Genomic DNA, 55,027 nt, shown 5'->3' on the forward strand with positions numbered 1-55,027 from the left:
TCGCATCGGCGGGACCGTCGTCGGTCGACGGCTCCGTCGCGGGCCGGTCCGTTGTAGCCCCTTCGTCGGCCGGTTCGGCCTCGAGTCCCGTCCCCTCGACGGCGTCGGGATTGCCGTGACAGCTGGGGCAGAACGTGGTGCCCTCGTGCTGGAAGAGCGGGTCGCCGCAGGTCCCACAGTGGGCGTTGGTCATCGTCGCGCCCTTGAGCAGCAGGTCGCTCATCCGCTGGGTCGCCTCGCGCTCTTCTTTGTCCTGCTCGTACTTCTCTCGAAGCTTCTCGCGCTCGGCTTCCTTGTCGAAGTCGCTCATATCCGTCGAGACGTGTCGAAGCGTCGAAAAAGCTGCGACAGCCGACCGTCACCGATTCGCGACGGGTTCGGTCACCTCCCGAGGGCGGATTCGACCGCGTCGACGGCCGCCTCCGGCGCCTCGACCGTCTCGAGATCGATTCCGAGAGCGGAGACGTCGTGGGTCCCGAGGCCGATAACGGGGCGGTCGTAGATACCGGCGAAGCCGATCTCCGAGAGCGTGCCGACGCCGCCGGCGAGCGCGATGACCGCATCGCCGTTCAGCGGGACGAGCGCGTTTCGCGCGTGGCCGAGACCCGTCGCGATCGGGTGATCGACGGAGTCGTTCGCCGCCTCGGGGCGCTCGCCGGGAAGGATCCCGATCGTCGTGCCGTCCGCGGCTTTCGCGCCGCGGCAGACCGCTTCCATCGTGCCGCCGCGGCCGCCACAGACCACCGTATGGCCCCGGGCGGCGAGTTCGCGTCCGACCGCCTCCGCCCGAGCCGCCTGTTCGTCCGTGATCGTGCCGCCGCCGATGACGCTGACGCGCATACGTGCGTTCCGCGATCGACGGGCATGATGGGTTCGGTCTCGAGGCGATCGCGGCTCGCGGGAACGCGATTGCGGTCGGGAAGTCGTCGAGGACAGCGGGGTGGTTCGCGCTGGACTGGTCGGCTGGACCGTCGGTAACTGCGAGACGATCTGGCGCGACGGCAGCCGTCGATATCTACGATCAGCACCACCGTTCGAAGCCATCGTCCGACGGATTTAACGCGTGGGATGTGGAAGCAGTACATGGTATGACGAAAGTTAGCGTGGTCGGCGCGGCCGGGACGGTCGGGGCCGCCGCGGGCTACAACATCGCGCTTCGGGACGTTGCTGACGAGCTCGTCTTCGTCGACATTCCGGACAAGGAAGACGACACGGTCGGACAGGCCGCGGACGCCAACCACGGCGCGGCCTACGACTCGAACACGACGATCCGGCAGGGCGGCTACGAGGACACCGCCGGCTCGGACGTCGTCGTCATCACGGCGGGCATCCCGCGACAGCCGGGGCAGACGCGGATCGATCTGGCGGGCGACAACGCCCCCATCATGGAGGACATCGGCTCCTCGCTGGCCGAACACAACGACGACTTCATCACCGTCACCACCTCCAACCCCGTCGACTTGCTCAATCGACACCTCTACGAGACGGGCGAGCGCGCCCGCGAGAAAGTGATCGGCTTCGGCGGCCGGCTCGACTCGGCCCGCTTTCGCTACGTGATCTCTCAGCGCTTCGGCGCGCCCGTTCAGAACGTCGAAGCGACGATCCTCGGCGAGCACGGCGACGCCCAAGTCCCCGTCTTCTCGAAGGTCCGCGTCGACGGCCGGGACCCCGAGTTCGACGAGGACGAGAAGGCGGAACTGCTCGAGGAGCTCCAGGCCTCGGCGATGAACGTCATCGAGAAGAAGGGCGCGACCGAGTGGGGCCCGGCGTCCGGCGTCGGCCACATGGTCGAGGCCATCCTGCGCGATACCGGCGAGGTACTCCCCGGTAGCGTCGCGCTCGAGGCCGAGTACGGCCACGAGGACACCGCCTTCGGCGTTCCCGTCAAGCTCGGCTCCGACGGCGTCGAGGAGATCGTCGAGTGGGACCTGACCGAGTACGAGCGCAACCAGCTCGGCGAGGCAGCCGAGAAGCTCTCGGAGCAGTACGAGAAGATCTCGTAATCGACGGTCGTCCCGGATCGCTTTTTTTGCGTCCGCCACCCGAGTCAGCGGTATACGGTCCGCTGCTACTGTGTCCCGGCACACCCGCATGGCGGGTCGCGGATGCGCCGGAATTGACTGATGGGAGTCCGTGTCAGGGAATTAGCTGTTCGCCGTCGTCGTCGTAAATCGTGATCGCGTCGACGGGGCAAGACCGGGCTGCGAACTTCGCGTCGAGTTCCGCGTCGTCGGGCACCTCGCGGACGAAGACGCCGTCTTCGACTTCCTCGCCCCCCTCGAGGACGGCCTTCCCCCTCGATTTGTCCTTCTCGAACGCGTCCCACTCGGCGACGCACTGGAACATCCCGATACAGACATCCTCGTCGTACTCGACCTTCATGCGCGAGCATTGGGTCGATCGGCGTAAATCGGTAGCGGTCGGCGTTCGTGCCCCGCGATACCAGAGATCATATGTCAACGTGTATTTATTACCGGGCAGGTCGTCGGCTCGAGCATGGTCTCGGACTGGCTCGGACCGCTCGAGGCGAACGACGGAGCGGACCCGCTCGGCCGAGCGATGCTCGCTCACCACCGCGACGAGCCGGGGCGGCTTCTCTATCGCGACGGGGCGGACGCACAGGACGGCACCGTCGCCGACTTCTACTTCTCGAGTCCCGGATCGTGGGATCGGGAGACGATCGACGCGCTCGAGCGCGTCGCCGACGCCGAGCCGGTCCTCGACGTGGGGTGTGGCGCGGGGAAGCACCTCCTATGGTGGGCCGATCAGGGCGTCGACGCGGTCGGCGTTGACGCGAGTCCGAACGCGGTACGGACCGCCCGCGAACGCGGCCTCGAGGACGTTCTCGTCGGCGACATGTTCGACTTACCGATCGAATCGGGCGCGTTCGGAGCCGTCCACGCCGTCGGCACGCAGGTCGGCCTCGGCCGCTCGCTGGCCGGCATTCGCGAACTGCTCTCAACGTTCGCTCGCGTCACCGACGACGGCGGAGTCGGGGTCGTCGACAACTACGATCCGACCCGGCTGGACGCGGAGTTCTTCGGCTATCGACCCGATCCACGCGAAGGAGTGGCTCACCGGTGTTTCCACCTCGAGTTCGAGGGCGAGCGGGCGGACGGCGAGCGGTTCCGCGAGGTCGGCCGAACGCTGCAGTTCCTGCTGTGCTCGCCCGCTCGGCTCCGCGAGGCGACGACGGGGACGCCGTGGCACGTCCGCGACGTGCTCCGGGCCGACGGGAGGGCACACTACAGAGCGGTCCTGACGAAGTCGGATTCGAAACCACGTCGGTAGCGAGACGGTCTCGGGGTTGGGACGAAAAAGCGGGGTGGATACCGGCGAGCGATACGAACGCGTTCAGCGGTCGTGAACCGAGCCGATCGCCTCGCGGCGGCGGCCGGCCTCCGCTGACGGCGAGGGGGAACCCTCCCGATTCTCGAGCAACAGGAGGATATCCCGGTAGTCGACCACGCCGTTGCCGTCGACGTCGAGCGCCTCGGTCACCTCGTCGGTAACGGGACCGACGTACTCGAGGGCGAGGGAGGCATCGCGGCGCCCCTTCGGTCCGTTCCTGACGACCTCGCGCTCCCAGGCCTCGCGCTGGGTGTCGGAGAGGTCGGCGAGTCGGCCGAACAGCAACAGGGCGGCGACGGTCACCGAGAGGTCGGTGTGGTGGATCCAGCCGTTGAACGGGTCGACGTGGGGACCGGCGGCCATCACCGTCTGAGCCGGGCCGGTGTGGACGTTCGAGGCCCACGAGACACCGAGATGCTCTGACACGACCGCGCCGAGCGCGTTCGAGAGGGCGTAAGGGCCCTCGGCGCCTCTGGCGTCCGCGATCCGTTCAACATCCTCGTCGATGAGTTCGACGTCGACGCGTCCTTCGACCGCCTCGCGGATCGGGGTCCCGTCCTCGATGGCCGCGGCGATGGCCGCGTTGCTCGCCTCCGCGTTCCGGATCGCCTCGGCATCGATCGGCGAGCCGTAGCCGCTGCCGGTCGCCAGGCCGCCCGTCTCGTGGTCGGACGTGACGACGACCAGCGTATCGTCTCGGTTCTCGGCGTACTCGAGCGCCCAGTCGACGACCTCGTCGAACTCCTCGGTCTCGGCGACCGTCGTCTGGACGTCGTTCCCGTGCTCGGCGTGATCGATGCGTCCGCCCTCGACCATCAGGAAGAAGCCGTCGTCGTCGTCCTCGAGCCGATCGACGGCGGCGGCGGTCATCTCGGTCAGCGACGGGACCGACTCGTCGCGGTCGAGCGTGTACGTGACGTGGCTGTCGTCGAACAGCCCGAGCAGCCTGTCGCCGCTCGCCGCCTCGAGATCGGAGGCGTCGAACAGGACCTCGTAGCCCGACCCTCGCATCCGCTCGAGCAGGTCGTCGTCGAATTCGCGACGGCCACCACCCATGAGTACGTCGACGTCGCTCTCGACGTACTGTTCCGCAATCGTCCCCTCCATGCCGCGATCGGGGACGTGCGAGGCGTAAGCGGCCGGCGTCGCGTGGGTGATCCGGGTCGTCGAGACCAGTCCGGTCGCCTTGTTCCGCGCCTGTGCGAGCTCGAGGTGGGTCAACAGCGGCGTCGGATCGTCGTCGTCCGCGTCGCCGCGGACCGACAGCTGCCCGTTGTACGCCTTGTGACCGGTCGCGAGCGCGGTCCCGGCGGCCGCCGAATCGGTCACCTCGCCGCTCCGGGAGCCGGTTCGCGTGTAGCCGACGCCCGTCATGGACTGCAACGAGAGGTCGCCGTGGACGACCGACGTGACCTCGATCGGATCGAATCCCATGCCGTCGCCGATCAGGACGATCACGTTCTCGACGCCGCTTCCACGACGACTGCCGGCAGCGTCGGATCGTGCGCCGGCCGCGCCGGTCGCACCGAGCAGTCCAGTCGCACCCAGGGCCGTAACGAATTGCCGTCGTCGCATAGTGCGTGCGGAGTCTCCACGACATCGCCCATTATTGTTTGTATTATTGATTGGTAAGTTGCGATGGAAATCAGTAGTCGAGGAGAGACGGCTCCGCGACTAATTCAGCGAACGATGATCCTCGAGAGCGGGGTGCGGGACGGATGCACGGAACCGGAGGAACCCTTTTCCGCTCCGTCGTGGAACCTCGACCGACGGAATGGTTGCACTGTCGTTCGCAGTACTCGTCGGAGTAGCCATCCTGACCTGTCTGTTCATGGCGTGGGTGCTCGGAGCGAACAGCAACTCGCCGCCCTTCGCCCCCGCGATCGGTGCGAACGCCATCTCGACGATGCGGGCGGCGTTCGTCATCGGGCTGCTCGCGGCCGCGGGGGCGCTCATGCAGGGCGGCAGCATCTCCGAGACCGTCGGAGCGGCGCTGATCGACGGCGTCGCGATCACGCCGCTCGCCGCCACCGCGGGCCTGCTGACGGCGGCTGGCTTCATGGCGATCGGGATCTACACGCGGTATCCGATCCCCGCGGCCTTCGCGACGACGGGCGCGATGGTCGGCGTCGGCCTCTCGCTTGGCGGCGATCCGGCGATAGCTACCTACCGACGACTCGGGATTTTCTGGGCGCTGGTGCCGGTCATGTCCGGCGGGCTGGCGTACGCGACGGCGACGATCCTGCGACGCGACGACGTCCCCGAGACGGTCGGAGTCCCACTGTTAGCCGGCGTCGTCGGCGCGATCGTCGCCAACGTTCGTCTGGGCGTCATCCCCGATCCGACGGCCGATCAGGGGACTCTCGCGAGTTTCGTTTCCAGACTGTTCGGCGGTGGCCCGACCCTCGCCGCTGGGATCGACCTCGGAACCGTCCTCGTGACGGTCGCGGTCGGCGCCCTCGCGTTCGTGTGGGTTCGCGCTCGCGTCCGCGTCTCCGTCGAGGACGGAATCCGCTCGTTTCTGCTGGTCCTCGGCGGGATCGTCGCCTTCTCCTCGGGCGGGTCGCAAGTCGGACTCGCGACCGGGCCCCTCGAGAACCTGTTTCGGACCGAACTCGGCCTCCCCGGAATCCTCCTGCTGGCGATCGGCGCGGCCGGCATCCTCGCCGGCGCGTGGATGGGCGCGCCGCGGCTGCTGCAGGCGACCTCTCGGGAGTACGCCCAGCTCGGCGTGCGCCGCTCCATCGCGGCGCTGGTTCCGGGCTTTATCATCGCCCAGATCGCGATCGCCCTCGGCATCCCCATTTCGCTGAACAACATCGTCCTCTCGGGGGTTATCGGGGGCGGGCTCGCCGGCGGCTCCGCGGGCGTCTCGCGCCGAAAGATCGGCGTCACGATCGCCTTCTGGCTGCTGACGCTCGGGAGTTCCGTTATCGTCGGCTACGGGCTCTATCAACTGTTCGCGTGGGCCATCGGGGCCTGAACGCAGTGTGGATCTGCCGTCGTCACAGTGTTACTCGAGTACCGTCACCGGTCGCGCGGTGCGTTCGACCACAGTGGCGGCGATGCCGCGGCCGAGAAAGCGCCTGAAGAATCCCGTCGACCCGCGTCGGGAGCCGTAGATGACGACGTGATCGATTCCTTCCTCGGATGCGTGCCGCGGAACGACGGTGCCGGGTCGTCCTTCGGCCGTCTCGATCCGGACGCGGTCCGCCGCCGCGGAACCGGTAAGATCGGAAGAGTCGATGGAACCGGCGACCGACTCGAGCAACTCCTCGGCGCTGGCTCGAGCCTGCGACGTGCGGTCCTCGCTTCGCCCCAAGACGCCGCCCTCGCTGAGCGGGGCGTCCAGCGGGGTTGCGACCGCGAGCAGCGTGACCTCGGCGTCGGGGAACGTCTCGAGGGCGTACGCGAGCGCCTCGTCCTCCCGCGGACGGCCGAGCGTCGGGACGAGGACGCGATCGGGGGCGGACATACGGTTCCGTTCGGGAGCCACGGCCATCGATCTATCGCCGTCGAACGAGCGCTCTCTTCGCGGTGTGAATGGAGCAGTGGGTTCTGATGGGAATATGGGGAAGAAGTGTCCTGCTAGCGCCGACAGGGAATCGCCACGCCCTCCCCAGCCGATTCACTCGTTCGCTAACTCACTCGTTCATCCCTCGCGCAGTGTCGTCAGCCGCCCTCGCTAGCGCTCGGTCGGCGGACAGCGCGCGCCGCCGCACGTCAGTCGATCAGTCCGAAGTTCGACGTAGCTCCCCGGATCGAACGCTCGAGGAGCCGAGCCTACGGCCCTCGAGACGATACTTTAAACCGCGGGACGCGCCAAGGAGAGGTAATGAATATCGAGGAGCTGACGGGGCTCCCGGCCGGTGCCGTCGACCACTTCCGGAGCGACGGCATCGAGGAGCTCTACCCGCCCCAGGCCGAGGCGGTCGAGGCCGGCGCGACCGACGGCGAGAGCCTCGTCGCCGCGGTCCCGACCGCCAGCGGGAAAACGATGATCGCCGCCCTGTCGATGCTGTCGACGGTCGAGCGCGGCGGGAAGGCGCTGTACATCGTCCCGCTGCGAGCGCTCGCCAGTGAGAAAAAGGAGGAGTTCGAAGCCTACGAACAGTTCGGCGTGACGACGGGCGTGACGACCGGCAACTACGAGAGCACCAGCGACTGGCTCTCCACGAAGGACATCATCGTCGCCACCAGCGAGAAGGTCGACTCGCTCGTGCGCAACGGCGCGGACTGGCTCTCGGATCTGACCTGCGTCGTCAGCGACGAAGTTCACCTGATCGACGATCGGAATCGGGGACCGACGCTCGAGGTGACCCTCGCGAAACTCCGGAAGCTCAACCCGCGCATGCAGGTCGTCGCGCTCTCGGCGACGGTCGGCAACGCCGACGAGATCGCCGACTGGCTCGACGCCGCGCTCGTGGACACCGACTGGCGGCCGATCGACCTCCAGATGGGCGTCCACTACGGCAACGCGTTGAACTTCGACGACGGCTCGACTCGCGAGGTGCCCGTCGAGGGGAGCGAAAAGCAGGAGGCCGCGCTCGTCCGCGACATCCTCCGGGAGGGCGGCTCCTCGCTCGTGTTCGTCAACTCCCGCCGGAACGCCGAGGCCGCCGCGAGACGGCTGGGCGGCGTCTCGAAGCACGAACTGACCGGCGAGGAACAGACGGAGCTGGCCGAGCTGGCCGACGACATCCGCGACGACAGCGACACCGAGACCAGTAAGGACCTGGCCGAGGCCGTCGAACGCGGGTCGGCCTTCCACCACGCCGGCCTCTCGAGCACCCAGCGGAGCATCGTCGAGGACGCCTTTCGCGACCGGCTCCTGAAGGTCATCTCCGCGACGCCGACGCTCGCGGCAGGAGTCAATACTCCGGCTCGACGGGTCATCGTCCGCGACTGGCGGCGCTTCGATCCCAGCGCCGGCGGGATGGCACCCCTCGACGTCCTCGAGGTCCACCAGATGATGGGGCGTGCGGGTCGGCCGGGGCTCGACCCCTACGGCGAGGCCGTGTTGCTCGCCAAGAGCCACGAGGAGAGCGAGGAGCTGTTCGACCGCTACGTCTGGGCCGATCCCGAACCGGTCCGCTCGAAGCTGGCGGCCGAACCCGCGCTGCGGACCCACGTCCTCGCGACCATCGCCTCCGGCTTCGCCCGAACGCGGGGCGGACTCCTCGAGTTCCTCGAGGCCACCCTCTACGCCAGCCAGTCGACCGAAGCCGGTCGGCTCGAGACGGTGACCGACACGGTGCTGGCGTACCTCGAGTCGAACGACTTCATCGAACGCGACGGTGGCGGTAGCTCGGACGGGGACGACGGCGACGACGCGGACGGCGCGTTCACTTCCGCGGCCGACCTCGCCGAGGAGAGTGGTCGGGACGAGTCGCTCGAGGCCACCAGTCTCGGCCACACCGTCTCCCGACTCTACCTGGACCCGATGAGCGCCGCGACGATCGTCCACGGACTCGAGCGGGCGGACGAACGCCCGACGGCGCTGGGACTCTACCAGCTCGTTTCGCGGACGCCCGACATGTACGAACTCTACCTGCGCTCGGGCGAGGACGAGAAATTCGGCGAGCTCTACTACGAGCGCGAGGCCGAACTGCTGGGCGACGCCCCCAGCGAGTTCGAGGAGGAGCGCTTCGAGGACTGGCTCTCCGCGCTCAAGACGGGCAAACTGCTCGAGGACTGGGCCGCAGAAACCGACGAGGAGCAACTGACCGACCGGTACAAGATCGGTCCTGGAGACCTCCGCGGGAAGGTCGACACCGCCGAGTGGCTACTCGGTGCGGCCGAGTCGCTGGCCGCGGAGATCGACAGCGAGTGGACCGTCGCCGTCCGGGAGGCCCGCGCCCGCGTCGAACACGGCGTGGGTGAGGAATTACTCGAACTCGTCGGGGTCGGCGGGGTGGGCCGCAAGCGCGCTCGACGGCTCTACGACGCGGGAATCGAGGTGCCCGCGGACCTGCGAAGCGCGGACAAGGGCGTCGTGCTCGGCGTGCTCAAGGGGAAGAAAACGGCCGAAACCATCCTCGAGAACGCCGGCCGAGAGGATCCCTCGATGGACGGCGTCGAGCCCTCCGAGTCGGGGGGTGGAGCGCCGGTCGGGGACTCGAGCGGCGACGCAGGCGACGCGACGACAGAGCCGACGGACGCGGACGACGGTCAGGCGAGCCTGGGTGATTTCTGATGGAGCTACTCGAATGCCGACTCGCGATCGACGACCTGGATTCGTTCGTAGCCGAGATCGGCGAGATCGGGGACCGCCACGGCGTGACGATCCAGGCGTTCGATTCGCGCTACGTCGCCGACCGCCGCCACCTCGAGCGGGCCGTCGAACTGGCCGATCGCGCCATCGAGCGCGGCGAGAACGTCGCCCGTGATCGCGCCGTCGAAATTCTGCTGTACGCCGCCGGGCGACGACAGATAGACCGGGCGCTCGAGATGGGCGTCGGCGAGGGGGACAATCGGGCAGTCGTCCTCGTCGACGGCGACGCCGGCGATGCCGACGACTCGGAAGCGGCCGCGCTCGAGGATCTCGACGAACTGAACGCGTTCGTCGAACGGGAGCCGACGCTCGAGTCGCGAGACGAGGAGACGCTCTGTGACTTCTTCGAGATCACCGACGCCGAACGCGGGGCCACCGACGCGTCGCTGCCGGCGCTGGTCGGCGAGCGCGTCGCACTGCTCGAGGTCGAGAAGTGATTCCGCGGGACACGAGACATAGACCGGCCGTCGGCCCATAGTCGACGCCACGCTCTTGTGCGATCCTGCCGATATCTAGCTATGGCCACCCTCGAGGACTCGCTCGATATCGGCGGCGTGACGGTTCCCAATCGGCTCTACCGCGCGCCGCTGCTCGAGTGTGCGGGCAACGGCCCCGACGCGGTCGAGACGTTGATCGACGACTTAGAGCCCGCCGCGGCGTCGGGCGTCGGGCTCATCTGTCAGGGCGCGACGATCGTCCGGGGCGAGGGCGGCTGTGCCGCGCCGGGGATGACCCGCGTCCACGACGCTGATTTCGTCGAGGGGCTGTCGCGACTGACGGACCGAATCCACGACCACGGGAGCCGGATTTTCGTCCAGCTCGAGCACGGCGGGCTCCGAAGCATGGAGACCTGGCACGCCGAGTACCGCGACGGGCATCCGGATCTCGAGCAACTCGCCGTCTCGCGCCCGCCGTGGCAGTTGCGGCTGCTCGATCGACTCGGCTTCCTCGAGTACGATCCGCACGTCCTCTCGACCGACGAGGTGTGCGACCTCGCGGCGGATTTCGGCCGCGCGGCGGCCCGCGCCGTCGACGCCGGCTACGACGGGATCCACCTCGCCGGCGCGAACATGGGGATCGTCCAGCAGTTTTGCTCACCGTTCTACAACCGGCGCGACGACGAGTTCGGCGGCTCGCCCGAGGCCCGCCTCGAGTTTCTCGCACGCGTCCACGACGAGATCCGCGAGCGGGCGGGCGACGTTCCCCTGATGACTAAAGTCCCGGCCGAAACGCCAGCGCCGCCGTCGCCGCTCGTTCGACGGAAACTCTCGCTCGAGGACGGGATCGAAATCGCTCGTCGGCTCGAGCGGATCGGCTACGACGCGGTCGTACCGGTCCGGACGTCGGTCGTCTGGGACATGAGCATCGTTCGCGGGGCGTATCCCGAGCGGGCGTGGGACAACGAGGCGCTCCGCGAGGAGTACGACGCGGCCTTCGGCGGGTCGGGACGACGGCGGCTCGTCGCCCTGGCGAACCGCGTGCAGTCGCTCCAGTACGATTTCGAGCCCGCGTGGAACGAGGACTTCTGCCGGCGCGTGCGCGAGCAGGTGTCGATTCCCGTGCTCGCGGAGGGCGGGATCCGCGAGCGGGGCGAGATGGATCGGCTGCTCGGCTCGAGCGGGCGTGGATCCGAGGGAACCGACGCGAGCGATGAAACGCCAGCCTGCGATATGGTCGGCATGGCTCGTCCCTTCTACGCCGAACCTCGAGTAGGGGCGCGGCTGCTCGAGGCCGAGTCGAGAGACGGAGAGCCGCGCGCGCTCTGTGAGAGCTGTAACAACTGTACGGTGCCGCAGGTGACCGGTGCGCCCGGGATCTGCCGGACGCCCGACGTGGTTCGGAAACGTGGTGAACTCGAGCGAGAGGGAGCCTACGAACGGACCGAGGGAGACAGATTCAGGCCGTGACGGTGTCGCTCGTTAGTTCCTCGAGCGTTCCCTCGGTCGTGTAGTCGGGCGCTTTGACTTCGAACCGGGAGTCGGTCGAGCCCGCAAAGTAGAGCTGCAGCGTATACGAGCCGTCGTCGGCGATCGGTGCCGCTTCGCGCCGGTCTACGCCGACTTGCTCGAGCATGACGTCCTGACCGGCGTACTGGGAACCGGTCGTGCCGCTGATCTCGTAGCGCTGGCGCTGGGCTTGGACGTTGGAACCGGCAACCGGATACTCGTTGTCAACCCAGCCGTCGAGTCCTTCATCGATAGCGTACGCGTCTTCGTACCCCGCATCGATCAGCGCGGCGGCGCGCTGGGAGGACAGGTGGTGCGGACAGCGACAGTAGGTGACGATCTGCGTGTCAGTCGACCACTCTTCGACGGGGTCATTAGCGGTCCCGTTCGGTGCGGGCGAAAAGACGGCATCCGCGATCCGGAGTGCCTCGTACTGGGCGCGCCCGCGTGCGTCGACGATCCGCGCCTCGTCGTTTTCGTACCAGTCGTATACGTCCTTGACGGGTGCGAGCGGAACATCGATGCCATTGACAGTCTTCGTCGCGTACCCGTCGCCACCACCGAAACAACCGGCCACTCCGCCGATCGCTGCTGTCCCTCCCACCGCGAGGAACGTCCGTCGGTTCATACTGGATAGATAGCGAGGACAGAGAGATATGGCTTCTGGTGACACAGCAGTTACTACGAGACCCCTTCGTTTCAACTGGAGAACGGGAGACAGGGGTACGGAAGTGCTCGAGTCGAAACGGCAGAGAAGTAGTCCATCCTGGATTCGAACCAGGGTCGAAGCCCCCAGAAGGCTTCAGGATTGGCCGCTACCCCAATGGACTGATATGCTTCGTCGGTCCTGCTTCCGACGGTGTACTGGACCATAGTTGGGTTCCGTATTAGAGTGTTACGAACTCGATTGCAACTCGGAACCGGTAGACGGATTTCAGCCCCGGATCTGGATGCACCCGTAATTAGGGTGGATCATAGTGTTCTTTCCGGTGGCAGTTTGCACAGAGAACGATACACTTCTCGATCTCGTTTTGAATCCGGTCCTTTGCATATCCGAAGGCGATCATCTTCCCGACAGCTATCTCTTTTTCGTCGACGTGATGGAAGTCGAGGCAGACTGGGTTCATCTCGCTACAGCGATTACAGCCGCCACGCGCTCGCTGAATTTCATTTGCCCAAACTCTGTGTGATTCCCGTCGTTCGATCGAGCGCTCAGTATGCCAGCCAGCGTTTTTATAATGCCACCGCTGGTCTACGGAAAGCTCTTCCCAGGACGTTCCTTCGGAAAGCTCGACATCGTCAGGCTTCGGCCCGACCCGAGGCCCTCTCGAATACGAGGTTTCTAACCCGGCTAGCTCTTTTGCGTCGTTCCAGCCCCCACACGTCCGAATGATCGTTGCAGAGGCCGGCGTCAGCCCCAACTCCTCGTACTGCGCCTTCGTCGGCGACTCCCCGAGTCGTTCTGTGGCCCGTTGCAGCGCCTCGAGGCACTCCTCCTCCGTCGTCACACCGCCGTTCGTCGCGCTATCGCGTATAAAATATCGGACGAGACCGCCGAAACGGCTGCTCGAGTCGGAACCGACATCCCTTTTCCGTTCTCTCGCGCACTGCCGAGTATGTACGTTGGACGATTCGTCGTCGTCGGTCCCGAGGTCGGCGCGTACCGCGTCTCCTCGCGATCGTTCCCGAATCGCGAGATCACCGCTCGAGACGAGGCCCTCACCGTGGGCCCCACCGAGGACGCTCCGGAGACGGACAACCCGTACGTCTCCTACAACTGCCTGCGGGTGGTCGAGACGCCGACGGGCGAGACGGCCGCCTTCGGCAACGGCTCGCACGTCGATCCGATCGCGGAGAAACTCGAGCTGGGCTATCCCGCTCGCGACGCGCTGGCGGAGAGCCTGCTGGCGCTCGACTACGAGAAAGACGACTACGACACGCCTCGGATCGCGGCGACGATCGGTGACGACGGCGAGGCGCTGATCGGGACGGTTCGGAAGGACGCGCTGCTCGTCGAGACCGTCGACGAGCCGACGCTGGTCGCGACCTACGAAAAGAACGCGCCCGAATCGATCGATCTCGAGGCGGGGAGCGCGGCGGCGGCCGCGAGCGAGGTCTACGACCTCGAGTTCGAACACGCGGTCTGTGCGGCCGGCGTGGCTCGGACCGATAGCGGGTTCGAGACGGCGATCGAGAACGGCGACTGATCGACGCGGAACTGCTCGAGGGTCGATTGTAATCGTTCAATAGACATGTGAATTGAGTGGTGGATTTTAATGAGGGTGAGTGAGACGAAGCGTCCCGCTATCGTGACAACAGGGAATCGCCACGCCCTCCCCAGCCGATTCGCTCGTTCGCGGAGCTCACTCGCTCATCCCTCGCGCAATATCGTCGGCCGCCCTCGCTAACACTCGGTCGTCCGACAGCGCGCGCCACCGCATACCGAGAGTTCGGTCTGGAGCGATACGTTGTGCCCCTCCATCGAACAGTTTCTGCGTCCCTTCTCGGTACGCCCCAGGACGACTCTCGGCCAACCTACAAACACCTCGCGGCTGTTACGTCCGAGCATGAAGGTCGGACTCATCTCGGACGTCCACGGCAACCGGGTCGCCCTCGACGCCGTCCTCGAGGACATGCCTCCGGTCGACGAACTCCTCTGTGCGGGCGACGTGGTCGGCTACAACCCCTGGCCGGCCGACTGCGTCGACGAGTTGCGAGCGCGAGACGTGCCGACGGTGATGGGAAACCACGACGCTGCCGTCGTCGCGGACACCCCCTTTCGATTCAACGGAATGGCCGAGGCGGGCGTCGAATACGCCAAACGGGAGCTCTCGGACGAGCAACTCGAGTGGCTCAGTTCGCTTCCAGCGGAGCGCCTCGCATGCGACGGTCGCGTAAAGCTCGTCCACGGCCACCCCGACGACCCCGACCGGTACACGCGGTACACGTATCCGAGGGACTTCTCGCCGGGCCTGCTCGGCGACGAGGACGTCCTGGTGCTGGGCCACACCCACGTGCAGGGCGTCGAACGGTTCGCGGAGGGGATCGTCGTCAATCCCGGTAGCGTCGGCCAGCCCCGCGACGGCGATCCGCGGGCGGGCTACGCGGTGGTCGATCTCGACGCGCTGACGGTCGAAACCCACCGCGTCGAGTACGATATCGAGGCGGTACAGGAGGCCGTCGACGAGGCCGGACTGCCCGACCGCATCGGAACGCGACTGGCTCGTGGCAAGTAAGCGGGAGACCGCGGAAACGAATCGTTTTACACTCCCCCCACCGCTACGTTCGGGTATGGTATCCACCGGCTCCACCGCGTGTCCCGACAGGAACTATCCTCGTCGCGCCGTGGACCGGTGTCGTCGGTCGTCCGGTCAGTCGACCCGAACGCAGCGTCGCGGCGCCACTGGTTCCGTGCGGGTGACGGCCGAGGGCGATGTTTAGGCGCATCCGCGAGGACGTGCGGGCGATGCACGAGCGCGACCCCGCCGCGAAGGGGTGGCTCGAGGTCGTGTGCTGTTATCCGGGACTCCACGCGGTCTGGGGACATCGCCTCGCTCATCGGTGCTGGGCTGGCGGCAGTGGCCGCCGCCTTCTCGCGCGGCTGTTCTCACACCTCGTGCGCCTGCTGACGGGCGTCGAGATCCACCCGAATGCGGAGCTCGGCCGCCGAGTCACGATCGATCACGGAATGGGCGTCGTCATCGGCGAGACGGCCGAAATCGGCGACGACGTCCACATGTATCACGGCGTCACGCTCGGCGGCGACACCAACGAACCCGTCAAGCGTCATCCCACGGTCGAGGACGGCGCACAGCTGGGCGCGAACGCGACGCTGCTGGGCGACATCACGGTCGGCGAGGAGGCGGCCGTCGGCGCCGGCTCGGTCGTCACCGAAGACGTCGAACCGGGCGCGACCGTCGTCGGCGTGCCGGCGGAGCGAGTGGACTAGGGACGACGGATCGAGAGAGCTATTTTAACTGCTTCACTATCCGTTGAATGCTCAGTAGAGGGAAACAACGTCTCGCTCCAGCCAGTCGGCCGCCCTGCGGTGGCGCGCGCTGTCGACCGGCCGAACGAGAGTGAGGGCGGTCGCCGATACCGTGCGAGGGATGAGCGAAGGAGCGAAGCGACTGAGTGAATCGGCTGGGGAGGGCGTGGCGATTCCCTGTTGCCACGAGAGCAGAGCCCTTCTCTCATCGAACTCACTACTGAGAATCCGCCCAGTAAACACGTCTACAAGGTAGTCAAATCAAATTGTGAATCGAATTATATTGGTCGTAATCGGTACTAAAGGAACGGTTCTACGATAGCTCGGCTACTCACAGGAGCGGCTCGAGCAACCCGTCACCCGCCTCGAGCAGTTCCCGAACTCGCTCCTCGTCCGCAGCCTCGGCGTACACCCGCAACACTGGCTCGGTCCCGCTCGGACGGACCAGCAACCACGACCCGTCGGCCAGCAGGAGCTTGAAGCCGTCGGCGGTGTTGATATCCTCGACCGCGGTTCCCGCCACGGTCGCGGGGATTTCGTCCTCGAGGTCCGCGAGCACCCGCGCCTTCTCGTGGTCGGGACAGTCGACACTACTCTTGTCCTGGACGACGGTGCCGTGTTCTGAGAGCAAACGGTCGACGCGCTCGTCCAGCGGTTCCGCGGCGTGCATCGCACTCGCGAGCAACGCCATCAGGACGCCGTCTTTCTCGCGAACGTGGCCGCGAACGGTGAACCCGCCGGATTCCTCGCCGCCGACGAGTGCGTCGCCCTCCGCCATCGCTTCCGCCACCCACTTGAAGCCGACGGGGACTTCGCGGACGGACTCGCCGTGGGCCTCGGCGACCCGGTCGATCAGGTAGGTCGTCGAGACGGTTCGGACCGCCGCGCCCGACTCCGTCTCGAGCAGGTAGTCGTAGAGCGCGGCGAAGAACAGGTTCTCGTCGAGATAGCCGCGTTCGGGCGTGACGACGGCGATGCGGTCGGCGTCGCCGTCGTTGGCGATCCCGAGGTCGACACCGCTTCCGTCGTCCGTCACTGCCGCGATCAGGTCCGTCAGGTTCTCCGCGGCGGGTTCGGGCGAGCCGCCGCCGAACGCCGGATCGCGCTCGCACCGATACCGCTCGAGGGAGGCCCCGGCGCGCTCGAGGAGCGCATCGGTCGTGTCGCGACCGCTGCCGTGCATCGCGTCGTAGGCGACGGTCAGCCCCGAGAGGTCGGCGCTGCCGGTGATCGACTCGACCAGCTCGAGGGCGGCGTCGGCGTGGGGTTCAGCGAAGTCGACCGCTCGAGCAGTTCCGTGTTCGTCCTCGGGAAGTGGGTCGGGCTCGGCGAGTCGCTCCGCGATGGCGTCGGTGACGGCGGGGAGGGCCGGCGCGCCGTCCTCGGGAATGAACTTGACACCGTTGTACTCCGGTGGGTTGTGCGAGGCCGTAATGACCAGTCCGCCCGCGAGGTCGCGGTCGACGATCGCGTAGGCGACGAGCGGCGTCGGCCGATCCCGATCCGCGAGCAACACGTCGAACCCGTTCGCACACAGCACCCGCGATAGCTCCTCGGCGAACCCGCGCGAGGTCTCTCGAGCGTCGTACCCGACTGCGACCGGCCCCTCGAGCCCCTCGTCGGTCAGATAGGTGGCGACCGCCTGCCCCACCATCCGAACCCGCGGGGCCGTGAACTCCTCGAGCGTCGCCCGCCAGCCGTCGGTGCCGAAACTGATCGTCTCCATGGTGCGGTGGTCGACAGCCGGTGCGAAAAAAGCGACGGCACGGGCCGGCGAGTGCGACTCGCACGGGCTGAATCGATCGAAGGAGTCCGGATCAGGCGTCGATGTCGGTGAGCCGCTGTTCGAAGAGTCGTTCGCCGGTCTCCTCGCAGGTGACCGCGACGACCTCGTGTGACGTACAGCAGGATTCGACGACCTCCTCGCCCATCCGCACGTCGCCGCCGGACGGACAGGTCTCGAGGAACATCCGGAGACCGTTGAGCACCTCGCCTCTCGTCTCGGGGGGGTAGGCGAGCCAGTCGGAAACCCACGGCTCGAGGGCGCGACTCGCCGCGATATCGGCCAGCAGGGCGGCCCGCGAGGGCCAGCGGCCCGCGGCACCGGACCGAGAGAGCAGCGACCACGACTCGTTCCGTTCGCTGAGTTCGAACTCGTCGGGATCGGCGTCGAATCCGAACGCCTCGACGGCCGCCGTGGCGTCGATGCCCGACTCGTCGAGGGCGTCGATCTCGTCGAACCAGTCCGCCTCGAAGTCGGCGGTGAGACAGAGGTCGTCCCGATCGTCGCAGGGCTCGAGGATGTCGTGCTCGAGGAACAGCGTCTCGAGATCGACGGGGGCCGGTTCCTCCTGGGGTGCAGTCGATTCGCCGGGGGTAGCGCTACCGTCGTCGGTGTCGAGCGCCTCGGTCTCGTCGAAGCTGGTCACGTCCCCGGCGTCGGCGGGGTCGGCGCCGCCGAGACCGCTGGCCACGTCCGGTTCGGGGTCCTTGCCGAACCAGCGCAGGATTTCGGGCGGGAGATATCGCTTGGTGAGCGTCGGCGTTCCGGGGACGAGATACCCCCGGAGATAGATCAACGCCACCGAAACGCCGACGGCGAGGAGACCGCCGAAGCGGGATTTCCGCGCGATAACGGAACCGAGTACCGCCGCGATACCCAGATTCAAGATGGTACACGGTTCGCATCGGTTCTCACCGGTGTATTCGGGCTGTCTGAGATCGTCGACGACGTCGAGTTGCATCTCGAGAGAACGATTAGTCTCTCGAAACATCTATTTTTCGGACGGTGTGTTCGAGATAATAGTGCCGACGACGGGACTCGCTCCCGGCTTCGGGAGCACCGGAGCGGTGACCGGCAGGCGAAAGAGCACCGAATCGTCGACTCCCGACCGCGAGCGCGGTCGGGCCTCAGTCGAGGTCGACGAGCCGTTCCTTCGCCGCGCGGCGCAGTTGCTTGATCTCGTACTCGCGGGACATCGCGGCCGACTTCGAGTCGAACCGCTCGTGGTATCGAAGCTCGATCGGCGTTCGTCCGCGGGTGTACTTCGCTCCCTCGCCGGCATCGTGTTCGGCGACGCGGCGCTCGAGGTCGGTCGTGTAGCCGGTGTAGAGCGATCCGTCGGCGCACTCGAGTACGTAGACGACGTGATCGGTCATCGCTCGTGGCCAGGTGGGAGAGCGTAAAAAGTGTCCGGTTCGTGGAACCGCGCGGTCGCTGGTCGTGTGGGCGTCAGTCGCGTGTCGATCGCGATGGTCAGGTGCCGCGAGCGCGCTCTTTCGCGGCTTCTGCGATTCCGGCGTTGGCCGAACAGCTCACGCACGCGTGGATCTCGCCGTGTTCGTCGGCGAAGACGCGAGCGAACCGTTCGGAGACGTGCGCGCCGCAGTGGTCACACTTGGGCATTGGTCACACCGGCCGGAGCCGGTACTCAAATCTATCGAGTGGGTGGTTAAATATCCTTCCCCAAACACTGTATGAGTTTTCGGTAGTGGAAACTATTTTTCCGTAACTAGGTGTGGGTGTCAGTCACGAGCGTCGTCTATCGCTCGCGCGATAAGGGTCGCCTGAGCCCCGGCGACGAACCCCGCGTCGATGTTGACGACCGATAACACGGTACAGGACTGGAGCATCCCGGCGAGGGCCGCCTCGCCGTCCCCGGCGTGGCCGTAGCCGCTCGAGACCGGAACGCCGATGACCGGGGTGTCGACGAGGCCGGCGACGACGGTCGGGAGCGCCCCCTCTCGGCCAGCGGCGACGAGCAACACGTCCGCCGCGCGGAATCGATCGAGCTGGTCGAGCGTCCGGGTGAGCGCCGCGACCCCGATATCGTCGACCCGGTCGACCGTCGCACCGGCGTCCAGACAGACGAGTTCCGCCTCGTCGGCGACCGGTCCGTCGACGGTCCCACCGGTCGCGATCCCGACCGTCGCGTCGAGCGACGGCGGGTCGTACACCGGCGTCGTTACCCGGACCGCCCCGCTTCGTCGGTCGATCGTCGCCGTCGGAGCCGTCTCGTCGAGGTGGGCCTCGAGCCGCTCGAGCTGTTCGTCGGAGACCCGCGTGAGGAGCGCCCGCCCCGTCGTCTCGAGCGCGGTTTCGGCCAGTGCGACGACCTGCGGGGCTGTCTTCCCCTCGGCGAAGATCGCTTCCGGGACCCCGCGACGCCGGTCGCGGGCCGCATCGAACCGACCCGCCTCGCCGGTGACGTAGCCTCTGAGTTCGGCTTCGGCAGCCGCCGGCGACAGCGAGCCGTCGGCGACGGCTTCGAGCAGTTCGCGCATACTCGTCCTCCGCGACCGACGTACTCGAATCCGTCGGCCCGGTCTCGAGACGGACCGGGACCGGCGACCCCAGTCGCTGAACGTGCGCACGAGCCCCGGAGGGCCGCGCGCGAGCCGGATCCACCGGTTCGAGAGCGGCGAAAATCGGGTCGGCCACTCATCGAACATATACTTTCCGGTGATCCGGGTCGTCGAAACGGGCGAATCAACCGCTGCAACCCCCGTATTTCCGTCGCTAAGCAGAAATCTTATATGGGGGAACGCGAAACGAATACATCGTATGGCAGACCTTATCGTCAAAGCCGCCGTTAAGGAAGCGCTCGATGACAAAAACGTCGCCTCGGATTTCTACGACGCACTCGACGAGGAAGTCTCGGAACTGCTCGACGACGCCGCCCGCCGCGCAGAGGCTAACGACCGGAAGACGGTCCAGCCCCGCGACCTGTAAGGCAGCTATCTGAGCGATTTTTTGCGGACGCAACCCGACGTAGCGTAGCTACTGAACCGATCGCCGGGCCGGTCCCCGTTCGGGGCCCCCGATCGCCGACTCGAGTTTTTTGCCCCTAGTCGTGGTAGGAGCGGGATATGCTACGGAGACTACTGATCGCCTTCGGACTCGTCGAGATCGTCGCGCCGGAGCCGATCATCAGACTGTGCGAGCGGATCGGCCTGCGAAACCCCGCCGCGACCCGGCGGCGACCGCTGGCGCTGACGGGCGCTCGACTCGAGGGCCTGCTCTTCGTCTGGCTGCTCGTTCGCGGGCGCGAGGGATCGACGCTGATCACCGCCGGGCTCGGACTCGCCGGGCTGGCACTCGTGCTCGTCCCGCGACCGATCATCACGATCAGCCAGCACTTCGTCTACGTCAACACCGAGGATCTCGAGTTGCGGCCCTGGGTGGAGCCCGCGGCGCGCCTGCTCGGCGTCCTCTACCTGACCGTCACGCTGCTCTCCCGGAGCACGGGCGAGGGGACGACGACCGACCGGACGCGCGACGAATCGGACCGGTCGCCGCGCCGACTTCGGCTCCCCCGAGGTGACGGCTGAACCGATGCGAGCCACGAACCGAACGCTGGCGATCGGGTTCGGCCTGCTCGAGGTGATCGCGCCCGACGCGGTCATCGAATTCGGCGAGCGACTCGCGTTCGAAAATCCCGATCAGGGCCGGTTACGACCGTGGACGATTCCGATCGCCCGACTCGAGGGGCTGGCGTTCGTCTGGCTACTCCACCGTGACGATGGGCTACCGGCGGGCGTCGAAACGGGGATCGTCATCGGCGGCTGTCTCATGGCGTTGCTCCCGCGAACGGTCGTCGATTGGGGGCTCGGAACGGCCTACGAGAACCCCGACGAACTCGAGCTGAAAGGCTGGGTGATACCCGCGACTCGCCTGCTCGGAGCGGTCTACCTGATCGCTGGGCTGTTCTCGCGGCCGGTCGATGCGCCACGCGACGCGGGAGGTGACGACTGCGAACGGGCGGCGTGAGGTGGGATCCGGCAGTCGACGCGTCAGTAACGACGTACCTCGACGCCACCCTCGGTGCCGACGTAGGTCGCGTGGGCCGACCCGACGAACAGGCCGTGTTCCACGACGCCCGGAATCCCCGAGAGCCGCGTCCCCAGCGCGTCGGGGTCGTCGATCGGGCCGAACGCGCAGTCGAGGACGAGGTTCCCGTCGTCCGTCACGACCGGGCCGTCCTTTCGCTCGGCGTCTCGGAGCGTCGGCTCGCCGCCGAGGTCCCGAATCCGCTCGGCGACGACCGTGTGGGCGTCGGGATGAACTTCGAGCGGGACCGGGCGCTCGAGGCGATCGCTCAGCTTCGAGGGATCCGCGACGACGACGAACCGGTCCGCCGCCGTATCAACGAGTTTCTCGCGCGCGTGTGCCGCGCCGCCGCCCTTGATGAGCGCCCCGTGGGCCGTCGCGTCGGGATCGTCGACCACCTGATCAGCGCCGTCGATCGCGAGGTCGACCCCGTCGACCGCGTCGAGTTCGGTCAGTGGAATGCCGACCTCGAGGGCCAGTGTTCGGGACTGGAACGAGGTCGGGATCCCGCGGATCTCGAGGCCGTCGTCGACGGCTCGACCGAGCGCCCGGATCGCGTGGGCGGTCGTCGAGCCGGTGCCGAGCCCGACGACGTCTCCGTCTTCGACTTCCTCGGCCGCACGTTCGCCGGCGTCTCGTTTCGCGTCGGTAGAGCCACCCTCCGTCTTCATGCGTGTCAAAGCGGGCGGCGACGGGAAAAACGTTGTAGCTCGGCGGCCTCGGTCAGAGGTCGACGCGATCGAACCGCCAGAGCCCGAGCCCGAGCGGGATGAGCGCCCAGATCGCCAGCAGGACGAAACCGAACCACGGTTCGGCGAGGAGCGGGAGCGTTCCGTCGGTCAATCCCGCGGTCTCGTACGTGCTGGCCACCGTGAACTGATTATCGCTGAGCACGGCGGCGATCGCGGAGCCGTACGCGGCGTCGGGCGTCAGCGAGTTCATCGCGATGAACCAGTCGGGGAAGGTACTGGGGAAGAATTCGCCCTCGACGACGTAGAGCAGCGCCTGCACGAGGAAGCTCCAGAGGAACCAAAACAGCACGATCAGTCCGAACGCGCCGATCGCGGCTTTGGTCGTCGATCGCGTCATCGAGGAGATACCGACGCCGATACAGACGTAGACGAACCCGAACAGCACCGTCACCAGCGTGAAGGTGACGTAGTCGACGATCGAGACCTCGCCGATGAAAGCGACGAGACCGATCAGGCCGACGCCGAAACCGATCAGGATCGAGACTGCGACCACCGCCGTTCGACCGAGCACCTTCCCCACTACGACGTCACGCCGACGGTGTGGCAGTCCGAGGAGGAACTTCAGGCTCCCGCTCTCTCGCTCGCCGGCGATCGCGCCGTAGCCGACGACCAGGGCGATGACCGGGACCAGAAAGCCCGCCGGCGTCTGCAGTGCGAGGATCAGATCCATCGTCGTGTCGCCGCCGCCGGAGTCGAACAGCTCCGATAGCCGCGACGCGAGGAACGCGCCGCCGACGGTAAACAGCGAGAACAGCGCGATGAGGCCGAGCAGTACCCGGGATCGCATGGCGTCGCGGAAGTCCTTCTTCGCGACGACGATCGAACTCACTGTACCACCCCCGTACTACCGGCCGAATCGGACGTGTAGGCCATGAACAGATCCTCGAGAGAGGATTCGTCGGTTTCGAAGTCCTCGACGGTCACGCCGTACTCCTCGATGGTGTGCAAGACGGTCGTCTTCGCCCGGTCCTCGCAGGCGACGACGATGGTTCGACCCTCGGGCGTCACCGACGAGACGCCGTCGACCGATTCGACCGCCTCGAGCGCGGCCGAGGAGTCGTCCGGAACGCGGTCGAGGATCACGCGAAGCCGGGTCTCGTTCGGCATGGCGTCGCGAAGCCCGTCGACGGTGTCTTCGGCGATCAGATCGCCGTCCCGGAGGATGCCGACGCGGTCGCAGACCGCCTCGACCTGGCCGAGGACGTGCGAGGAGAAGAAGACGGTCGCGCCGCGGGCGTTCTCTTCGCGGATGATCTCGCGCATCTGGCGAGCGCCGTTCGGATCGAGTCCCGTCGACGGCTCGTCGAGGATCAGCAGGTCGGGTTCGCCGACCAGCGCCGTCGCGAGCATGAGTCGCTGGGCCATTCCCTTCGAGTAGCCGCCAGCCTTCCGGTCGGCATCGTCGCTCGAGAGCCCGACTCGCTCGATGAGTTCGTCGGGGTCGTCGTCGGCTCGTTTCGATTCGATCGCGAACTCGACGTGCTGACGGCCGGTCAACCGGTCGTACAGTTCGGCACCCTCGGGGAGGATGCCGGTCCGCTCGCGGATCTCGAGGCTGTCCGACTGGGCGTCCAGATCGAAGACGCGCACCTCGCCCTCGGTCGGTCGAATGAAATCGAGGATGAGGTTGATCGTCGTCGACTTCCCCGCACCGTTCGGGCCGAGGAAGCCGTAGATCTCGCCGCGTTCGACGGCGAGATCCAGTCCCTCGAGGGCCGTTTCGGTACCGTACCGCTTCGTCACGTTCGAGATGTCTATGGAGGGCACTGTTTAAGTATCGTAGTTTTTCGAGGTACAAATAGGTTGTCTCATCGGCCCGGAAAGCGGCGACACGAGGGAACGTCACGGTACCCGCACCCTCGGCCGCCAGTGAACGGCGATGCGACGAACGGCCGGCCGTCCTCGCCGCTGGTATCGCGGCGACCCATCGTGCTGTCAATGGAAAGATCTTTAGTTAGTGTTTCTTGTATATCACGTGGAGAGTGATACGATGAACGAACGCACTCCACGTCCCGTCGGTCGAGCGGGTGTCGACCGACACCGGTGGTCCCGCGCCCGAACGAACGACCGCTCGAGGCGGGTGAGATGATGCTGGAGCACGCCCTCCTCCCCTTACAGACCGACGCAGGCGACCTGATGATGTACTTTCTCATCGGGACGTTAGTCCTCCTCCTCATCACGATCGGCATCGCTTACTGGGTGTACAAGGACGCCTCGAAACGCGAGAACAACGAACTCTTGTGGACGATCGGCGTTGCCGGACTCCTCTTCCTCTTTCCACCGCTGGGGGTTATCGCCCTCATCATCTACGTCGTTATCCGCGGTGACGTGACGAGTGGAGAACCGTCACAAGACGGAGCTGTCAGTAGCGAGTGGTAGGAACGTCGCCCGCGATCCGCGGTCAGTGACCGCTTGCGGGCCGCCGTTGCGCCGAACCTTTTTTGGAGCGTCCGTGGTCGAACGCGCATGGCGACTTCGGGCACGGCCGTCACCCTCTCGAACGTCCGCAAGACCTATCGGATCGGCGAGCCGGTTCACGCGCTCGACGGCGTCTCCCTCGAGGTGCCGCGGGGATCCTACACCGCGATCATGGGACCGAGCGGCTCCGGGAAATCGACGCTGATGAACCTCGTCGGCTGTCTCGACACGCCGACCGAGGGCACGGTCGTCGTCGGGGGTCGCGAGGTCGGGGCGCTCGGGGACCGCGAACGGACCCGGCTTCGAGGGACCGAAGTGGGGTTCGTCTTCCAGACGTTCAACCTGATGCCGCGGCTGAACGCCGTCGAGAACGTGGCGCTGCCCCAGCTGTTCCAGAACGTCGGCCGCTCCGAGCGCCGCGAGCGTGCGCGTGACCTGCTCGAGCGCGTCGGCCTGGCCGATCGGGCGGACCACCTGCCGAACGAACTGTCGGGCGGCCAGCGCCAGCGGGTGGCGCTCGCCCGGGCGCTGGTCAACGACCCGGCGATCGTGCTGGCCGACGAGCCGTCGGGGAACCTCGACACCGACACCGAGGCGGATATTCTGGACCTCTTCGACGAGTTCCACGGCGGCGGGACGACGATGCTCGTCGTCACGCACGAGCGCCACGTCGCCGAGCGGGCCGATCGGATCGTCCACCTGCTCGACGGGGGAATCGAGCGGATCGAGGACCTCGAGGGGGGCGACGGGGCGCGGACGGGACCGACGACCGACAGCGGGTCGGGACGCGGGGGACGGCGGAACGGCGGAGGCGACGCCGAATGAACCCGCTCGAGAGCCTCCGTCTCGCGTGGCGGTCGATCCGCGGCCATCGGCTCCGATCGGCGCTGACGACGCTGGGGATCGTGATCGGCATCGCCGCGGTGATCACGTTCGTCACGCTGGGTGCGAGCCTGCAGGCCGGCGTGATCGGAGATATCAGCCCCGACGATCAGCGCAACGTCTACGGTTGGGCCGCCGAACCCGATACCGAGGGCGGCCCGCTGGCGGGCGCACAACCGGTCTTCACGCCGGACGATCTCGCGGCCGTCGAAGACCTCGATGAAGTCGAGGCGGCCTACGGCTACGCGACGATTCAGACGCAGGCGCTCTCGAACGGCGAGGAGCAGGTCGCACAGGGCAACGGGTTGATCGCCTCGGGACCCTCGTACATCCGCGAGGAGCGACTGGTCGAGGGCAGGCAGTTCGAGATGGGCGAGCGCGAAGCGGTGATCAACCCCGCGGCGGCGAACCAGTTCGAGGAGAACGTTAGCGTCGGCGACGAACTGACCGTGACGATACTGGGCGGCCAGGAAACGACCCTCGAGGTGGTCGGCATCACCGACACCAGCGAGGGGCTGAGCCCGTTCGAGGGGTTCGAGTCCTCGCCGCGGGTCTACGTGCCGACGGACCCCTACTACGCGGAACAGGCGGCCGGACTGGGATTCGGGGGCGACGGTGAGAGTAACGGCGGCGGAACCGAGAGCGACGGCGACGGAAGCGGTGGCAACGAGAGCGTCAGCAACGAAAGCACCGGTAACGAAAGTGCCGGTGACGGAAGCGGTGCCGACGGAGGCGACGCGAGCAGCGACGCTCGGTTTCTGGCGATCATCATCGAGGCCGAATCGGCCGACCAGTCCGACATCGACGCCGCCCGCGAGAGCGCGACCGACTACCTCGAGAGCGACCGATCCGACGCGAGCGAACTGCTGAGCGACGACCTCGAGGTGCAGTTTCGGACGAGTACGGAGCTGCTGGGTCAGCTTCAGGACGTACTGGATCTGCTGCGGAACTTCATCGTCGGCATCGCGGCCATCTCCCTGCTCGTCGGCTCCATCGGGATCGCGAACATCATGCTCGTCAGCGTCACCGAGCGGACCCGCGAGATCGGGATCATGAAAGCCGTCGGCGCGCAGAATCGCGACGTACTCGGCCTGTTCCTGACCGAATCGGTGATTCTGGGCGTGATCGGCGCGATCCTGGGAACGGGGCTGGGGCTCGTCGGCGGCTATCTGGGGGCGCAGTACGTCGATCTCCCGCTCGTGTACCCGCTCGAGTACGTCGCGATCGCCATCGCCGTGGGGATACTCGTCGGGGTTCTCGCGGGGCTGTACCCGGCCTGGCGAGCCGCGCGGACGGATCCGATCGACGCGCTGCGGTACGAGTGAAAAACGAGGCTCGAGCGATTATTTCGGCTCTCGATCGGAGCCGCGGTCGCGCTCTCCGCCCACGTATCGATCGTCCGCTCGTTCGCTCGAGCCGCCGCCCTCGAGCCCTGCATCGGATTCGCGACCGAGCTCGCGGTCCGATCTCGATCTGACATCGGCTGAGCGAGACGATTCCGTCGAGCCCGTCTCGAATCCCACCGTCTCGCGCGTTCGTCGGTGCTGAGCGGGGTATTCGCGCGCGAGGTACGCGCCCAGATAGCCGCCGAGTAGCGACAGGCCGACGGTATAGAGGAGGATGAAGGCCCCGACGCCGAGGATCACGAGCGAGAAGAGGGCGATTCCCTCGACGGGGATGCCACCGGCCAGTCCGAGACTGAGGAACCCAAAGAGGAGGAACCCGATCCCCGCGATGGGAAGGAACGCGATCGCGCCGGCCAGCGCGCCCGCGACCGCGCCCGCTCGCTCGTCCGGTCCCTCGAGGAATCCCGCGATTACCCCACCGAGGGCGGGAGAGAAGGGGATAAACGAGAGGACGACCCCGATGATAGCGCCAATACCCGCGTTGACGATCGTTCGGCTCCGTACCATACCGAACCAAAGGGTAGCAAAGAGAAAAGTGGCGGTGGTCAAACGGTGTCTGCCGTCGGTGCGCTCGAGGGGTCGGTTCGAACGGAACGGGACTCATACGGTCTGCTAGCACCGTATCATGACACACCCCAATCGGGGTCGTGGGTGGGCCGAAACTGCCGTACAGTCGTCCGTATCAGTCGTTGGTGATCCGTGAACTCGAGTCCTCGAAGGTCGTCTCCGTCCCACCTGGGTCGCTCGGCGACTCCTCCGGGTCGTCTTCGATGAGTTCGGTGAACGTCGCGTCGCTGTTTACCTCGTCGGCGAGCAGGTCGACGGCTTCCACGAAGACGGCGACGAGCAGCGGACCGACGACGACGCCGATCGCGCCGAGGGTGAAGAGACCGCCGGTGAACCCGACGAAGTAGAGGCTGCCGGAAAAGCCGGCCGACCGTCTGGCGAGTCGCGGGCGGACGGCGACATCGGGGAGCCAAGCGATGAGGCCGAGACCGAGCACGCCGATCAGCGTCGCCGCGACGAGGTCGCCGACGGCGACGTGATAGAGCGCGATCGGAACGACGAGCATGCTCGGGCCGATGATCGGGACGAACTGCAAGACCGCGGCGACGATCGCCAACGTCATGGCCGCCTCGTAGCCCAGCGCCCAGAACAACGGGTATGCGACGGCGAGCGTCGCAAGCGACGTCGCGAGTTGCAGGACGTAGATGGCGTACAGCGTCTCGCGGGCCCGCTGGGCGAGCGCGTAGACGACGTCTCGGTAGCCGTGTGGAATCGGCGCGACGGCGGCTCGGCCCGCCTCGTCGCCCTTGAGCAGCAATCCGAACAGGAGGACGACGAACAGCGCGAACTTGATCGCGAGCACCGGCAGCGCGAGCGCGAACGAGGTCGCGGCCCCGCTGAGAAGATCGAGGACGGAGGCCTGGATCTGCCCGGCCTCGAGCACGTAGGTCATCCCGAAGACGGACATCGACAGCTCCCGCGGCAGCGACGCGACCAGGGCGACGACCTGCTCGAGTCGAACGTAGAGCGCGATGACCACCGGCGAGAAAACGGCGACCGCGCTGACGAAGCCGATCAGGGTCGCCGCGAGCGCACCGGTCCACTCGGTGAGCCCGCGTCTGACGAGCCAGCTCTGGACCGGCATGAGGACGTACGCCACGGTGAGGGCAAAGAGGATCGTTCCGAGTACCTCGAGCAGAATGCCAGCGGTCACGACGCCCAGTGCGACGACGACTCCTGCGAGGACGTACGGACGGCGTCTATCCGCGCTCTCGGTCCCGGAACTGATCCCTGACACAGCCGTGAGTCTCACCCGACGAACAAAGTCTTTCGGCTCGAGCGGCGGGACTCGGAGGAATCGATGGCAATCACGGGCCTTAAGACCACCTGGTGCAACCACCGGGTAATGAATCGACGAACGTTCGTCGGCGCGGTCGGTGGCAGCGCGGTCGCCGGCGTCGCCGGCTGTTTGACGCGCGATGGGAACGGGGACGGAGACGAGAGCGACGGGACCCTTCGAATCGCGACCTACGAGTCGATGGTTGACGGCAAGAACCCGGCCGGGACGTGGCTCAAGGAGACGTTCCAGGAAAAACACGACGATGCCGAACTGGAGTGGGTCGTTCCGAGCGACGGGCTCAATCAGTACATCAATCGCGAGCAGCGAAACTCCGAGTACGATGTCGATATCTACTTCGGACTCAACGTCGACGACCTCGTCCGAGTCGACGACACTCTCGAGGAGGGCGGCCTCTTCCGCGAACTCGACATCGACCGGATCGAGCGCGCCGGGCGAATCCGCGACGGGCTCGACATGGGCGATCCGCACGGTCGCGTGCTCGCCTACGACACGGGCTATATCTGTCTCGTCTACGACGAAACCGTCGTCGCCGAACCAGAGACGCTCGACGATCTGACCGAGACGGCCTACGAGGACGCGCTGCTCGCCCAGAACGCCCAGAGTTCCGATCCGGGCAAGGCGTTCCTGCTGTGGACGATCGACGCCTACGGCGAGGACGGCTATCTCGACTACTGGCGTTCCCTCGACGAGAACGGGGTTCGTATCGTCGGCGACTGGAACGATTCGTATGAGTCCTACACGGCGGAAGATCGGCCGATGGTCGTCTCCTACTCGACCGATCAGGTGTTCGCCGCCGACGCGGACAGCGACATGAGTCGGCACCAGATCGCGTTTCCGAACGATCAGGGGTACGCCAACCCCGAGGGGATGGGGATCTTCGAGGGAGCGGCGGACGTCGATCTCGCCTACGACTTTTTCGATTTCGCCCTCTCGAACGAGGCCCAGGCGGTCATCGCCCAGCGCAACGTCCAGTTCCCGGCCGTCGAATCGGAGTACGTCGACCTCGACGAGGAGTTCGACCGGTACGCACACGTGCCGCCGGAGGCGGTGACGATCGGTTACGACGACCTCCGGGGTAACCTCGACGGCTGGGTCGAAGACTGGGCGCGCGAATTCGCCAGCCAGTAGCCCTGTGTCTCGACCGGAACGGTCCGAGCGGGAAGCCGGACTTCGACGGCGATCCGCCACCGCTCGCCGCTGGCTCGAGCGCCGCGCGCTCGCCCTGACGGCGCTCGCGACGGCCGTCATTCTCGCCGTCATGCTCTACCTTCCGGTTGGCGTCGTCTTCGTCAACGCCGTCGTCGACGACGGCGTGGCGAGCCTCGCGTTCTTCCGCGCGGTCCTCACCGACCCGTTCTATTTCGGGGTGTTCGCGGACGTCTTCGCGGAGCCGCTGGCGGTTCGCGGCCACCTCGAGTCGCTCGTCGGCTGGCTCGGGGCCGTCTCGGTCTCGGTGTCGCTCGAGTACCCGCTCCCCGGCGTTCCGCTGCCGGTCCCGCTGCCGAGTCTCGAGCTCCCGGCGTTTCGAAAGGGACTGTTCGGCTTTACGGCCTATCAGGCCGCGTTATCGACGATCGCGAGCGTCGCGCTGGGACTGCCAGCGGCGTACGTCCTCGCGAACTACGAGTTCCGCGGTCGACGAACGCTGCGCTCGCTGACGATCCTACCCTTCGTCCTGCCGGGAATTATGGTCGCCGTCGGCTTCTACGCGATGTTCGGGCGATCGGGGACGCTCAACCAGCTCCTCGGGCTCGCCGGAGTCGGGCCGTTCCCGTTCATCGAGTGGAACCCGCTCGCCGTCGTGATCGTCGCTCACGCGTTCTACAACGCGCCGCTGATCGCTCGCGTCACGATCGCCGCCTGGGAGTCCGTCGACGTCCGGACCGTCGAAACCGCCCGCAGTCTCGGGGCGAGCCCCCGCCGGGCGTTTCGGGACGTGGTCGTCCCGCAGCTCCTGCCGGCCGTCCTGACCGGCGCATTGCTGACCTTTATCTTCACGTTCATGACGTTCCCCATCGTGCTCGCGCTGGGCGGCCTGCAGCTCGCGACCGTCGAGGTCTGGATCTACGATCGGGTCCGACAGCTCGCCTACGCCGAGGCCGCGACGCTCGCGATCCTCGAGACGTTCCTCTCGCTCGGGCTGACCTACGTCTACCTCCGATACGAGTCCGCCCAGTCAGGGCTCGCTCGAGCGACCACCGCGCCGTCTCGAGAACCGCTCTTTCCGGATCTTCGGACGGCGCTCTCGCCGCGCAGACTGGCGATCGTCGCCTACGGACTCGTCACCGTCGTCGTCTTCGTCGGTCCGATGGCGAGTCTCGTCGTCGGCAGCGTGACCGACGGAAGCGGGTTCACGCTGCGCCACTACGCGTTCCTGCTCGAGCGCCAGCTCGAGGGGGCCGACTACCAGACGCTGCCGTGGATCGCGATCCGAAACTCGCTGCTGTTCGGGGTCGCGACGCTGCTCGTCGCCGTGCCGATGGGCGTGATCGTCTCGGTGGTGACGGTCCGCGCGGGCCGGGGCGGGGCGATCGTCGACACGCTGGCGATGCTCCCGCTGGCCGTCAGCGGCGTCGTCTTCGGAATCGGCCTGCTACAGGGGCTCGTCTTCGGCATCCCGCTGCCCGGCGGCTGGCGGTTTCAGGTGACGGGCGCGGTCGCGATCGTCGCCGCCCACGCCGTCGCGGCCTACCCCTTCGTCACGCGCAACGTCTCGCCGCTGCTCGCGAATCTCGACCCGGCGATGGTCGAGTCCGCTCGAGCGCTCGGGGCCTCTCGATACCGCGCGCTTCGGGACGTCGAACTCCCGCTGGTGGCCGGCGGCATCGTCGCCGGAGCCGCCTTCGCCTTCGCCATCTCGATCGGCGAGTTCTCTTCGACGGTGATTTTGGCCAGCGGTAGCGAGGCGTACACCATGCCCGTCGCCGTCGAGCGCTATCTCGGTCGCCGCTCCGGCCCCGCGATCGCCATGGGTACGGTGCTGTTGGGCGTCACGGCCGCGAGCTTCGTCGTCGTCGACCGCGTCGGCGGGAGGTTCGAGCGATGACCGAGCTTCGCCTCGAGGGCGTTTCGAAAGTCTACGGTGAGACCGGCACCGACACCGTCGCGCTCGGGGGCGTCGATCTGACGGTCCGCGACGGGGAGTTCTTCACCCTCGTCGGCCCCTCCGGCTGTGGAAAGACGACCACGCTGCGGACGATCGCCGGATTCGAGGAGCCGACCGAGGGAACCGTCCGCTTCGCCGGTCGGGAGATGGCCGGCGTCCCGCCCGAACGGCGGGACGTCGGCGTCGTCTTCCAGAGCTACGCGCTGTTTCCGCACATGAGCGTCGCCGAGAACGTCGGCTACGGCCTCCGGTTTCGGGAGCCGCCGGACGGACTGTCGGTCGACGAACGCGTCGCCGACCTGCTCGAGCTGGTCGATCTCGAGGGGGTGGGGGAGCGCAGTCCCGAAGCGCTGTCGGGCGGTCAGCAACAGCGGGTGGCGCTGGCTCGAGCGCTCGCGCCGGCGCCGGACCTGCTCGTGCTCGACGAGCCGATGAGTGCACTCGACGCACGGCTCCGGGAGTCGCTGCGCAGGCAGCTCAAACGGATTCAGTCCGACCTCGAGATCACGACCGTCTACGTCACCCACGATCAGGCGGAGGCGCTGGCGATCTCGGATCGGCTCGCGGTCATGAACGGGGGCCGCGTCGAGCAGGTCGGCCGCCCGCAGGAGATCTATCGCGAACCCGCGACGCGGTTCGTCGCGGAATTCGTCGGCGACAACAACGTCTTCGACGGTGAGGTTCGGAGTCGTGAGGGTGGGTACGCACAGGTCGAGGTCGGCGGCGAGCGATTCACGCTGCCGGTATCCACCGGAACCGATCGGCTCGCCTTCTGCGTGCGGCCGGGCGCGCTCTCGGAGTCCGCGGAGCGAAATCGACTGACGGTGAGCGTCGAAACCAGCGAGTTTCTCGGCGAAACCGTCCGCGTCAACGGTCGATGGAACGGATCGCGGATCGTCCTCCAGCGTCCCGCGGTTCCCGAACGCGAGGAACTGACGGTCGGGTTCGACCCCGACGACGCACACGTCGTCAATTCGAACTGAGAGTCGTCGGTCGTTTCGGCCGTTCCGGAAAGTCGTCTCGACCGCCCCGGAACGCGCAAGTGGGCGTCTTTTAATTTAGGCGTGGTAGCACTCCGCATGAGAGTTACCCGAAAGCTCCGGATCGACCTCGAGCGACGCGAAGTCGCGGTCGGGACCGAGTTCGCCGTCCGCGTCCGCGATAATCGACGACACCCCGTCGAGGGGGCCGTCGTTTCGACCGACACGAAATCGGTGCGAACGGACGGGCGGGGTCTGTGCCGACTGCGGTTCGACTCGCCCGGGTTCTGGAAACTCACCGCGGCGAAATCGCCGAGCGAGCGCGTGGCGTACAGGCCGGCCTCGGCGCTCGTTCGAGTGGTGCCGAACGAGGCCGCACTCCGGCCGTATCGCACCGCGCGCACTCGATAACGGCACCCGTTACCATCACAGCCGGAGAGGGGGCGGTCCCGGTGCGTTCCGTCGCCTCGAGGGCGGCGAGTCCGCGGTCGAATTCGGTCTCAACGACGGCTCCGTGAACGGTTTCCGCTGCAGGCGGATGGTATCAGCTGCCACAGTGTTATCCCGCCAGCGCCCGTATCCGATCCGATGGCAGACTCCAAAGACGGTCGAGACAAGCAGGCCGACGACGCGGAGAAGCGCCAGCGCGAACGGGAACTCGACGAGGCGCTCGAGCGCAGCGACGAGGACGAACCGATCGACGAGGACGCAACTGAGCTGGACGAGGACGAGCTGGACGAGGACGAACTGGACGAGGAAGCGTCGGCCGAGGAGAGCGGCGAGACGGACGAGTAGGGAACCCTACGTGAGGCCCCAGAAGAACGCGATTCCGAAGACGGTCACGACGGAGAGCAGCAACTGCAGCGGTGCGCCGACCCGGACGAAGTCCGTGAATTTGTAGCCGCCCGGCCCGTAGACGAACAGGTTCGTCTGATAGCCGACGGGCGTGAGGAACGCGGTCGAGGCCGCGAACGTCACCGCCAGCACGAACGCGAACGGGTTCGCGCCGATCTGGGTCGCGGTCTCGACGGCCACCGGGAGCATCAACACGACGCTCGCGTTGTTCGAGATGACGCCCGTGATGAGGCCCGTCGCGAGGTAGAACACCCACAACACGCCGATGACCGGGAGGTAGGCACCGGTCGAGGCGACGAGGGACCCCAGGAGATCCGCCCCGCCGGTCTGCTCCAGGGCGATCCCGAGCGGGATGATGCCGGCCAGCAGGAAGATCACATCCCACTCGACGGCGTCGTAGATCTCGGTCGGCTTGAGGACGCCCGTCGCGACCATCGCGACGACCCCCGCGAGCGCGGTCACGAGGATCGGCAGGGAAAAGGCAGCGAGCCCCTCGAACGCGCCGACACCGGTCACACCGGCGAGCGTCGAACCGACCGAGCCCCACGGAACGGCGACGAAGCCGACGACGCCCGCCATGATCGCCGCCGCGTGAGGGATCTTCTCGGTCCGGTAGTCGGGTTCCTCGGGTTCGTGTGCGACGATGAAGTCGTCGTTTTTCGATAGTCGGTCGATGCTGTCCGGAGCCGCCTGAACTAACAGCGTGTCGCCCACGCGGATCCGGCGCTCGTCCATGTCACTGCGGACCGTCTCCCCCCGACTGCGGAAGGCCAACACGGTCGCGTCGTAGCGCTGGCGGAACGTCGAACTCTCGAGCGACTCGCCGACGAGGAACGAGCCCCGGGGGACGACGATCTCGACGAGGGTCCGGTCGGGGACCGCCTCGGGCTCCAAGTCGTCGGCGGTCTCGGGGCTGCCGGCGAGCGTCAGCGTCCCCCGATCGACGAGTTGTTGAACGGTCGGTCGGTCGGCCCGAAGCCGGAGCAGATCGCCCGGCCGGAGCGTCTTCTGGCCGATCGGTTCGATGAACTCCTCGTCGTCGCGGACGACCTGCAGGATGTCGGCGTCGAACTCGACGTGGTCGATGGCGTCGGCGACGGTCGTGCCGATCAGCGGCGAGTCTTCATCGACGACGACTTCGGTCAGATACTCCTCGATGGCATAGTCCTGGACGTAGTCCTCCTCGACGGGGACGCGCTCGGGTAACAGTCGGTGTCCGATGGTCATGAGATAGACGCTGCCGACGAGCAGGACGACGATCCCGAGCTTGGTGAACTCGAACATCGAGAACGGCTGCCCGAGCAGGCGTTCGGAAACGTCGCTCGCGAGGATGTTCGTCGAGGTGCCGATGAGCGTGAGCATCCCGCCGAACATCGATGCGTAGGACAGCGGTATCAGGAGTTTCGAGGGCGACGTCTTTCCCTTGTGAGCGATGTCAGAGATGACGGGAACGAGGATGGCGACGACCGGCGTGTTGTTGATAAAGCCGGAGATCGGGCCGCTGACGCCGATCGTCGCGAGCAGCTGTTTGTCGAGGTCGTCGCCAGCGAAGGCGGACATCTTCCGCCCGAGTATCTGGACGACCCCCGTCTGACTGATCCCCGAACTGAGAATGAGCATCGCCAGCACGGTGATCGTCGCCGAGTTCGAGAAGCCCGACGTCCCCTCTTCCGTCGATATTTCGGTGAAGTTCACGATGCCGTCGACCCCCAGCACCATCAGCAACACCATAATCAGGATGGCGGTCACGTCGACCGGGAGCAGTTCGGTGACGAACAACACGAGCGCGAGACCGATGATCCCGAAGACGACCAGCATCTCGGGCGTCACTGTCAACGAACTCGAGTCCGCAGCCAGCGCTGCAATGCCGGTCTCGAGCGGGAGCAATCCGGACACGGTTGACGGTCCCACTTCTCTGACGCCGGCGCTTGAAGGCCCCGATTCGCTGCGGGTTCGCTCGAGGCCCCACTGACGGCCGATCGACGCGATCGCTCGCTACCGGGATGCGAGCCGCGACCGAAATCGCTCGAGGCCGACGTCGAGCATGTCGGGACTGACGGGCTGGAACTCGTCGGTGTCCGGGAGGTACGGCCTGACCGAATCCCAGCTGTCGCGGGCGTAGCGCTCGTCGAGCAGGACGCGAACGCCGACGTCCTCGGGGCTGCGGATGACGCGCCCGATGGCCTGCCTGGCCTTTCGAACGGCGGGAATCGTCAGCGCGTACGTGAAACCGTCGCCGAACTCGTCGTCGTAGGCCCGGCGGACGGCTTTCGTCCGCGGGCTCGAGGTGTTGACGATCGGAACGCCGCAGACGACCGCCGCGGCGAGGCGGTCGCCGCTGTAGTCGACGCCCTCGGTCAGCGTCCCCCGCAGGCTCGTGACGAGCACCTTCCCGTCGCCCGCGAAGAACTCGTCTTTGAGCGACTGCGTGGTCTCGTCGTCGCTCGCGGCGTCGAGCAGGATCGGCTTTTCGACCCGATCCTCGAGGGTGCCGGCGGCCCACTCGGCCTCGGCGTAACTTGGCATCCCGACGAGGACGTTGCCGGAGAGCTGTGCGACCCTCGCGATCGCCTCGGCGTAGGATCGCCGCGTCGGAGTATCCTCGCTCGGGCTGCCGCGGTTCTCGTAGGTGTATTTCGGTGCGGCGACGGCGAAACTCTCGCGGTTCTCCGCGGGGAAGTGGAGTCCGTACCGCCGCTCGACGACCGGTCGATCTTCCTCGCGTGCGAGGTACTGCAGTCCCGTGACTTCCGTGAAGGCGTCCATCGGCTCGAGGGTCGCACTCATCAAAATTCCGCCGCCGAACGCGGCGAGACGGTCGCCGATGGCGTCGCTGGGGACGCAGTTGTGCAGGGCCAGCCGGGCGTTGTAGGCCCGCCGCCACGACTCTGCGGGCTCGGTGTCGTCCCAGGTCCGCTCGAGTTCGATCTCCCGGAAGTAATCGGTGTGACCCCGTCGATACCACTCGCCGAGGACGCGACCGACCGCGGGTGCGGCGCGGGTTCGGTCCTCGTCCTCGGCCTCGTTGAGGATCCGCGCGACGACCGCACCGACGGACTCGGCGCGGACCCAGTCGGCGTCGCCGTACCCCGACTCGATCGCCCACTCGCTGAGTTCGTCCTCGGCGGGCTCGCCCGGATCGCGGAGGGGAATCTCCTCGTCGGGGAGATCGTTCAGGTCCGACTGCCAGCCCCGGTGGGTCCGGTCGAGGTGGGCCGTGACCCGGCGGTCGAGTTCCTCGCGGAGATCTCGGACGAACTCGAGCGTCCGGTTGAGTTCCTCGTAAGAGACGTCGCTGTCCTCGATTTCCGCGCGAACGAGGTCCGCGTCGGCGGTCTTGGAGCCGCCCTCGGCCTGTCTCCCTTCGCGCTCGAACTTGACCGGCTGGATGACCCGCGAGAGTTCGGTTTCGGCGTCCCGAAGCGTGCTGTCGGCGACGCCCTCGCTGACCAGGTCGCGGACGCGCGGTTCCAGCATGTGGGCCTCGTCGCAGACGACGTACGTCGACTCGTCGAGCAAGGCGCCGGTAAAGGAGCCGACCGTTCGGGGGTCGAAGGCGTGGTAGTAGTTGCCGATCACGACCTCGACTTCGCCGAGGGCGGCCCCCATCACGGAGTGAGGACAGGTGCCGTGTTTCACCGAGCGGGCGACCAGCTCCTCCGGACTGACCATCCCGGCGTCGGTGAAGTCGTACGGAACCGCCTCCGCGGCCGATCCGTTCTCCTCGTCGTCCGGCAGGTCCTCGAGGTACTGCGCGTAGAACGGGCAGTACTCGGTCTCGGCTCCGACGGGCCCGCCGTCGCCGTACTCGGGGAGCGACGGCGGGTACGACGTCGGTTCGCCCGCGGTCTCGAGGAACGTGTTTTTCGACCGGGTCCCGCTGTCGGCGAGCCCGATCTGCTGGCTTCGGGCGCGGGCCGCCAGGTTCCCTGCGGTCGTGTCCCCGCCCTCGCCGGTGAGATCGCGGGTGCGGTCCCGCAGGGTCTCACAGCGGTCGTAGACGTTTCCGTCGTCGAACCCCGCCGCTCTCTCGCGGTTGTACGGACAAACGTCGGCCTTCCCGACCAGCGTGAGCCCGGAAACCGGGTCCCAGTCGGCCGGCAGGTTCTCGTTGATCGTCTCGAGGTCGTCCTCGAACTGCCGCAGTTGCTGTTTGACGCTCGTGAGCACGAGCACGCGTTCGTAGTCGGTGTCCGGGTCGCGGACGAGGTCGATCCCCGCGGTGAGCGCGATCATCGTCTTCCCGGTCCCACAGGCCCCCTCGATGACGGAATAACCGCCGTCGCGCCCGGTCTCGATGGCCGTCTCGATACCGTCGACCTGGGGCTCGTAGGGTTGGGGGTGGCCGAACACCGTCCGCCAGTTCGTCATTCTTGCCGTACTCATCGTCGGTCGTCCATAGCGTTGACGGAGTGGATTGGCCGCGTGATAGTATATGAATGTTCGGTGAGCGGAAGCGAACGGCCGAGCGGAACGTAACGCCTTCCAGTCCCGCCCACCTAGATCGGCCATGAGCGACACCGGCTCCATCGACGTCGACCGCTACCGGGACGAACTCGAGTCGAAACGCGCCGAGAAAGACGAGTTCTTCGCCGACCATCCACAGTCGCCGATTCCGCCGGCGGAACGGGACGAGTTCGACGGACTCGACTACTTCGATCCGGACCCGGCCTACCGCGTGAGCGCCACCGCGACGGTCCACGACGATCCCGAGGTCGTGCTGATGGACACCACCGCGGGCCGCGAGATGCGCTACCACCGAACCGTGACCCTCGAGTTCGAACTCGATCGCGAGGACGAGGACTTAGAAGACGGTGCGTTCGAACTCGCGGCCTACCAACAGGAGAGTCCGAACGAGGAACCGCTGTTCGTGCCGTTCCGGGACAAGACGACCGGCCAGCAGAGCTACGACGGCGGTCGATACATGGAACTCGAACCGGAGCGGGATCTCGCGGACGGCGACGAGATCATCGTGGACTTCAACCTCGCGTACTCGCCGTTTTGCGCCTACAGCGAGACGTTCGACTGCCCGCTCCCGCCCGAGGAAAACTGGCTCGAAGTCGCGATTCCGGCGGGCGAACGGGACGAGTAGATCGCGACGGTCGCGCGTCGTCGCGGTTCACTTCCGATCTCTCGGCTCGGTATCCACGTACAGGGTCGAACCCGGTAGCCCTCGAGTAGTCGCTATAGCGGACAATACCGATCGATGCGACTCTCAACCCCACTACGGGTACGTTTCGACTCGAGCCACCGGACGTATTGGGGGCTGTCGCGGAGGAATGGCCGTCTCGAGTGGAAATTGGGGGGTTCGGCAATTCCCCCCGCGTCAGATAGTTGCGTGCAACTATCCGACGGTCAGGGAGCGACGCCGACGGTCAGCAGCGTCCCGAACTCGCGGTAGCGCTCGACCATGTCCTCGCGCGCGTCCCAGTCCTCGGTCGGAAACTCGCTCTCGTCGGGGATCGTGATCTCGCGGTCGGGAATCGTGTCCTGTTCGGCCACGTACAGCCCCGCATCGCGAAACGCCTCGCGGTACTGCTCGCGATCCCAGCGCGTCATCTCGATCGTGATGAACTCCTGCCACTCGTGGGAGTGGACGTTCTCCTCGTAGTAGTTGACCGCACAGTAGACGGTGCCGCCGGGTCGGAGGACGCGCGCGATTTCCTCGAGGGTGTGATGCGGGTCCGTCGCGTAGTAGAACGCCTCCATACTCCAGACGCGGTCGATCGAGTCGTCGGCGAAGGGGAGCGCGTCGAAGTCACCCACGACGTAGCCGACGTCCTCGTCGTCCGTATAGCCGGTCGCGTTGCGGACCATCTCCGGCGCGCCGTCGAGACCGTACACCCGACCGGCGTCTTTGGTGTCTCGGAGCGCTCGGCCGGCGTACCCGCTTCCGCAGCCGAGATCGAGGATCGTATCGCCGGATTCGACGGGCATCCGGGCGAGGGCGTGCTTCGCGGTGTGCCAGTGGCGGTCCTCCATCCCTCTGTCTCGGCCGGTCCTTGCCCACTCGTCGAACTCCTCGCGGACGCTCATATGCGGCCGATGGGAGGCGCACGAATAAACTCGTTCGCATGGCCATCGGTCGTTCGTCTGGCCACCGGGGATCTCCGATTGTGGTTCTCACTGCGATAACTCGTTTCGTAGCGCTCGTTTCGCAGTGACTTCCGGCCGTTTCGCAGTGGCTCCCGACGACCCCGTCATCGTTCTCACCGGTACGGGAATCACCGACAGACTTTTTTAGGTAGACCTAAACTATAGGGTCGAAGGGTCGTCAGCGACCGAAATCCGTGGGCATCCGGATTTCGAGTCGGACGCTCGGTGAGTCGCTCTGTCCCACCCTCGCCAGTTTGCGAGACCCTTCCGCCGTTTTCGGACGTGTCTCTGCCGTGGAAGATACATCCGCAATCTTAAGGGAGTGCCGAAAGTTGTTCACGTCAATATGGATTATGCGCTCGAAATAGACGGGACACCGGAAACGATCCCGGGCGGGACCGGGGTACTCCTCTTGCATCCGAGTACCGGCGAAACGGACCGCATCGATACCGACTTCCTCAAGACCGACACCGACAACTTCCTCGTCGTCTCCACGCGAACCACCGCCCGCGAGGTCAGGCAGAAACTCGAGTACTACGACGTCGACGAGGAATGCGCCGAGATCCTCGACACGCTGAGCATCGAACGCGGCTACTCCCGGCGGTCCTCCGATACAGTCCACTACGTCGCCGCCCCCGACGACGTCGACGGAATCGTCGAGCACATCGACGGCTTCCTCGGCGACCACGACGGCAAACTCCGCATCAGTTTCGACTCCGTCACCGAACTCGCCTACTACGCCGGCGACGACCGGGCTCTCGAGGCGGTCGAGCGGATCCTCGAACTGCTCGCGGAGCACGACGCGGTCGGCCTCTTCCACCTCTCGGAAGACCCCCACGACGACGCGCTCGTCGAGCAGTTCCGCGGGCTGTTCGACGGCATCATCGATCTCGACGAGGACGGCAGCGTCGACGCCGAGTTCTGAGTGGCGACCGGCGACGCGCGCCTCCGTTTTTGCCGGATCCTTCCGTTCCCGATTCCCTGCGTTGGTTTTCGTTCACCGACGCCGCTTCAGGAGACCCTCCGCTCGAAACGACGGGCGTGGGCTTTCGCCTCGCACAACTGTACGCGATCAGTCCTCGAGCGAGTCGAACGTCTTCTCGGCCCACTGGATCGCGTACGCCGGCCCGTGATCCAGATAGGCGTCGGTGTCGAGCGCGGCGAAGGGAGCCGGCAGTTCGATCGCGTGCTTGATCGCCGCACACGCGAGTTCGGTCGCGTCCGCGAAGTCGGTCTCACCGCGGGCGACTGCTCGCGGTAGCCCCGAAACGCGGTCCTCGAGTCTCGTTCCCGCGTCCTGCCAGGCGTCGGCGAGTTCGGGATGCTCGTCGTGCCAGTCCGCGAAGACCTCGCGGGTCTGCAGCCCGACCCAGCCGTCGTACAGCGCCGCGGCGACCTGATAGGTGCCGTTCGGATCCAGCGCCACGGCCGCATCGAGGTCGCGATACGACTCCTCGAAGAACCCGATGAAGTGCTCGGGGACGCCGAGGTCGAGCTGGACGAGCGCCTCGGCGATCAGAAAGTCGACGAAGGAGGTCGGCGAGCCCTCGACCCGCGGTTTGACGATGACGATCGGCGGCTCGGTCTGACGAGTCGGAACGACGCTACCGTCGCCCGGCATCCCGATGGTGAGATCGGAACTCACGTAGCGGGCGAGGAGGGTCGGCGCGTCGTCGGGGAGCCAGTCGGCCGGATAGCTCGCTGGCTCGAGGGCATCGACGAGCAGCCCGAGATCCTCGGCGAGCGCCGGCGGTAGCGTCTCGAAATCACGCTCGCAGTCGAGAATTCGTCCGTCCGGTGTGCGCGTTTCGCGAACCGACTCGAGTCGATCCGGGAGCTCACGAGCCTCGAACATCAGGCGAGTGCGGTTTGGAACACGAGCAGGATCGACAGCAGTGCCGATACGGCGACCGTCGTGAGAACGACCTTGGTTGCGGTGCTCATACTCGAGGCGTCGGTTCCGGATCGCTTAAATCCATCTGTCTCGGCTCGCTATTCCTCGCTTCGAACGCTCTCTTTACCGCCCGTCGCTTCGAACGCGCAATTTGCTCGGGGGAGTTCAGAGAGCAATTACCGCCGTGCCGACACCCCTAGCTTCCCGCGGATCGGTTCTCGTCGAGTCGACAGTTCGACGGTAACGGCTACTGAATCGAGTGGTGGCTGGAGAATTACCTATCAGACTGTAAGTCGTCGTATTGCTCGAGACCAACATTTCGAATGGAGACAGATTTGTCGATAGGGTATGTGTTACTGGCGAATATAATGATTCTGCAGTAGAAACGACCCGGTGTCATTTCGAGGAGGCGGTGTCGTTCTGAGGGGGAGTTCGTCGCCGGACGCATCGTTTTCGACTACATCGATCAGCTATGCTGGCGTTCGATTCCATCAATCGTCGCTGTCGTCGCCCTCGCGCCACGAATCGGGGACGTCGATGACGTACCGGCCGTCCTCCTGCAGAGAGATGATGTACTCGTCGCGATTGTAGAGTTCCATCAGGTTGAGTTCGTACTGGCCCGGACGGACGATCTTGATGCTCTCGAACTGTTCGTTGAGTTCTTCCCGGAGGTCTTCGATCGACGGGCGATCCCCGCTGGGTTCGCTGACGACGCGGCCGTGTTCGGGCGGGGCGTCGTCGGGTCCGTTCGTCGAGGAGTCAACTGTGCCGCCACCACCAGCGTCGCGCTCGGTCCCGACCGGATCAAATCCGTCGGAATGAGCGGGAAGATCGTCCGGACGAACGACTTCACTGCGGGCGTCGGCCTGCGCCGTGTTTTCGTCGTCGTCGATCGTCGTGGTCGGACCGTCGGGCGTCGTAGCTGGGCCGTCGGGCGTCGTAGCCGGACCGGCGGATCGATGGGTTGAACGCTCGGCATCGACGGACTCCTCGTCCGGCGGCTCGCTCGAGTCGCCGGGTCGGTCCTCGGGTCGCCGCGCCGTCTCCGGCCAGTCGGCGAACTCACCCTCCGCCGAGGCGTCCGGTTCGGTGGTGTCGGCTCGCCCGCTCGAGGGCCAGGGGTTGTCCGACTTCGAGGACGTATCCGAATCACCGGGTGGAGATTCCGATGGAGTAGCACGTGGGGACTCCGACGGGGTGTCAGGTGGGGACTCCGATGGAGTGTCGGATGAAGATCGGACGCCCGGACCGGCGTCCGCTCCCGGCGACGACTCCGCGGAGTCCGACGCGTCCGAGGAGCGACCGGGCATCCAATCGCGAACCGTCTCCGCGGCGCGCGTGGTGACGCTGTCGGATTCGGTGGACGAGTCCGTCGCACCGGGACCGTCGGCCGAATCGGCGACACCGGCGGATTCGACACCGGTGACGGACTCGGCCGATCCAGCGGTGGCGTCCCCGTCGAACGATTCAGCTGCGGCCGCGGTAGTCGGTGCGAACTGAAACTTGTTCCCACCGCAATCGGGACAGCCCGACAGCATCTCCTTGGAGCCGTCATCGAACGTCCGGCCGCAGTTCGTACACTGGTGTGGCATTAGTTACGGGACACGAGCGCGCTGATGAGCGTTTCGTCCTTGTGGAGCGTCTCGATCTGGTTCGCCGGTCCGATCACCGTCAACTTCGCCTCCGTCTCGTCGTTCCCCATGATCCGGCCGAGTAACGACGAGTCGCGGGTCTCGGACTTCGGATAGGTCTCGATCTCGATCCCGTTGAACTCGTCGGGGCTGATCTCGGCCATCGTCACCTCGATGAGTCGGCTCTCCTCGTCGGGCGTCAGCCCCTCCTCGAGGATGACGATGTTGCCGTCGTGGACGCCGTCCAAGATCATTCTGATCTTCTCCATCGTCGCCATGCCGTCCATCCGTTCGCCGCTGATCAGGTCGATCTGTACGCCGTCGGCCGGCTCCGAATCGTCTGCGTTGGTTGCTTTCGGCATCGATATCACCCGAAGTACTCCGCGATCTTCCCGTACACTTCGTCCATGTTCTCCCCTTCCTTCGCGGAGAGGGGGACGGTCGTGTGTTGCGGAAAGGCGTCCTCGATCCGCTTGACGCTCGATTCCTCGAGGTCGGTTTTGTTCGCGAAGATGAGTACCGGGAGATCACGGGATTCGACGATACCGATCAACATCGTATTGACCTGCGTGATCGGATCCTCAGCACTATCCAGGACGTAGATAACGCCGTCGACGTCCTCACGAAGCCAGTGCATCGCCTCGGCGACGCCCTCGGTCGCTTCGCGGGAGCGACGAATGGCGTCGTCTTCGTTCATCTCGTCGGTGAACTCCTCGTAATCGACCTTCGTCGTCACGCCGGGCGTGTCGACGATATCGATGGTTACCGTCTTCCCGTCTCGTTCGATTTCGACGTTTTCCTTCCGACGTGCACGACGCGTCTCGTGAGGGACGTGACTCTCCGTACCGACTGCGTCACCGGTCCAGTCACGCGCGATACGGTTTGCGAGCGTCGTTTTGCCGGCGTTGGGCGGACCGTAGATACCGATTCGTTTGGGCTCCTGTTCCGAAAACAGGCGGTCCGCAGCCCGAGAGATACTATCTTTGAGTTCTGTGAATAGTCCCATCTGTGGGGGCCTCCAGCACCGCGGGGTGCATCTGCGCGTACTACTGAGCGAACTCACTTAAGCCTACGTCAGACGTGTTGACAATTCGCTCGAGCGGAGTGTCGGAATTCGATATGAACCAAACACTCGACTTGGGACTCGAGCGGGAGTGGGGTTGAATTACCCGAGTTGTCGACGGGACGACGCGATTAGTTCGAGCCGATAGGAACAGTGATACGAAATCTCAGATCCCGGTTCGAGATGGCGAATCTCACTGACGGATATATTGTGGGGAGATAACGTACCATAATCCCCAACTCGACACCCCCACCCCTTCGTTTCGAGTGGAGACGACCGAGGGCACGGCTCGATGATCGACGGAGATACCGGTCATTCAACCCCCTCTTTCGACTCGAGACGGATCGTTGAGGGCAGAAACGGTCGAATCGGCGGATCGAGAGCGGTCTAGTAACGAATACTGGAGTCTAGTAGTTCGTACAGCTGTAGGAAATGATTCTAGTTGAGTCTAGCAATAAAAACAAACAGCCTAGTAATATTGTTTCGTCTGCTAGTTCTACGGATACCTTTTCTTTCCCACCCACATAAAGATTCGCTTGGATACAGCTCCGTCTCACCCCACCCCTCCTTCTCGCCGTTCCACCCGAAACGAAGGGGTGGGGGGGTCAGTCGGGTTGCTGTGTTATGTGGTATCGATCAGAACACAATGGCAGACATCTGCCAATATGCACAAAAACTTCAGAGGGATATCACTTACAGTCCCACTCTCCATCCCACCCTCTCCCGACACGTTACTCTCCGTTCTCACTCGGACAGCTCGAGGAGGATCGATCGAACCCCCTCTTTTCGAGTAGACGATCACCACAATCACTCGATTAGACGGATCCCCCTCCTCTGAACTCCCTTTGGTCCTCCTCCGAAACGGCCGACAAACGCACACGCAAACGAAAATCTAAACAAATTAGATACGAACAAGATAGAATCGTGATTCACACTCTCGACGATCTATTCTCCCGAGCCGACTGCTGGCCCCACGATGCCGATCCGTCGGATCTCTCCGGACGATTTACCAGTCGATCGTCCGCGACCGCCATCGATCTCCCGGCACGGGGCGAGGGGAAAGGAAGAATTTATTAGCGTGGTTTTCCTCTGTTTCGTTTGCATCAACTGGACCCGAACCGCGAAACTGAAACAGTGAATCCTCCCACGGAGGCCATAACACGATGATATTCCTGCTTCCCGGTTCGACACTCCACACGAAATAAGGGGGTTTGTATACGACGGATGTCAGACGACAACTCAGAGATCGACGGGTCAGACGAGGTCGAGATCGACGGAACGAGCGGTTTCTCGACGAACCTCGAGAAGGCGGACCTCGACGAGGAGGAGTCGAGCCAGGGGTTGTTCGACGATCTTCTCAGCGGCGAACCCATCTTCGAGAACAAGGAAGTCCTGCGCCCGTCCTATACCCCACACGAACTGCCCCACCGGAGCGACCAGATCAACAAGATGGCGACGATCCTCGTCGCCGCACTCAGGGGCGAAACGCCGTCGAACATCCTCATCTACGGGAAGACCGGGACCGGCAAAACCGCCAGCGCGAAATTCGTCAGCAAGGAACTCGAGAGCACGTCGCAGAAGTACAGCGTCCCGTGTGACGTCGAGTACATCAACTGCGAGGTCACCGATACGCAGTATCGCGTGCTCGCACAACTCGCGAACAAGTTCATCGAAAAGAACGAAGAACGGATCGACGAGCGCGTCGCGGAGCTCGAATCGCTGCTCGAGACCCTCGACGAGTACGACGCCGATCTGAAGGCCCGCGAACGCGAGGCGGCCGCGTCGGCCGACGCGGCCGAGTCGACCGATCTATCAGACGATCAGACGGCGTCCGATCCGTTCGATTTCGTCTCGGACGATCCGTCGGAATCGATTTCTGCCGATTCAACTGGAGACGAGAAGACCCCCGAGTCGGGCGATTCTCCACCCGAAAGGAAGGGGTCTTCGAATCTCGCGGATCGCTCGAATCCCACTGACGGCACCGATCGAACGGACGGCAATGACACCGATCGAACAGACGGCAACGACCGGAGAGCCGGCGACGGTACCGGCCAGGGAGCCGTCGACGGCACCGCCGGCGCGTCGGCCGGCGATTCGTCGACGCACCCGTCGGCCCATCCCCTCGAGTCGACGTCGTTCGAGGACCGCGAGGCCATCGAAGCCGAAATCGACGAACTCGAGGCGGACAAGGAGTCCTTCGAGGAGGTTCCGATGACCGGCTGGCCGACCGACCGGGTCTACAGCGTTTTCTTCGACGCGGTCGACTATGACGAGCGGGTCGTCGTCATCATGCTCGACGAGATCGACAAGCTCGTCGAGAAGAGCGGCGACGACACGCTCTACAACCTCTCGCGGATGAACTCCGAACTCGAGAACTCGCGGGTGTCGATCATCGGTATTTCGAACGACCTGAAGTTCACCGACTTCCTCGATCCGCGGGTCAAATCCTCGCTGGGCGAGGAGGAGATCGTCTTCCCGCCGTACGACGCGAATCAGCTGCGAGACATTCTGGAACACCGTTCCGACGTCGCGTTCCAGGGAGGCGCGCTTTCCGACGACGTGATCCCGCTGTGTGCGGCCTTCGCCGCGCAGGAACACGGCGACGCGCGCCGCGCGCTCGACTTGCTTCGAACGGCGGGCGAACTGGCCGAGCGATCGCAGGCCGAGACGATCGTGGAGGATCACGTCCGGCAGGCCCAGGACAAGATCGAACTCGATCGCGTCGTCGAGGTCGTCCGCACGCTCCCCACGCAGAGCAAGCTCGTGCTCTTCTCGATCATCCTGCTCGAGAAAAACGGCGTCCACAGCATCAACACGGGCGAGGTGTTCAACATCTACAAGCGCCTCTGCGAGGAGATCGACGCGGACGTCCTGACCCAGCGTCGGGTGACGGACCTCATCAGCGAACTCGACATGCTCGGCATCGTCAACGCCGTCGTCGTCTCGAAAGGTCGGTACGGTCGGACGAAGGAGATCAGTCTCTCCGTTCCACTCGAAGAGACGGAGGCCGTGTTGCTTTCCGACTCCCGACTGAGCGATATCGACGACATTCAGCCGTTCGTTCAGGCCCGATTCGAGAACTGAGGGAACGAGTGGACGGCTCCGTTCGACGCTGTGGTTCTCCCACCAATAGTGGAAGCGATACCGGCGGACGCCGAGTCGATCACGGGCGACGCCGTCTGTTTTCAGTGGTGACTGATCGTCGACTCGTAGCATCGATTCGTTCTCGAGCGGGTACTCCAGCCATCGGGCACCGTTTCCGCGTCTCGGCCGGCACGCTCCGCTCGCGATAGCGGCGATGGGTCGACAGTGCTCCGCCCCTTCGTTTCGACTCGAGAGATCGTTAGAAGCTCGATGGAGGGAATTCGAGAAAGAGCACTCGCGTTCGAGCAAGACCGCTCGAAACGGCTCGCGGTCCGTGCTCAGGACCGATAGCGGCCCGCGGCCAGTGCGATGCCAACACCGGCGACGCCGGCACCGGTGACGCCGGCGAGGTCACTTCCTGCTCCGAAGCCGGCTGCGTCGGGGCTGCCGGACGATGTCGCCGGTGACGGCTGTCCGTGGAGCGCCGGGCTCGAGGGCGACGCGGGAACGACCATGCCCCCGAGGAGGTTGTCGAAGGTGAGTCGAACCCATCCGAGCCACGGGATCCGGTACTGCGCCTTGCCGGTGATCCACTCGGGTTTGACGATACCGGAATTCGCACCGCCGCCTATCTGGTCGTAGCCGTCGTTGTGATCGCCCTTCGTGACGAAGCCGGCGTACGGCGCGGGACAGTTGGGGACTTCCTCGCAGGTCGCGTCGCCGACGATCTCCTCGCTGGCTTTCGGTTCGACCCAGTGTTCGCCTTTGTCGACCCAGAAGTGGGCCCGATGTATCACCGGCGTCTCGGCCTGGCTGCCGTCGGGCCGAAAGACGATGACGTCTCCGGGGTTTCCGAATTTGTCGTAGCCGGTTTCCTGGGCGCTCCGGCGGGTAACGACGCCGGTTCCCTCGACGGCAGCGTCGCCGCTGAATCGACCTTCCTCGACGACGAAGATGAGGTCTCCTTTGTGCATGTTGGGCTCCATGCTGCCGCTCTCGACGGCGACGAGCGGCGGCCAGATACCGCTGACACCGAACAGGAGGAGGGCGACGACGCCGACGATGGCGACGCTGCTCAGGACGTCCCGCGCGATCACGACGTTCTCGTCGTTCGTTTTGAGGAACCAGCGGACGTAGCCGTCGTCCTCGATGGTGACGGCGTCGGAATCGGCAGCGGGCTGTGACGGTTCCCGTGATGACGTCTGGGAACTGTCGGCGCTCGAGGCTGACCGGTCACGGTCGTCGTCGCCGGAATCGCCAGGTGGCTTCCCGGAGCTAGGGCCGCTCATCGTCACCCGTTTCACCGGGCCCGGAAATTAACTTTCTGTTCGCGTTACTCATCGACTGCCATCGACGTCGCCTCGTCGATTCGGTGACCATCACCTCGCTTCGTCGACCCCAGATCGAGCCGACGGTTCCATCCGAGCTACGGATCGCGCTCTCCGGCGATCGCCCCATACCAGACGAGTGCGAGCGCGGCTCCAACGCCGGCGACGATCATCGGACCGCTGCCGACGATCGAACGCATCGAATCGATTGCCAGTCGAATCTGGCCGACCCACGGAACCCGGACCATCGCTTTGCCGGTGACCCACTCGGCGCTGACGACGGTCGTCTCCGCACCCGATCGCGGCAACTGGTCGTAGGCCGCGTTGGCGTCGCCTTTCGTGACGAACCCGTCGTGAGGGGCCGGACACGACGCGATATCGTTGCAGGTCGCGCCGTTCAGAAACGCGGGATCGGCTTTCGTCTCGACCCATCGTTCGCCTCGTTCGACCCGAAACTGGGCGCGATGGATCGTCGGCGTCTGCGTCGAATCGCCGTTCGGCACGAAGACGATGACATCGCCCGGTCTCCCGAGGCGTTCGTATCCCGCCTCTCGAGCGCTTTGAGCGGTGACGATTCCCGTTCCCGCGACGGCACGTTCGCCGGCGAACCGTCCTTCGTCTGCGACGATGACGAGGTCCCCTCGTTCGAGGGCGGGTTCCATACTGCCGCTCTCGACGGCGACCATCGGCGGCCAGGCACCGGTACTTCCGAACAGGAGAACGCCGACGACCCCGATGATCGCGACGATCGTCGCGACGTCCCGAACCGCGGTGCCCGTTCGATCGTCGGTCTCGAGGAGCCAGCGGACGAGCCCGTCGTCTTCGATCGTCACCGCGTCGTCGCGCTTCGCTCGAGATCGCGCCCCTTCCGTCCGCTCTCCGGTATCGGGTTCGGACGGCGGACCCGTCCGTGGTCCCGAAGACGGATCGCGACGGCTGGGCCGACCGCGGTTTCGGTCGTCGGCGTCGGGGCCGTCCATTGACGACCGGTTTCTCCGACCCCGGTATCAACTTTCCGGCAAGCTTCGGACCGTTTTCACGTGCAGACGGCGGGAGCTGCCGATTCCGCCAAACGGCTGGACCGGCCGGAGTCCGTGAACTGACGGAGCGGGAGCGGAACCGAAATCGCCCCCTTTCCGCATCACACAGATCGAAAACCGACGCGGGGAATCGGGGATCCGCTATCCTTTTGCCGTCCCTCGCGAATGCGGGGTATGTGCCATTCGAGGCCGCCGCCCGACTCGTTAGCGAACTCACGAGCCGCGGCTACAACGCCGAACGCGAGGCGGTGACGCGGCTCGCGGCGGCCGAGGATCCGAACGCCGCACTCGAGCGCGTCCTCGAGGACGTCCCGGACGATGCGCTCGTCGTTAGGGCCGATCACGTGGAGTCGGTTCTCTCGCGGACCGACGCCACCGGTTCGCCTCGAACCAACGGTTCCGACACTGACGATTCTATCGAATCGAGTACCACGAGCGTCGATAGCGAAACCGCGGGGAGCGATCCCACTCGAACCGATGCGTCGTCCGCTGATTCGACCCCCTCCGTTTCAACTGGAACCGACCCCGTCACGGGAGGTGATTCGCCCCACCGATCTCCAGTTGAAACGGAGGGGTCTTCTTTAGCGAACCGTGCCGCCGACCCCGCGATCCGTTCGCTCGAGATCACCGGGGACATGACGGGGCAGAGCACGGGGACCGGCGAGTACAGCGATTTCGTCTCCGTCTTCCGGGACCGACTCGAGCGGCTCGGATCGAAGTTACGGGGTCGAGTAAACCACCGTCCGGCGACGGCCATTCAGGGAATGCCGGGCGGGAGCGACGCCGCGATGGTCGGCCTGGTCAACGACATCCGATCGACCGCCAGCGGCCACTGGCTGATCGAACTCGAGGACGCGACCGGGACCTTCCCCTGGCTGGTGATGAAGGATCGCGAGTACGTCGATCTCGTCGACGAACTGCTCTGCGACGAGGTGTTGGCGATGGAGGGGACGCTGGCGGACGATTCGGGGATCGCGTTCGTCGATTCGATGTACTTCCCGGACGTGCCCCGCACGTACGAGCCCTCGACCGCGGATCGCCACGTCCAGGCGGCGCTCATCAGCGACGTCCACGTCGGCAGTCAGGAGTTCATGGCCGACGCCTGGAACGCCTTCGCCGACTGGCTCCACACCGAGGAGGCCCAGCACGTTGAGTACATGCTGCTCGCAGGCGACATGGTCGAGGGCGTCGGCGTCTACCCGGATCAGGACGAGGAACTCGACATCGTCGACATCTACGAGCAGTACGAGGCGTTCAGCGAGCACCTCAAGAAGGTGCCGGGCGACATCGAGATCGTCATGATTCCCGGCAACCACGACGCGGTTCGGCTCGCGGAGCCCCAGCCCGGGTTCGACGAGGAGCTCCGGGAGATCATGTCCGCCCACGACCCGCAGATCGTGAGCAACCCGTCGACGGTAACTCTCGAGGGGGTGTCCGTGCTCATGTACCACGGCGTCTCGTTGGACGAGGTGATCGCGGAGCTGCCCGAGGAAAAGGCCAGCTACGACGACCCGCACAAGGCGATGTACCACCTCCTCAAGAAGCGCCACGTCGCCCCGCAGTTCGGCGGTCACACGCGACTCGCGCCCGAGGAGAAGGACTACCTCATCATGGAGGAGGTCCCCGACATCTTCCACACCGGCCACGTCCACAAACTCGGCTTCGGCAAGTACCACAACGTGCTCGCGATCAACTCCGGCTGCTGGCAGGCCCAGACCGACTTCCAGAAGAGCGTCAACATCGACCCCGACGCCGGCTTCGCGCCGATCGTCGATCTGGACACGCTCGACGTGACGGTTCAGAAATTCAGTTGACCCAGCGTTGTAGACCCGCTCGTCTCCAATTTCGGGGTTCTGGCCGCGCTCAACCTGACTCTCGGGACTGTGACCGTCTCCGTCTCGAGCAGTGACTCGAGTTCGGACGTGCAGTACATGTTCTCCGGGCGGATTCTTCGCTTCTCTCTCGAATCACCTGCTCGAGAAGTCGTGTGAATGGAACGGTGTGTTCTAGAGGGAGTAGTTGAAAAAGAAGTGTCCTGCTATCGTGGCTACAGGGAATCGCCACGCCCTCCCCAGCCGATTCGTTCGGTCGCTGCGCTCCCTCGCTCATCCACTGGAAGACGCTTCGCGCCTTCCAAGCCTTCGTTCGCAAGACTCACGAAGACCTCGCGCAGTATCGTCGGCCCCCTCGCTAGCACTCGGTCGGTCTGCTCACGGGTCGAAGACCCGTTCGCATGGTTCGCGGGACCTCTGGTCCCGCGCTATTCGCTTTCGAGGCGCTCCCGTCGTCTTCGCGCGGCGTTGCCGCGCGAATGGTCTGCGAGACCTCCGGTCTCGCACTAGTGGCGCCTCGCTAACAGCGCGCGCCACCGCACATCGGTTGCTCAGACTGAGCGATACATAGGTCCCCTGTACAGCACGAGTGACTTGGCACAAGCAAGCGGTATCAGCACCGAACTGAGGCTGCCAGTCAGGACTCGAGGCGCGGGACACGGTGCAGTTCGTTCGCCGTCGGTCAGGGCTCGAGACGGAAGCGAACCGTCGAGGCCCCGTCGAAGTGGGGGCCCTGGCCGCGCCGCTCGAAGCCGAGCGCTTCGGCCGCGGCCTCGATGGGGGTCGCATCCCGCGGGGCGAGCACTTCGACGGCCATCGACTCGCGCTCGGCGAAGCGAACCGGCTCGGCGAGCAACCGCTCGCAGGCCTCGCTCGTGCCGTCGAGTTGCGTGACGTGAACGGTGTCTTCGCGCGCATCGAAGCTAATGAAGCCGAGCAGATCCTCCGGGTCGGAGCCGTCGTACTGCGAGCTCGAGACGTCGGCGTTCGGATCGTGACTCCCGTCCTCGGCGACGCGCACCGTGCGGTCGTGGACGAGATTTCGCATCACGTCCGTAGGGGAGTCCGCGATCGACGCGAGCGCGTCCGCGTCCGCCTCGAGTGCGTCCCGTACGTTCATCGACGTGTGGTAATGTGGCGCACAACAATAAATCCCGGTCGCGACCGCCTCGCGTGACTGGTTCGACGGCTGTCAATTTTCGCGCGTACGGGAGTCGAATCAGCTCCCGCTCGGGGACCGGTAAAAATGCGATCGATGGGACACAGTTATCTGCCCGCTCTGGTAACGGATCGAGTATGAGTCACAGTATCGCAAAGCGGTCCGCCTCCGAGGTGGCAGTATGCGCGTCGTAGCGAAGTTCGGCGGAACGAGTCTCGGCAGCGGCGACCGGATCAACCGCGCCGCGGACTCGATCGCCGCGGCCGTCGAGGACGGCCACGAGATCGCCGTCGTCGCCAGCGCGATGGGGTCGACCACCGACGAACTGCTCGACGAGATCACGTTCGACACCGACGAAGCCGACCGCGCCCAGATCGTCAGCATGGGCGAGCGGACGTCGGTTCGGATGCTCAAGGCCGCACTATCGGCTCGAGGGATCGACTCGGTCTTCCTCGAGCCCGGAAGCGACGAGTGGCCCGTCATCACCGACGAGTACGGCGAGGTCAACGTCGAGGAGACCCAGCGGCGCGGCCAGGCGCTCGCGTCGCAGCTCGACGACACGGTACCGGTCCTCACCGGCTTCCTCGCGGAGGGGCCGGACGGCTCGATTACGACGCTCGGTCGCGGCGGGAGCGACACCTCGGCGGTCATGCTGGGCAAGTATATGGACGCGGACGAAGTCGTCATCGTCACGGACGTCGAGGGCGTCATGACCGGCGACCCACACGTCGTCGAAGGGGCTCGCAACGTCGGCGAGATCTCCGTCGACGAACTCCGGAACCTCTCGTTTCGCGGGGCCGAGGTCGTCGCTCCCTCCGCGCTGTCGTACAAGGACGGGACTCTCGACGTGCGCGTCGTCCATTACCAACACGGCGACCTCCTCTCTGGCGGGACGAGTATCGAAGGCGAGTTCAGGAGCCTGGTCGACCTGCGCGAGCGACCGCTGGCCTGCCTGACCGTCGCCGGCCGGGCGATCCGCAACCAGCCCGGCGTCTTCCATCAGCTCTCGGCCGCCTTAGACGAGAGCGACGTCAACATCGACGCCGTCGCGAGCGGGATGGACACGATCACCTTCTACATCGACGAGGAGGAGGCCGAACGCGCCGAGAACATCCTCCATCGGGAGGTCATCGCCAGCGACGAACTCTCGAGCGTCACCGTCGACTCGCCGGTCGCCGTCGTTCGAGTGACCGGCGGCGAACTCCCGAATCAGCCGGGAATTATCAGCGAGATCGTCAACCCGCTCGCCGAGGCCCGGATCCACCTCAACGACATCATCACCAGCGCGACCAGCGTCGCCCTCTTCGTCGACTGGGAGGACCGCGAGGAAACCCTCGAGTTGACCCAGGACCTGTTCTAATTCGCTCGAGCCGTCCTCGAGTGCCGTAATTCGATGTTTCCTCCGACATCGCCGCCGGGGAGCGCGACCGGTAGCCGACGATGATGATCACACGTTCGATAGTATACGTCCGGTAATACATCGGTAACGCCACCGTAACGAAGGGGGTGAGTGGTGGAGTCGGATCCATGAGTACCGATTCGACGGCGAGGGAGGTCTTCGAAGAGATCGAGTCCGACCCCGACGCGATCCTCGAGGCACACGACGCGGAGACGATCGACGCGCTGATCGAGAGTGGCGGGAAGCACGAGACGGAGCCCGACGACGTCGTCGATACGACGGCGACCGAACTGTTCGCGGACCTCGAGGACGTCGAAACGGCTGATTCGAAGGCCCGAGATACCGACCCCGGCGAGACGGACCGAACCGACGATGACGACGGCGCGTCCGCGACGGGAGCGGACCCCGAGTTCGAATTCATCGGCGACTCGGACGTGATCGTGCGGGACGACGGCGCCGTGATCGACGCGACGGCGGCCGAACTCGGCGCGGTCACCGAAACCGATCCGACCTCGGCCCGAGCGACCGGCTCCGACGAGGGTGTCGAAACGACCGCGTCCACGAACGCCGGTTCGGCCGATACCGCGGTCGCCTCGTCGGGCACGCTCACCGTCCGCGGCGCTGGGACCGACGACCTGGAACTCGTCGGCCCCGATCCGACCCCGACGCGGCTCACCGACGACGCTTTCGACAGCGCCGGGATCGACGATCAGTAGATCTTCTCTGGAGCGAGTCGGCCGGCCGTCCCGTCGTCGTCACTTTCGTCCACGAGGGTTCCGCCGGTTCCGTCCATCGATGCGCCGATTCGTCCGGGAGGGACCGACTCGAGCCGTCGACGATCACACT

Annotated in this window: 54 protein-coding genes and 1 tRNA gene (1 of these 55 cut by a window edge); 26 read left to right on the forward strand and 29 right to left on the reverse strand. The window is 65.7% G+C overall.

Annotated elements, in window-relative coordinates; translation table 11 throughout:
* Positions 1–310, reverse strand: partial view of an Sjogren's syndrome/scleroderma autoantigen 1 family protein gene (locus AC0QDI_RS12920; protein ID WP_474668743.1) — the beginning only. The gene continues 464 nt to the left of window position 1, outside the view; only the first 310 of its 774 coding nucleotides appear in the window; it begins with the start codon at positions 308–310; the stop codon falls past the left edge of the window.
* Positions 311–381: 71 nt separating this feature from the next.
* Complete coding sequence (locus AC0QDI_RS12925; protein WP_474668745.1) at positions 382–840, reverse strand: TIGR00725 family protein; 459 nt, start codon at positions 838–840, stop codon at positions 382–384.
* A 248-nt stretch (positions 841–1,088) separates the two neighbouring features.
* On the opposite strand from AC0QDI_RS12925, the gene mdh reads away from it, so the two are divergent.
* Positions 1,089–2,003, forward strand: a complete 915-nt coding sequence (gene mdh / locus AC0QDI_RS12930; protein WP_474668747.1) for a malate dehydrogenase — start codon at positions 1,089–1,091, stop codon at positions 2,001–2,003.
* A 133-nt stretch (positions 2,004–2,136) separates the two neighbouring features.
* On the opposite strand, the gene AC0QDI_RS12935 is transcribed toward mdh, so the two are convergent.
* Positions 2,137–2,382: a ferredoxin gene (locus tag AC0QDI_RS12935; protein ID WP_474668749.1), complete on the reverse strand. Its 246-nt coding sequence runs from the start codon at positions 2,380–2,382 to the stop codon at positions 2,137–2,139.
* A gap of 114 nt (positions 2,383–2,496) precedes the next feature.
* Between AC0QDI_RS12935 and AC0QDI_RS12940 the strand changes: the two genes are divergently transcribed.
* Positions 2,497–3,291 (forward strand): class I SAM-dependent methyltransferase, encoded by a 795-nt coding sequence (locus AC0QDI_RS12940; RefSeq protein ID WP_474668751.1) that lies wholly within the window; start codon positions 2,497–2,499, stop codon positions 3,289–3,291.
* 63 nt (positions 3,292–3,354) lie between these two features.
* Here AC0QDI_RS12940 and AC0QDI_RS12945 read toward each other — a convergent pair whose 3' ends face one another.
* On the reverse strand, positions 3,355–4,926 hold the full coding sequence (locus AC0QDI_RS12945) for an alkaline phosphatase (RefSeq protein WP_474668753.1): 1,572 nt from the start codon (positions 4,924–4,926) through the stop codon (positions 3,355–3,357).
* 199 nt (positions 4,927–5,125) lie between these two features.
* Here AC0QDI_RS12945 and AC0QDI_RS12950 point away from each other — a divergent pair, with 199 nt between their 5' ends.
* The gene (locus AC0QDI_RS12950) at positions 5,126–6,334 is read left to right on the forward strand and encodes an inorganic phosphate transporter (protein WP_474668755.1); all 1,209 of its coding nucleotides are present in this window, start codon (positions 5,126–5,128) and stop codon (positions 6,332–6,334) included.
* A 30-nt stretch (positions 6,335–6,364) separates the two neighbouring features.
* Here the strand turns inward: AC0QDI_RS12950 and AC0QDI_RS12955 are convergent, their stop codons facing one another.
* Positions 6,365–6,826: a universal stress protein gene (locus AC0QDI_RS12955; RefSeq protein WP_474668757.1), complete on the reverse strand. Its 462-nt coding sequence runs from the start codon at positions 6,824–6,826 to the stop codon at positions 6,365–6,367.
* A 360-nt stretch (positions 6,827–7,186) separates the two neighbouring features.
* On the opposite strand from AC0QDI_RS12955, the gene AC0QDI_RS12960 reads away from it, so the two are divergent.
* The 3 genes from AC0QDI_RS12960 to AC0QDI_RS12970 all read left to right on the forward strand — a co-directional run bounded on the left by AC0QDI_RS12960 (position 7,187) and on the right by AC0QDI_RS12970 (position 11,532).
* The gene (locus tag AC0QDI_RS12960) at positions 7,187–9,547 is read left to right on the forward strand and encodes an ATP-dependent DNA helicase (RefSeq protein ID WP_474668759.1); all 2,361 of its coding nucleotides are present in this window, start codon (positions 7,187–7,189) and stop codon (positions 9,545–9,547) included.
* Entirely contained in the window at positions 9,547–10,062 is a 516-nt protein-coding gene (cgi121, locus tag AC0QDI_RS12965) for a KEOPS complex subunit Cgi121 (protein WP_474668761.1), read from the forward strand. Before AC0QDI_RS12960 ends, cgi121 begins: the two co-directional genes overlap by 1 nt.
* Positions 10,063–10,143: 81 nt before the next feature.
* The gene (locus AC0QDI_RS12970) at positions 10,144–11,532 is read left to right on the forward strand and encodes an oxidoreductase (protein WP_474668763.1); all 1,389 of its coding nucleotides are present in this window, start codon (positions 10,144–10,146) and stop codon (positions 11,530–11,532) included.
* On the opposite strand, the gene AC0QDI_RS12975 is transcribed toward AC0QDI_RS12970, so the two are convergent.
* The 3 genes from AC0QDI_RS12975 to AC0QDI_RS12985 all read right to left on the reverse strand — a co-directional run bounded on the left by AC0QDI_RS12975 (position 11,522) and on the right by AC0QDI_RS12985 (position 13,079).
* Positions 11,522–12,199 carry a rhodanese-like domain-containing protein gene (locus tag AC0QDI_RS12975; RefSeq protein WP_474668765.1) on the reverse strand — a complete coding sequence of 226 codons (678 nt, stop codon included), beginning with the start codon at positions 12,197–12,199 and terminating at the stop codon, positions 11,522–11,524. The genes AC0QDI_RS12970 and AC0QDI_RS12975 overlap by 11 nt on opposite strands.
* A gap of 129 nt (positions 12,200–12,328) precedes the next feature.
* Positions 12,329–12,401: transfer RNA gene (locus AC0QDI_RS12980), tRNA-Gln, on the reverse strand.
* Positions 12,402–12,533: 132 nt separating this feature from the next.
* Positions 12,534–13,079: a homing endonuclease associated repeat-containing protein gene (locus tag AC0QDI_RS12985; RefSeq protein ID WP_474668767.1), complete on the reverse strand. Its 546-nt coding sequence runs from the start codon at positions 13,077–13,079 to the stop codon at positions 12,534–12,536.
* 108 nt (positions 13,080–13,187) lie between these two features.
* Here AC0QDI_RS12985 and AC0QDI_RS12990 point away from each other — a divergent pair, with 108 nt between their 5' ends.
* The 3 genes from AC0QDI_RS12990 to cysE all read left to right on the forward strand — a co-directional run bounded on the left by AC0QDI_RS12990 (position 13,188) and on the right by cysE (position 15,520).
* Entirely contained in the window at positions 13,188–13,778 is a 591-nt protein-coding gene (locus tag AC0QDI_RS12990; protein WP_474668769.1) for an IMP cyclohydrolase, read from the forward strand.
* 360 nt (positions 13,779–14,138) lie between these two features.
* Entirely contained in the window at positions 14,139–14,807 is a 669-nt protein-coding gene (locus AC0QDI_RS12995; RefSeq protein ID WP_474668771.1) for a metallophosphoesterase family protein, read from the forward strand.
* Between the two features lie 197 nt (positions 14,808–15,004).
* Entirely contained in the window at positions 15,005–15,520 is a 516-nt protein-coding gene (gene cysE, locus AC0QDI_RS13000) for a serine O-acetyltransferase (RefSeq protein ID WP_474668773.1), read from the forward strand.
* A 370-nt stretch (positions 15,521–15,890) separates the two neighbouring features.
* On the opposite strand, the gene AC0QDI_RS13005 is transcribed toward cysE, so the two are convergent.
* The 5 genes from AC0QDI_RS13005 to larB all read right to left on the reverse strand — a co-directional run bounded on the left by AC0QDI_RS13005 (position 15,891) and on the right by larB (position 19,843).
* Positions 15,891–17,285, reverse strand: a complete 1,395-nt coding sequence (locus AC0QDI_RS13005) for a phosphoglucomutase/phosphomannomutase family protein (RefSeq protein ID WP_474668775.1) — start codon at positions 17,283–17,285, stop codon at positions 15,891–15,893.
* Positions 17,286–17,376: 91 nt separating this feature from the next.
* Positions 17,377–18,303: a DUF8054 domain-containing protein gene (locus AC0QDI_RS13010; protein WP_474669237.1), complete on the reverse strand. Its 927-nt coding sequence runs from the start codon at positions 18,301–18,303 to the stop codon at positions 17,377–17,379.
* A 166-nt stretch (positions 18,304–18,469) separates the two neighbouring features.
* On the reverse strand, positions 18,470–18,718 hold the full coding sequence (locus AC0QDI_RS13015; protein ID WP_474668777.1) for a GIY-YIG nuclease family protein: 249 nt from the start codon (positions 18,716–18,718) through the stop codon (positions 18,470–18,472).
* Positions 18,719–18,815: 97 nt separating this feature from the next.
* Positions 18,816–18,965 carry a DUF7563 family protein gene (locus AC0QDI_RS13020; protein ID WP_006184973.1) on the reverse strand — a complete coding sequence of 50 codons (150 nt, stop codon included), beginning with the start codon at positions 18,963–18,965 and terminating at the stop codon, positions 18,816–18,818.
* Positions 18,966–19,084: 119 nt separating this feature from the next.
* Positions 19,085–19,843 carry a nickel pincer cofactor biosynthesis protein LarB gene (gene larB, locus AC0QDI_RS13025; RefSeq protein WP_474668779.1) on the reverse strand — a complete coding sequence of 253 codons (759 nt, stop codon included), beginning with the start codon at positions 19,841–19,843 and terminating at the stop codon, positions 19,085–19,087.
* Positions 19,844–20,123: 280 nt separating this feature from the next.
* On the opposite strand from larB, the gene AC0QDI_RS13030 reads away from it, so the two are divergent.
* The 3 genes from AC0QDI_RS13030 (at position 20,124) to AC0QDI_RS13040 (ending at position 21,329) form a co-directional block, all read left to right on the forward strand.
* Positions 20,124–20,291: a DUF1931 family protein gene (locus AC0QDI_RS13030; RefSeq protein ID WP_008013450.1), complete on the forward strand. Its 168-nt coding sequence runs from the start codon at positions 20,124–20,126 to the stop codon at positions 20,289–20,291.
* A gap of 137 nt (positions 20,292–20,428) precedes the next feature.
* Positions 20,429–20,890: a hypothetical protein gene (locus tag AC0QDI_RS13035; RefSeq protein ID WP_474668781.1), complete on the forward strand. Its 462-nt coding sequence runs from the start codon at positions 20,429–20,431 to the stop codon at positions 20,888–20,890.
* A 4-nt stretch (positions 20,891–20,894) separates the two neighbouring features.
* Positions 20,895–21,329, forward strand: coding sequence for a hypothetical protein (locus tag AC0QDI_RS13040; protein WP_474668783.1), 435 nt, complete (start codon positions 20,895–20,897; stop codon positions 21,327–21,329).
* Positions 21,330–21,352: 23 nt separating this feature from the next.
* Here AC0QDI_RS13040 and rpiA read toward each other — a convergent pair whose 3' ends face one another.
* The 3 genes from rpiA to AC0QDI_RS13055 are packed head-to-tail and all read right to left on the reverse strand — an operon-like array spanning position 21,353 to position 23,908.
* Complete coding sequence (gene rpiA / locus AC0QDI_RS13045; protein WP_474668785.1) at positions 21,353–22,060, reverse strand: ribose-5-phosphate isomerase RpiA; 708 nt, start codon at positions 22,058–22,060, stop codon at positions 21,353–21,355.
* A gap of 52 nt (positions 22,061–22,112) precedes the next feature.
* Positions 22,113–22,970, reverse strand: a complete 858-nt coding sequence (locus AC0QDI_RS13050) for an ABC transporter permease (protein ID WP_474668787.1) — start codon at positions 22,968–22,970, stop codon at positions 22,113–22,115.
* Positions 22,967–23,908, reverse strand: a complete 942-nt coding sequence (locus AC0QDI_RS13055) for an ABC transporter ATP-binding protein (protein WP_474668789.1) — start codon at positions 23,906–23,908, stop codon at positions 22,967–22,969. The genes AC0QDI_RS13050 and AC0QDI_RS13055 overlap by 4 nt, the downstream gene beginning before the upstream one ends.
* Before the next feature lie 318 nt (positions 23,909–24,226).
* Between AC0QDI_RS13055 and AC0QDI_RS13060 the strand changes: the two genes are divergently transcribed.
* The 3 genes from AC0QDI_RS13060 to AC0QDI_RS13070 all read left to right on the forward strand — a co-directional run bounded on the left by AC0QDI_RS13060 (position 24,227) and on the right by AC0QDI_RS13070 (position 26,766).
* A complete protein-coding gene (locus AC0QDI_RS13060; protein WP_474668791.1) occupies positions 24,227–24,520 on the forward strand; it encodes a hypothetical protein in 294 nt (97 codons plus the stop codon).
* Positions 24,521–24,607: 87 nt separating this feature from the next.
* Positions 24,608–25,384, forward strand: a complete 777-nt coding sequence (locus AC0QDI_RS13065; protein WP_474668793.1) for an ABC transporter ATP-binding protein — start codon at positions 24,608–24,610, stop codon at positions 25,382–25,384.
* On the forward strand, positions 25,381–26,766 hold the full coding sequence (locus AC0QDI_RS13070) for an ABC transporter permease (protein ID WP_474668795.1): 1,386 nt from the start codon (positions 25,381–25,383) through the stop codon (positions 26,764–26,766). Before AC0QDI_RS13065 ends, AC0QDI_RS13070 begins: the two co-directional genes overlap by 4 nt.
* An 18-nt stretch (positions 26,767–26,784) precedes the next feature.
* Here the strand turns inward: AC0QDI_RS13070 and AC0QDI_RS13075 are convergent, their stop codons facing one another.
* Positions 26,785–27,354, reverse strand: a complete 570-nt coding sequence (locus AC0QDI_RS13075) for a DUF5518 domain-containing protein (protein ID WP_474668797.1) — start codon at positions 27,352–27,354, stop codon at positions 26,785–26,787.
* Positions 27,355–27,529: 175 nt separating this feature from the next.
* Complete coding sequence (locus AC0QDI_RS13080; protein ID WP_474668799.1) at positions 27,530–28,651, reverse strand: AI-2E family transporter; 1,122 nt, start codon at positions 28,649–28,651, stop codon at positions 27,530–27,532.
* Positions 28,652–28,759: 108 nt separating this feature from the next.
* On the opposite strand from AC0QDI_RS13080, the gene AC0QDI_RS13085 reads away from it, so the two are divergent.
* The 5 genes from AC0QDI_RS13085 to AC0QDI_RS13105 all read left to right on the forward strand — a co-directional run bounded on the left by AC0QDI_RS13085 (position 28,760) and on the right by AC0QDI_RS13105 (position 33,595).
* Positions 28,760–29,842: a thiamine ABC transporter substrate-binding protein gene (locus AC0QDI_RS13085; protein WP_474668801.1), complete on the forward strand. Its 1,083-nt coding sequence runs from the start codon at positions 28,760–28,762 to the stop codon at positions 29,840–29,842.
* Between the two features lie 4 nt (positions 29,843–29,846).
* Positions 29,847–31,760 carry an ABC transporter permease gene (locus AC0QDI_RS13090; protein ID WP_474668803.1) on the forward strand — a complete coding sequence of 638 codons (1,914 nt, stop codon included), beginning with the start codon at positions 29,847–29,849 and terminating at the stop codon, positions 31,758–31,760.
* Positions 31,757–32,803: an ABC transporter ATP-binding protein gene (locus AC0QDI_RS13095; protein ID WP_474668805.1), complete on the forward strand. Its 1,047-nt coding sequence runs from the start codon at positions 31,757–31,759 to the stop codon at positions 32,801–32,803. Before AC0QDI_RS13090 ends, AC0QDI_RS13095 begins: the two co-directional genes overlap by 4 nt.
* 96 nt (positions 32,804–32,899) lie before the next feature.
* Entirely contained in the window at positions 32,900–33,211 is a 312-nt protein-coding gene (locus tag AC0QDI_RS13100; RefSeq protein ID WP_474668807.1) for a carboxypeptidase regulatory-like domain-containing protein, read from the forward strand.
* 177 nt (positions 33,212–33,388) lie between these two features.
* Positions 33,389–33,595: a hypothetical protein gene (locus AC0QDI_RS13105; protein ID WP_474668809.1), complete on the forward strand. Its 207-nt coding sequence runs from the start codon at positions 33,389–33,391 to the stop codon at positions 33,593–33,595.
* 6 nt (positions 33,596–33,601) lie between these two features.
* Here the strand turns inward: AC0QDI_RS13105 and AC0QDI_RS13110 are convergent, their stop codons facing one another.
* Positions 33,602–35,473 (reverse strand): SLC13 family permease, encoded by a 1,872-nt coding sequence (locus AC0QDI_RS13110; RefSeq protein ID WP_474669239.1) that lies wholly within the window; start codon positions 35,471–35,473, stop codon positions 33,602–33,604.
* A 177-nt stretch (positions 35,474–35,650) separates the two neighbouring features.
* On the reverse strand, positions 35,651–38,026 hold the full coding sequence (locus AC0QDI_RS13115) for an ATP-dependent DNA helicase (RefSeq protein ID WP_474669240.1): 2,376 nt from the start codon (positions 38,024–38,026) through the stop codon (positions 35,651–35,653).
* Between the two features lie 139 nt (positions 38,027–38,165).
* Between AC0QDI_RS13115 and AC0QDI_RS13120 the strand changes: the two genes are divergently transcribed.
* Positions 38,166–38,747, forward strand: a complete 582-nt coding sequence (locus AC0QDI_RS13120) for a DUF1684 domain-containing protein (RefSeq protein WP_474668811.1) — start codon at positions 38,166–38,168, stop codon at positions 38,745–38,747.
* A 263-nt stretch (positions 38,748–39,010) separates the two neighbouring features.
* Here the strand turns inward: AC0QDI_RS13120 and AC0QDI_RS13125 are convergent, their stop codons facing one another.
* Complete coding sequence (locus AC0QDI_RS13125; protein WP_474668813.1) at positions 39,011–39,691, reverse strand: class I SAM-dependent methyltransferase; 681 nt, start codon at positions 39,689–39,691, stop codon at positions 39,011–39,013.
* A gap of 406 nt (positions 39,692–40,097) precedes the next feature.
* On the opposite strand from AC0QDI_RS13125, the gene AC0QDI_RS13130 reads away from it, so the two are divergent.
* A complete protein-coding gene (locus AC0QDI_RS13130) occupies positions 40,098–40,676 on the forward strand; it encodes a DUF7090 family protein (RefSeq protein ID WP_474668815.1) in 579 nt (192 codons plus the stop codon).
* A 147-nt stretch (positions 40,677–40,823) separates the two neighbouring features.
* Here the strand turns inward: AC0QDI_RS13130 and AC0QDI_RS13135 are convergent, their stop codons facing one another.
* The 5 genes from AC0QDI_RS13135 to AC0QDI_RS13155 form a co-directional block, all read right to left on the reverse strand.
* Positions 40,824–41,606, reverse strand: a complete 783-nt coding sequence (locus AC0QDI_RS13135) for a DUF7089 family protein (protein WP_474668817.1) — start codon at positions 41,604–41,606, stop codon at positions 40,824–40,826.
* A complete protein-coding gene (locus tag AC0QDI_RS13140; protein WP_425498462.1) occupies positions 41,606–41,695 on the reverse strand; it encodes a hypothetical protein in 90 nt (29 codons plus the stop codon). Before AC0QDI_RS13140 ends, AC0QDI_RS13135 begins: the two co-directional genes overlap by 1 nt.
* 441 nt (positions 41,696–42,136) lie before the next feature.
* Positions 42,137–43,237, reverse strand: a complete 1,101-nt coding sequence (locus AC0QDI_RS13145) for an OapC/ArvC family zinc-ribbon domain-containing protein (protein ID WP_474668819.1) — start codon at positions 43,235–43,237, stop codon at positions 42,137–42,139.
* A complete protein-coding gene (locus AC0QDI_RS13150; RefSeq protein ID WP_474668821.1) occupies positions 43,237–43,638 on the reverse strand; it encodes a DUF2073 domain-containing protein in 402 nt (133 codons plus the stop codon). The genes AC0QDI_RS13145 and AC0QDI_RS13150 overlap by 1 nt, the downstream gene beginning before the upstream one ends.
* Positions 43,639–43,643: 5 nt before the next feature.
* A complete protein-coding gene (locus AC0QDI_RS13155) occupies positions 43,644–44,282 on the reverse strand; it encodes an Era-like GTP-binding protein (protein WP_098725035.1) in 639 nt (212 codons plus the stop codon).
* Between the two features lie 1,281 nt (positions 44,283–45,563).
* Between AC0QDI_RS13155 and AC0QDI_RS13160 the strand changes: the two genes are divergently transcribed.
* Positions 45,564–47,423, forward strand: a complete 1,860-nt coding sequence (locus AC0QDI_RS13160) for a Cdc6/Cdc18 family protein (RefSeq protein ID WP_474668823.1) — start codon at positions 45,564–45,566, stop codon at positions 47,421–47,423.
* Positions 47,424–47,761: 338 nt separating this feature from the next.
* Here AC0QDI_RS13160 and AC0QDI_RS13165 read toward each other — a convergent pair whose 3' ends face one another.
* Together AC0QDI_RS13165 and AC0QDI_RS13170 are read right to left on the reverse strand one after the other, a co-directional pair.
* On the reverse strand, positions 47,762–48,712 hold the full coding sequence (locus AC0QDI_RS13165) for a S24/S26 family peptidase (RefSeq protein ID WP_474668825.1): 951 nt from the start codon (positions 48,710–48,712) through the stop codon (positions 47,762–47,764).
* A 137-nt stretch (positions 48,713–48,849) separates the two neighbouring features.
* Entirely contained in the window at positions 48,850–49,731 is an 882-nt protein-coding gene (locus tag AC0QDI_RS13170; protein WP_474668827.1) for a S24/S26 family peptidase, read from the reverse strand.
* Positions 49,732–49,967: 236 nt separating this feature from the next.
* Here AC0QDI_RS13170 and AC0QDI_RS13175 point away from each other — a divergent pair, with 236 nt between their 5' ends.
* On the forward strand, positions 49,968–51,605 hold the full coding sequence (locus AC0QDI_RS13175) for a DNA-directed DNA polymerase II small subunit (protein ID WP_474668829.1): 1,638 nt from the start codon (positions 49,968–49,970) through the stop codon (positions 51,603–51,605).
* A 700-nt stretch (positions 51,606–52,305) separates the two neighbouring features.
* On the opposite strand, the gene AC0QDI_RS13180 is transcribed toward AC0QDI_RS13175, so the two are convergent.
* Positions 52,306–52,743 carry a hypothetical protein gene (locus AC0QDI_RS13180; RefSeq protein WP_474668831.1) on the reverse strand — a complete coding sequence of 146 codons (438 nt, stop codon included), beginning with the start codon at positions 52,741–52,743 and terminating at the stop codon, positions 52,306–52,308.
* A gap of 220 nt (positions 52,744–52,963) precedes the next feature.
* On the opposite strand from AC0QDI_RS13180, the gene AC0QDI_RS13185 reads away from it, so the two are divergent.
* Complete coding sequence (locus tag AC0QDI_RS13185) at positions 52,964–54,142, forward strand: aspartate kinase (protein WP_474668833.1); 1,179 nt, start codon at positions 52,964–52,966, stop codon at positions 54,140–54,142.
* A gap of 167 nt (positions 54,143–54,309) precedes the next feature.
* The gene (locus AC0QDI_RS13190) at positions 54,310–54,897 is read left to right on the forward strand and encodes a hypothetical protein (protein ID WP_474668835.1); all 588 of its coding nucleotides are present in this window, start codon (positions 54,310–54,312) and stop codon (positions 54,895–54,897) included.
* The last annotated feature ends 130 nt before the right edge of the window (positions 54,898–55,027 follow it).

The sequence above is a fragment of the Natrinema sp. LJW11 genome (genome assembly GCF_056135975.1).

Bases quoted from the DNA above. Each gene is read 5' to 3' on its own strand.
- AC0QDI_RS13070 (WP_474668795.1), top strand. From the start codon at position 25,381: ATGAACCCGCTCGAGAGCCTCCGTCTCGCGTGGCGGTCGATCCGCGGC.
- AC0QDI_RS13020 (WP_006184973.1), bottom strand. From the start codon at position 18,965: ATGCCCAAGTGTGACCACTGCGGCGCGCACGTCTCCGAACGGTTCGCT.
- AC0QDI_RS13165 (WP_474668825.1), bottom strand. From the start codon at position 48,712: ATGAGCGGCCCTAGCTCCGGGAAGCCACCTGGCGATTCCGGCGACGAC.
- larB (WP_474668779.1), bottom strand. From the start codon at position 19,843: ATGCGCGAACTGCTCGAAGCCGTCGCCGACGGCTCGCTGTCGCCGGCG.
- cysE (WP_474668773.1), top strand. From the start codon at position 15,005: ATGTTTAGGCGCATCCGCGAGGACGTGCGGGCGATGCACGAGCGCGAC.
- AC0QDI_RS13190 (WP_474668835.1), top strand. From the start codon at position 54,310: ATGAGTACCGATTCGACGGCGAGGGAGGTCTTCGAAGAGATCGAGTCC.
- AC0QDI_RS12950 (WP_474668755.1), top strand. From the start codon at position 5,126: ATGGTTGCACTGTCGTTCGCAGTACTCGTCGGAGTAGCCATCCTGACC.
- AC0QDI_RS13035 (WP_474668781.1), top strand. From the start codon at position 20,429: ATGCTACGGAGACTACTGATCGCCTTCGGACTCGTCGAGATCGTCGCG.
- AC0QDI_RS13140 (WP_425498462.1), bottom strand. From the start codon at position 41,695: ATGAGCACCGCAACCAAGGTCGTTCTCACGACGGTCGCCGTATCGGCA.
- AC0QDI_RS12975 (WP_474668765.1), bottom strand. From the start codon at position 12,199: ATGAACCGACGGACGTTCCTCGCGGTGGGAGGGACAGCAGCGATCGGC.
- AC0QDI_RS13095 (WP_474668805.1), top strand. From the start codon at position 31,757: ATGACCGAGCTTCGCCTCGAGGGCGTTTCGAAAGTCTACGGTGAGACC.
- AC0QDI_RS13145 (WP_474668819.1), bottom strand. From the start codon at position 43,237: ATGCCACACCAGTGTACGAACTGCGGCCGGACGTTCGATGACGGCTCC.
- AC0QDI_RS12990 (WP_474668769.1), top strand. From the start codon at position 13,188: ATGTACGTTGGACGATTCGTCGTCGTCGGTCCCGAGGTCGGCGCGTAC.
- rpiA (WP_474668785.1), bottom strand. From the start codon at position 22,060: ATGAAGACGGAGGGTGGCTCTACCGACGCGAAACGAGACGCCGGCGAA.
- AC0QDI_RS13130 (WP_474668815.1), top strand. From the start codon at position 40,098: ATGGATTATGCGCTCGAAATAGACGGGACACCGGAAACGATCCCGGGC.
- AC0QDI_RS13015 (WP_474668777.1), bottom strand. From the start codon at position 18,718: ATGACCGATCACGTCGTCTACGTACTCGAGTGCGCCGACGGATCGCTC.
- AC0QDI_RS13005 (WP_474668775.1), bottom strand. From the start codon at position 17,285: ATGGAGACGATCAGTTTCGGCACCGACGGCTGGCGGGCGACGCTCGAG.
- AC0QDI_RS13100 (WP_474668807.1), top strand. From the start codon at position 32,900: ATGAGAGTTACCCGAAAGCTCCGGATCGACCTCGAGCGACGCGAAGTC.
- AC0QDI_RS13150 (WP_474668821.1), bottom strand. From the start codon at position 43,638: ATGCCGAAAGCAACCAACGCAGACGATTCGGAGCCGGCCGACGGCGTA.
- AC0QDI_RS13135 (WP_474668817.1), bottom strand. From the start codon at position 41,606: ATGTTCGAGGCTCGTGAGCTCCCGGATCGACTCGAGTCGGTTCGCGAA.
- AC0QDI_RS12955 (WP_474668757.1), bottom strand. From the start codon at position 6,826: ATGTCCGCCCCCGATCGCGTCCTCGTCCCGACGCTCGGCCGTCCGCGG.
- AC0QDI_RS12935 (WP_474668749.1), bottom strand. From the start codon at position 2,382: ATGAAGGTCGAGTACGACGAGGATGTCTGTATCGGGATGTTCCAGTGC.
- AC0QDI_RS13115 (WP_474669240.1), bottom strand. From the start codon at position 38,026: ATGACGAACTGGCGGACGGTGTTCGGCCACCCCCAACCCTACGAGCCC.
- mdh (WP_474668747.1), top strand. From the start codon at position 1,089: ATGACGAAAGTTAGCGTGGTCGGCGCGGCCGGGACGGTCGGGGCCGCC.
- AC0QDI_RS13120 (WP_474668811.1), top strand. From the start codon at position 38,166: ATGAGCGACACCGGCTCCATCGACGTCGACCGCTACCGGGACGAACTC.
- AC0QDI_RS12945 (WP_474668753.1), bottom strand. From the start codon at position 4,926: ATGCGACGACGGCAATTCGTTACGGCCCTGGGTGCGACTGGACTGCTC.
- AC0QDI_RS13060 (WP_474668791.1), top strand. From the start codon at position 24,227: ATGATGCTGGAGCACGCCCTCCTCCCCTTACAGACCGACGCAGGCGAC.
- AC0QDI_RS13110 (WP_474669239.1), bottom strand. From the start codon at position 35,473: ATGCTGGTCGTCTTCGGGATCATCGGTCTCGCGCTCGTGTTGTTCGTC.
- AC0QDI_RS13155 (WP_098725035.1), bottom strand. From the start codon at position 44,282: ATGGGACTATTCACAGAACTCAAAGATAGTATCTCTCGGGCTGCGGAC.
- AC0QDI_RS13065 (WP_474668793.1), top strand. From the start codon at position 24,608: ATGGCGACTTCGGGCACGGCCGTCACCCTCTCGAACGTCCGCAAGACC.
- AC0QDI_RS13040 (WP_474668783.1), top strand. From the start codon at position 20,895: ATGCGAGCCACGAACCGAACGCTGGCGATCGGGTTCGGCCTGCTCGAG.
- AC0QDI_RS13030 (WP_008013450.1), top strand. From the start codon at position 20,124: ATGGCAGACCTTATCGTCAAAGCCGCCGTTAAGGAAGCGCTCGATGAC.
- AC0QDI_RS13085 (WP_474668801.1), top strand. From the start codon at position 28,760: ATGAATCGACGAACGTTCGTCGGCGCGGTCGGTGGCAGCGCGGTCGCC.
- AC0QDI_RS13125 (WP_474668813.1), bottom strand. From the start codon at position 39,691: ATGAGCGTCCGCGAGGAGTTCGACGAGTGGGCAAGGACCGGCCGAGAC.
- AC0QDI_RS13170 (WP_474668827.1), bottom strand. From the start codon at position 49,731: ATGGACGGCCCCGACGCCGACGACCGAAACCGCGGTCGGCCCAGCCGT.
- AC0QDI_RS12960 (WP_474668759.1), top strand. From the start codon at position 7,187: ATGAATATCGAGGAGCTGACGGGGCTCCCGGCCGGTGCCGTCGACCAC.
- AC0QDI_RS13180 (WP_474668831.1), bottom strand. From the start codon at position 52,743: ATGAACGTACGGGACGCACTCGAGGCGGACGCGGACGCGCTCGCGTCG.
- AC0QDI_RS13075 (WP_474668797.1), bottom strand. From the start codon at position 27,354: ATGGTACGGAGCCGAACGATCGTCAACGCGGGTATTGGCGCTATCATC.
- AC0QDI_RS13010 (WP_474669237.1), bottom strand. From the start codon at position 18,303: ATGCAACTCGACGTCGTCGACGATCTCAGACAGCCCGAATACACCGGT.
- AC0QDI_RS12925 (WP_474668745.1), bottom strand. From the start codon at position 840: ATGCGCGTCAGCGTCATCGGCGGCGGCACGATCACGGACGAACAGGCG.
- AC0QDI_RS12940 (WP_474668751.1), top strand. From the start codon at position 2,497: ATGGTCTCGGACTGGCTCGGACCGCTCGAGGCGAACGACGGAGCGGAC.
- AC0QDI_RS13160 (WP_474668823.1), top strand. From the start codon at position 45,564: ATGTCAGACGACAACTCAGAGATCGACGGGTCAGACGAGGTCGAGATC.
- cgi121 (WP_474668761.1), top strand. From the start codon at position 9,547: ATGGAGCTACTCGAATGCCGACTCGCGATCGACGACCTGGATTCGTTC.
- AC0QDI_RS12970 (WP_474668763.1), top strand. From the start codon at position 10,144: ATGGCCACCCTCGAGGACTCGCTCGATATCGGCGGCGTGACGGTTCCC.
- AC0QDI_RS13105 (WP_474668809.1), top strand. From the start codon at position 33,389: ATGGCAGACTCCAAAGACGGTCGAGACAAGCAGGCCGACGACGCGGAG.
- AC0QDI_RS13185 (WP_474668833.1), top strand. From the start codon at position 52,964: ATGCGCGTCGTAGCGAAGTTCGGCGGAACGAGTCTCGGCAGCGGCGAC.
- AC0QDI_RS12995 (WP_474668771.1), top strand. From the start codon at position 14,139: ATGAAGGTCGGACTCATCTCGGACGTCCACGGCAACCGGGTCGCCCTC.